This is a genomic window from Sorangium sp. So ce124, from assembly GCF_051525235.1.
GTDB classification, from domain to species: domain Bacteria; phylum Myxococcota_A; class Polyangia; order Polyangiales; family Polyangiaceae; genus Sorangium; species Sorangium atrum.
Genome location: NZ_CP150312.1, coordinates 5,554,410 through 5,612,080, shown reverse-complemented (window position 1 = coordinate 5,612,080; position 57,671 = coordinate 5,554,410). Strand labels below are relative to the sequence as shown.

The 57,671-nt window shown below is 73.7% G+C and carries 37 protein-coding genes (2 of these 37 cut by a window edge); 20 read left to right on the top strand and 17 right to left on the bottom strand.

The annotated features are described in order from the left end of the window. Positions 1-908 carry the 3' portion of an outer membrane protein assembly factor BamB family protein gene (locus tag WMF19_RS20915; RefSeq protein WP_437901654.1) on the top strand. 37 nt of this gene lie to the left of the window's left edge, so the window shows 908 of its 945 coding nt (coding positions 38-945); its start codon lies beyond the left edge, outside the window; it ends in the stop codon at positions 906-908. A 55-nt stretch (positions 909-963) separates the two neighbouring features. On the opposite strand, the gene WMF19_RS20910 is transcribed toward WMF19_RS20915, so the two are convergent. Further along, positions 964-1,698 carry a hypothetical protein gene (locus WMF19_RS20910; protein ID WP_437803270.1) on the bottom strand — a complete coding sequence of 245 codons (735 nt, stop codon included), beginning with the start codon at positions 1,696-1,698 and terminating at the stop codon, positions 964-966. 362 nt (positions 1,699-2,060) lie between these two features. On the opposite strand from WMF19_RS20910, the gene WMF19_RS20905 reads away from it, so the two are divergent. The 4 genes from WMF19_RS20905 (at position 2,061) to WMF19_RS20890 (ending at position 10,329) form a co-directional block, all read left to right on the top strand. Continuing rightward, complete coding sequence (locus tag WMF19_RS20905; protein WP_437900709.1) at positions 2,061-3,554, top strand: hypothetical protein; 1,494 nt, start codon at positions 2,061-2,063, stop codon at positions 3,552-3,554. A gap of 211 nt (positions 3,555-3,765) precedes the next feature. Continuing rightward, on the top strand, positions 3,766-7,668 hold the full coding sequence (locus WMF19_RS20900; protein ID WP_437900708.1) for a serine/threonine-protein kinase: 3,903 nt from the start codon (positions 3,766-3,768) through the stop codon (positions 7,666-7,668). A 75-nt stretch (positions 7,669-7,743) separates the two neighbouring features. Next, positions 7,744-8,478, top strand: a complete 735-nt coding sequence (locus WMF19_RS20895) for an SAM-dependent methyltransferase (protein WP_437900707.1) — start codon at positions 7,744-7,746, stop codon at positions 8,476-8,478. Between the two features lie 96 nt (positions 8,479-8,574). Further along, positions 8,575-10,329: a hypothetical protein gene (locus tag WMF19_RS20890; protein ID WP_437900706.1), complete on the top strand. Its 1,755-nt coding sequence runs from the start codon at positions 8,575-8,577 to the stop codon at positions 10,327-10,329. Between the two features lie 219 nt (positions 10,330-10,548). On the opposite strand, the gene WMF19_RS20885 is transcribed toward WMF19_RS20890, so the two are convergent. From WMF19_RS20885 to WMF19_RS20875, 3 genes are all read right to left on the bottom strand, one after another. Further along, on the bottom strand, positions 10,549-11,091 hold the full coding sequence (locus WMF19_RS20885) for a DoxX family protein (RefSeq protein ID WP_437900705.1): 543 nt from the start codon (positions 11,089-11,091) through the stop codon (positions 10,549-10,551). A gap of 24 nt (positions 11,092-11,115) precedes the next feature. Next, positions 11,116-11,910, bottom strand: a complete 795-nt coding sequence (locus WMF19_RS20880) for a helix-turn-helix domain-containing protein (RefSeq protein ID WP_437900704.1) — start codon at positions 11,908-11,910, stop codon at positions 11,116-11,118. Positions 11,911-12,017: 107 nt separating this feature from the next. Then, positions 12,018-12,857: a hypothetical protein gene (locus WMF19_RS20875; RefSeq protein WP_437900703.1), complete on the bottom strand. Its 840-nt coding sequence runs from the start codon at positions 12,855-12,857 to the stop codon at positions 12,018-12,020. Between the two features lie 156 nt (positions 12,858-13,013). On the opposite strand from WMF19_RS20875, the gene WMF19_RS20870 reads away from it, so the two are divergent. Then, a complete protein-coding gene (locus tag WMF19_RS20870) occupies positions 13,014-13,640 on the top strand; it encodes a recombinase family protein (protein ID WP_437900702.1) in 627 nt (208 codons plus the stop codon). Positions 13,641-13,656: 16 nt separating this feature from the next. Here the strand turns inward: WMF19_RS20870 and WMF19_RS20865 are convergent, their stop codons facing one another. After that, positions 13,657-19,308, bottom strand: coding sequence for a pentapeptide repeat-containing protein (locus tag WMF19_RS20865; RefSeq protein WP_437900701.1), 5,652 nt, complete (start codon positions 19,306-19,308; stop codon positions 13,657-13,659). Between the two features lie 460 nt (positions 19,309-19,768). On the opposite strand from WMF19_RS20865, the gene WMF19_RS20860 reads away from it, so the two are divergent. Then, positions 19,769-22,471 (top strand): dynamin family protein, encoded by a 2,703-nt coding sequence (locus tag WMF19_RS20860; RefSeq protein ID WP_437900700.1) that lies wholly within the window; start codon positions 19,769-19,771, stop codon positions 22,469-22,471. A gap of 82 nt (positions 22,472-22,553) precedes the next feature. On the opposite strand, the gene WMF19_RS20855 is transcribed toward WMF19_RS20860, so the two are convergent. The 3 genes from WMF19_RS20855 to WMF19_RS20845 form a co-directional block, all read right to left on the bottom strand. Next, positions 22,554-24,107 carry a protein kinase domain-containing protein gene (locus WMF19_RS20855; RefSeq protein ID WP_437900699.1) on the bottom strand — a complete coding sequence of 518 codons (1,554 nt, stop codon included), beginning with the start codon at positions 24,105-24,107 and terminating at the stop codon, positions 22,554-22,556. A 53-nt stretch (positions 24,108-24,160) separates the two neighbouring features. Beyond that, on the bottom strand, positions 24,161-25,750 hold the full coding sequence (locus WMF19_RS20850) for a 3,4-dehydroadipyl-CoA semialdehyde dehydrogenase (RefSeq protein WP_437900698.1): 1,590 nt from the start codon (positions 25,748-25,750) through the stop codon (positions 24,161-24,163). Positions 25,751-25,923: 173 nt separating this feature from the next. Continuing rightward, the gene (locus WMF19_RS20845; protein ID WP_437900697.1) at positions 25,924-27,441 is read right to left on the bottom strand and encodes a TolC family protein; all 1,518 of its coding nucleotides are present in this window, start codon (positions 27,439-27,441) and stop codon (positions 25,924-25,926) included. A gap of 270 nt (positions 27,442-27,711) precedes the next feature. Between WMF19_RS20845 and WMF19_RS20840 the strand changes: the two genes are divergently transcribed. Continuing rightward, positions 27,712-28,650 carry a hypothetical protein gene (locus tag WMF19_RS20840; RefSeq protein ID WP_437900696.1) on the top strand — a complete coding sequence of 313 codons (939 nt, stop codon included), beginning with the start codon at positions 27,712-27,714 and terminating at the stop codon, positions 28,648-28,650. A gap of 37 nt (positions 28,651-28,687) precedes the next feature. Here WMF19_RS20840 and WMF19_RS20835 read toward each other — a convergent pair whose 3' ends face one another. Further along, positions 28,688-30,166 carry a hypothetical protein gene (locus WMF19_RS20835; RefSeq protein ID WP_437901653.1) on the bottom strand — a complete coding sequence of 493 codons (1,479 nt, stop codon included), beginning with the start codon at positions 30,164-30,166 and terminating at the stop codon, positions 28,688-28,690. Between the two features lie 149 nt (positions 30,167-30,315). On the opposite strand from WMF19_RS20835, the gene WMF19_RS20830 reads away from it, so the two are divergent. The 8 genes from WMF19_RS20830 (at position 30,316) to WMF19_RS20795 (ending at position 38,398) form a co-directional block, all read left to right on the top strand. Continuing rightward, a complete protein-coding gene (locus tag WMF19_RS20830; RefSeq protein ID WP_437330312.1) occupies positions 30,316-30,855 on the top strand; it encodes a hypothetical protein in 540 nt (179 codons plus the stop codon). A gap of 39 nt (positions 30,856-30,894) precedes the next feature. Beyond that, a complete protein-coding gene (locus WMF19_RS20825) occupies positions 30,895-33,300 on the top strand; it encodes a DEAD/DEAH box helicase (RefSeq protein WP_437900695.1) in 2,406 nt (801 codons plus the stop codon). 223 nt (positions 33,301-33,523) lie between these two features. Beyond that, on the top strand, positions 33,524-34,213 hold the full coding sequence (locus WMF19_RS20820; RefSeq protein ID WP_272099254.1) for a hypothetical protein: 690 nt from the start codon (positions 33,524-33,526) through the stop codon (positions 34,211-34,213). Between the two features lie 593 nt (positions 34,214-34,806). Beyond that, a complete protein-coding gene (locus tag WMF19_RS20815) occupies positions 34,807-36,156 on the top strand; it encodes an STAS domain-containing protein (protein WP_437900694.1) in 1,350 nt (449 codons plus the stop codon). Positions 36,157-36,179: 23 nt separating this feature from the next. Continuing rightward, a complete protein-coding gene (locus WMF19_RS20810) occupies positions 36,180-36,575 on the top strand; it encodes an STAS domain-containing protein (protein WP_157906757.1) in 396 nt (131 codons plus the stop codon). Continuing rightward, positions 36,556-37,341 carry an anti-sigma regulatory factor gene (locus WMF19_RS20805; protein WP_437900693.1) on the top strand — a complete coding sequence of 262 codons (786 nt, stop codon included), beginning with the start codon at positions 36,556-36,558 and terminating at the stop codon, positions 37,339-37,341. The genes WMF19_RS20810 and WMF19_RS20805 overlap by 20 nt, the downstream gene beginning before the upstream one ends. After that, positions 37,338-37,922 carry a SpoIIE family protein phosphatase gene (locus tag WMF19_RS20800; RefSeq protein WP_437900692.1) on the top strand — a complete coding sequence of 195 codons (585 nt, stop codon included), beginning with the start codon at positions 37,338-37,340 and terminating at the stop codon, positions 37,920-37,922. The genes WMF19_RS20805 and WMF19_RS20800 overlap by 4 nt, the downstream gene beginning before the upstream one ends. Continuing rightward, positions 37,919-38,398 carry an ATP-binding protein gene (locus tag WMF19_RS20795; RefSeq protein ID WP_437900691.1) on the top strand — a complete coding sequence of 160 codons (480 nt, stop codon included), beginning with the start codon at positions 37,919-37,921 and terminating at the stop codon, positions 38,396-38,398. The genes WMF19_RS20800 and WMF19_RS20795 overlap by 4 nt, the downstream gene beginning before the upstream one ends. A 58-nt stretch (positions 38,399-38,456) precedes the next feature. On the opposite strand, the gene WMF19_RS20790 is transcribed toward WMF19_RS20795, so the two are convergent. Together WMF19_RS20790 and WMF19_RS20785 are read right to left on the bottom strand one after the other, a co-directional pair. Then, on the bottom strand, positions 38,457-39,482 hold the full coding sequence (locus WMF19_RS20790; protein ID WP_272099242.1) for a tetratricopeptide repeat protein: 1,026 nt from the start codon (positions 39,480-39,482) through the stop codon (positions 38,457-38,459). A gap of 360 nt (positions 39,483-39,842) precedes the next feature. Then, on the bottom strand, positions 39,843-41,750 hold the full coding sequence (locus WMF19_RS20785; RefSeq protein WP_437900690.1) for a L,D-transpeptidase: 1,908 nt from the start codon (positions 41,748-41,750) through the stop codon (positions 39,843-39,845). Between the two features lie 284 nt (positions 41,751-42,034). Here WMF19_RS20785 and WMF19_RS20780 point away from each other — a divergent pair, with 284 nt between their 5' ends. From WMF19_RS20780 to WMF19_RS20770, 3 genes are all read left to right on the top strand, one after another. Then, entirely contained in the window at positions 42,035-43,399 is a 1,365-nt protein-coding gene (locus tag WMF19_RS20780) for a hypothetical protein (protein ID WP_437900689.1), read from the top strand. Positions 43,400-43,522: 123 nt separating this feature from the next. Continuing rightward, entirely contained in the window at positions 43,523-44,794 is a 1,272-nt protein-coding gene (locus tag WMF19_RS20775) for a hypothetical protein (RefSeq protein WP_437900688.1), read from the top strand. A gap of 53 nt (positions 44,795-44,847) precedes the next feature. Continuing rightward, positions 44,848-45,096 carry a hypothetical protein gene (locus tag WMF19_RS20770; RefSeq protein WP_437900687.1) on the top strand — a complete coding sequence of 83 codons (249 nt, stop codon included), beginning with the start codon at positions 44,848-44,850 and terminating at the stop codon, positions 45,094-45,096. Positions 45,097-45,113: 17 nt separating this feature from the next. On the opposite strand, the gene WMF19_RS20765 is transcribed toward WMF19_RS20770, so the two are convergent. The 5 genes from WMF19_RS20765 to WMF19_RS20745 form a co-directional block, all read right to left on the bottom strand. Continuing rightward, positions 45,114-46,793: a hypothetical protein gene (locus WMF19_RS20765; protein ID WP_437900686.1), complete on the bottom strand. Its 1,680-nt coding sequence runs from the start codon at positions 46,791-46,793 to the stop codon at positions 45,114-45,116. Between the two features lie 240 nt (positions 46,794-47,033). Continuing rightward, complete coding sequence (locus WMF19_RS20760) at positions 47,034-51,149, bottom strand: hypothetical protein (RefSeq protein WP_437900685.1); 4,116 nt, start codon at positions 51,147-51,149, stop codon at positions 47,034-47,036. A 105-nt stretch (positions 51,150-51,254) separates the two neighbouring features. Further along, positions 51,255-52,238: a hypothetical protein gene (locus WMF19_RS20755; protein WP_437900684.1), complete on the bottom strand. Its 984-nt coding sequence runs from the start codon at positions 52,236-52,238 to the stop codon at positions 51,255-51,257. Between the two features lie 183 nt (positions 52,239-52,421). Further along, the gene (locus WMF19_RS20750; RefSeq protein WP_437900683.1) at positions 52,422-53,990 is read right to left on the bottom strand and encodes a methyltransferase domain-containing protein; all 1,569 of its coding nucleotides are present in this window, start codon (positions 53,988-53,990) and stop codon (positions 52,422-52,424) included. A 6-nt stretch (positions 53,991-53,996) separates the two neighbouring features. Continuing rightward, positions 53,997-54,647, bottom strand: coding sequence for a transaldolase family protein (locus tag WMF19_RS20745; RefSeq protein WP_272099225.1), 651 nt, complete (start codon positions 54,645-54,647; stop codon positions 53,997-53,999). A 255-nt stretch (positions 54,648-54,902) separates the two neighbouring features. Here WMF19_RS20745 and WMF19_RS20740 point away from each other — a divergent pair, with 255 nt between their 5' ends. Next, positions 54,903-56,447 (top strand): ATP-binding protein, encoded by a 1,545-nt coding sequence (locus WMF19_RS20740; protein ID WP_437900682.1) that lies wholly within the window; start codon positions 54,903-54,905, stop codon positions 56,445-56,447. A gap of 20 nt (positions 56,448-56,467) precedes the next feature. Here WMF19_RS20740 and WMF19_RS20735 read toward each other — a convergent pair whose 3' ends face one another. Next, positions 56,468-57,671, bottom strand: partial view of a sigma-54-dependent transcriptional regulator gene (locus WMF19_RS20735; RefSeq protein WP_437330298.1) — the 3' portion only. It continues 290 nt past the right edge of the window; only the last 1,204 of its 1,494 coding nucleotides appear in the window; its start codon lies beyond the right edge, outside the window — the gene reads right to left on this strand; it ends in the stop codon at positions 56,468-56,470.

The following is a 57,671-nucleotide window of genomic DNA, read 5'->3' as shown; positions in this document are numbered from 1 at the left end:
TCGCGCGCGTCGAGCCGCCGCAGGAGCCCGCGCCGCGCGCGCGCCCGCTCTCCACGCAGCTCGACGCCCTCTGCTTCGTGGACGCGAACGGCGACGACGCGCCCGACCCGGTGCTGTGGCAGGACGGCAAGACCCGCGGGCGCGTGGTGGCCATCGACGGGCGGAGCGGGCAGGGGATCTGGGCCTCGCGGGAGATCGAGGAGCCGGACGCGCTCGCCTGCCCGGACCCGAACATGGTGCTCGCGGGCGGGGGCGACGCCGCGCTGCGCGCGCTCGACGCCCGCACCGGCAAGGAGCGGTGGGTGGCGAACCTCCCCGGGGTCCCCGACGAGATCGCAGGGGGCAACGGCTGCGCGACGGTGGTGATGAAGGACGGCACGGCCACCGGGATCAAGCTCGAAGGGGGCGCGGCGGCTGACTGCCCGACGGCGCCGCAGCCGTCGGCGATCACGGGGCAGTTCTGGGAGCGCAAGAAGAACCCCCAGGTGGTCCAGGCCGGCGGCGTGGAGGTCGTGCTCACCGTGCCGACCGAGGGCCCGCCGCGGCTCACGGCCGAGGGGCGGCGCGGCAGCGAGTCGCTCTGGAAGAAGGAGCTCGCCGCCCGCGCGCCGCTCTCCGGCGGGCGGCCCGACCTGTTCCTCGTCGCGAGCGGCGGCGCCGCCGTCGTCGTCGGCGTCGACGTGGTGAACGGCACCGAGCCGCGGATCCTCGCCCTCGATCCGGTGTCCGGGGCCGTGCGGTACGAGCGCGCCGCGGCCTACCTCGGCGACCGGCTCACGGCGGCGAAGGCGTCGGGCCCCTACGTCTACGTCGTCAGCGGCGCCGCGGTGAGCGGCGCTGCGCTGCGCGCGATCGACCCGGCGACCGGCGAGACCGCGTGGCGCGCGACCACGCCGCCGTCGCCGTGAGCCGGTTGTCGAGCGGGTCGTCGAGCGGGTCGTCGACGTGGCCCGCGGCGCGCCCTCAGCAGAGGCAGCCCACGAACGTGCCCGAGAACAGCGGTCGCTCCATCACGGCGGCGCCGCACGTCGGGCACGTCTCGCCGAGCTTGAGCTCCCGGGGCTGCGGCGCCGGCTTCGCCGGCTGCGCGGAAGGGGACGGTCCCGCGACGGCGAGCGGCTGGAACTCCACGATCGACACGCGCGAGAACCCCTGCCTCGGCGTGGCGCTGCGCTGCGGCGACGCGAGGAGATCCTGCTTGTTGCGGACCGGCAGGATGGGACGCGACATGTTGATGTAGGCGAGCTCGATGGTGTAGAGCGCCGGATCGAGCATGCGCGGATCCTCTGGCTGCACGATCCCGTGCTGGAACGCCTCGATCAGCATGTCGACGTCCGTCCTCGCGTTGCGGTTGCGCGCGGCGTCGACCAGGAAGAGGCCATTGCCGTAGTAGGCGGCGTTGAGCCAGAAGCCGGTGCCCGCGGTGTGATAGCCGCCGGTCGCCCACTTGTACCCGCGCAGCGAGCGCACGTGTGTCGTCAGCGCGTTCGCGAGCGCGTACGACGTCATGCCGAGGGGCAAGAGGCTCACGAGCGCCGCCGGGTGGAAGTTCAGGCAATCGCTGCAACAGACAGGCACCGTCGGCGCGAGCGCCTGCGCCGGATCGATGCAGACCTGGACTTCCGATTCGCTGCGATAGCAGCCGGTAAAACACGAATGCCGCTCGACGGCGGCCAGGAGCGCGGCGGGAAGTGCCATGCGGGGAACTATACCGTCCACGAGGGCGCATGGCTGCCACCAGGCGCAGCGGCGCCGCCGCTGTCCGAGGCGTGCGCCCCGCGGCGAGCCCAGGTGTTCGCGACGTTCGCGGACGTGCCCGCGCGTCCGCGTGGTCGCATCTCGCATCTCGTCTGCTCGCATGATTGCGAGCAGACGAGCGCAATTGCGTCCTTCGTGCGCCTGTCACAGGATCGCTGCGTGCTGATCGCCGTCCACCCTGAGCGATTGCTCCGCTGTCGGTGCGTCCTCGATGGAGATCGCGCGGAGCGGCGCGGGCTGCTGTCCAGCGCGGGCGCCTCCGCCTCGTGTTCATCGGAGTGCCGCGCGGACGCACAGGCGGCGTGACGCGGCGGGAGCGTTCGCTGCTCATTGCGCTCGCCGGCGCGCTCTCGGCGCTGCTCCCGGCGCTCGCGCTCTCGGGGTTCACGGTCGACGATGCCCTGATCACGGCGCGTTATGCGCACCACCTCGCTCGGGGGCTGGGCTACCGCTTCAACGCGGCCGGGCCGGTGACCGACGGCGTGACGCCGCTCGGGTGGGCGTTCGTGCTGGCGCCGTTCGCGGCCGGCGGGCCGCTCGCCGCGCTCGCGGCCGCGAAGGCGCTCGGCGCCCTCGCGTGGACGCTCGCCGCCGGCGTCCTGGCGCTCGCGGTCGATCGGGCGTCCGCCCGGCCCGCGCGGTTCGCGGCGCTCGCGCTCGTGCCAGCGTCGGCGCCGCTCGCCGCCTGGAGCGTGGCGGGCATGGAGACGGGCGTCGTCGCGGCGCTCGGGGCGCTCGCCGTCGCGCTGCCAGCGCTCGGCGGCGCGCTCGCCGGCGCGGCCTGCGCCGGGGCCGCGGCGGCCCTCCGGCCGGAGCTCCTGCCGTTCGCGCTCATCGTCGCGCTCTCGGCCCCTGCGGCGCCGCGCCGCGACGCCGCAGGGGACGCGCCGCCGCGGCCCGCGTGGGCCCGAGCGCTCGCCGCGCTCGCGCTCGCGGGCCTCCCCTTCGTCGCCGTGGCCGTGGCGCGCCTCTCGATCTTCGGGCGGGCCGCGCCGCTCTCTGCGCTGGCGAAGGCGCCGGACGCGGCGCTCGGGGCCCGGTACGCGCTCGCGTGCTTCCTCCTGACCGGGCCGGTGGCGCTGATCGCGCCGGCCGCGTGGCGCGCGCTCCCCGCGTGGCCGCGCGGGCTGCTCGCGGCGGTCGCGGTGCACTTCCTCGCTGTCGCGGCGGCGGGCGGCGACTGGATGCCGCTCTCGCGGCTCGTCGTCCCGGCGCTGCCCGCCGTGGTGCTCGCGGCGGCCCACGTCGCCTCGGTGGCCGACGCGCGCGCCACGGCGCTCCGGCTCGCGCTCGCGCTCGCGGGGGAGCTCTTCGTGATGGTCCGGGTCGGGCCGACCGCCGCGCGGGTGGGCAGCGACCGGCTGCGCGTCGTCGAGGAGCTCCGCGGCGCGCTCGCCGGGGCGGAGGTCGTCGCGGCGCTCGACATCGGCTGGCTCGGGGCGGCGACGGGCGCGACCCTCGTCGATCTCGCGGGGGTCACCGATCCGGCGATCGCGGCGCTGCCCGGCGGGCACACCACGAAGCGGATCCCCGGGGCGCTGCTGGACGCGCGCCGGGTGGACGCGCTGGTGCTGCTGCTCGCCGAGGGCGAGGCGCCCGCGTCGCCTTGGACCGCATCGCGGTTCGCGCGCGGGGTGGAGCAGCGCGTCGCGCGCCTGCCCGGCGCTGGCGACGCGTTCGCTCCGGTGGCGGTGAGCGGCGTCCCGCACCTCCGCTACGTGGTGCTGCGGCGGCGCGCAGGCGACGCGGACGCAGGACGGGCGCCCCCTGACGCGGGCGCGCAGCGCGACAGGTAGGTGAGTCGGCGAGGCGCGCCGGTGCGCCAGCGTGTGCGCCGCGCCGACGCGGGCGCCTGCGCCGCGACATGCGTCCCCGCGCGGTGATCGGCCGCGGTGAGCCGGCGCGCACGGCGCGCGGCGTCGAGCGAGGTGACAGTGGACGGACCGCGCGCGCCGCTGGCACGCTGTGCAATAGCGGCAGAGCGCCCGCCAGGAGCGCGTCAGCTCGATGCAGGCAGGAGAGGTCGTCGACGACCGGTTCGAGATCGAGGAGCACGCCGCCTCGGGCGCGACGGCGCGCGTGTACCGCGCGCGCGACCTCCGGTCCGGTGAGCTCGTCGCGCTCAAGCTCCTCCAGACAGCCGCCACGGCGTCGCTGAGCGCCCTCGCGCGCGAGCACCTCGCCCTCGCGACGCTCGCGATCCCCGGCGTCGCCCGTTACGTCGCGCACGGAGCGACGGGCGGGGGCCGGCTCTACCTCGCGATGGAGTGGCTCGACGGCGAGACCCTCTCGGAGCGGCTCGGTCGCGGCCCGCTCACGCTCGCCGAGGCCTCCACGCTCGCCGCGCGCATCGCCGAGACGCTCGCCGCCGTCCACCAGCTGGGGTTCGTGCACTGCGACGTGAAGCCGGACAACCTCATCCTCGAGGGCGGCGACCTCCAGCGCGTCCGCCTCATCGACTTCGGCGTCTCGCGCTTCTCCGGGGATGAAGAGGAGTTCCCGACGCTCGGCGACATCCGCGGCACGCCCCAGTACATGGCCCCGGAGCAGGCCCGCGGCGAGCCGCAGATCGACGCGCGCGCCGACGTGTTCGCGCTCGGCAGCGTGCTCTTCGAGTGCGTCACCGGGCGCGCCGCGTTCGGCGGCAGCGACCCGCTCTCGGTGCTCATGAAGGTCCTCCTCGAGGAGCCGCCGCGGCTCAGGGAGCTCCGCGACGACGTCCCGGCCTGGCTCGACCGGCTCGTCGCGCGGATGCTGTCGAAGGCGCGGGAGTCCCGGCCGCGCGACGCGGGCGTCGTCGCGGCGGCGCTCGCCGCGGAGGCGCTGGATCCGCGCCTCGACGCGGGCCCGCCGTCGCTGCAGCCCCCGTCGTCCCACCCGCCGGCGCAGCGCGGCCGTGAGATCACGACCAGCGAGCGGAAGGTCATGTGCCTCCTCCTCGCCCGGGAGGGCCAGGCCGACGCGGCGGCGACGCTCTCCGACGTCGAGGACGAGGCGAGGGCGCGGGCGATCCGCGAAATCGTCGAGCGCCACCGCGGCCGGATCGAGCTCCTGGAGGCGCGGTGGCTGCTCGTGACGCTCTCGGGCTCGGCCGCGCCCACGGACCTCGCGGCGCAGGCGGCCCGCTGCGCCCTCTCGCTCAGGGAGCTGCTCGGCGGCGCCCGCCTCTCGCTCGTCACCGGCCGCGCCGAGGTCGCGGCGCGGCTGCCGGTCGGCGCGGTGATCGATCGCCTCGTGCAGCTCGTCCAGGGCAGCCGCGAGCCCCTCCATCCGGCCGCGATCCGCATCGACGACACGACGGCGGGCCTGCTCGGCGCGCGGTTCGACGCCACCCGGGACGCGTCGGGGTGCTGGCTCCACGGCGCGCGCGAGGAGCCCGAGACGCAGCCCTCGCTCCTCGGCCGGCCGGCGCCCTACGTCGGGCGCGAGCGCGAGCTCGGGCTGATCGAGGCCGAGATCGACGCCTGCGTCCGCGGGGCGGCGCCGGGCGCGGTGCTGGTGACGGGCGCGGTGGGGTCGGGCAAATCGCGCCTTTGTTACGAGCTCGTCCGCGCGCTCGGGTCGCGCGCCGAGCCCCTCGCGGTGTGGCTCGGCCAGGCGGACCCGATGAGCGCGGGCTCCGCCTTCGGCCTCCTCCAGCGCGCGCTCCGCCGCGGGCTCGGCCTGCGCGACGGCGAGCCGATCGAGTCGAAGCGGCGCAAGATCCGCGCGCGCGTCGAGCGCCGCTGCGGCGCCGCGGCGGCCGCGCGCATCGCGCCCTTCCTCGGCGAGCTCGCGGGCGCGCCGTTCCCGGACGACGACGACGTGCAGCTCAGGGCGGCGCGGCGGCGCCCGCTCCTGATGAGCGACCAGCTGCGCCTCGCGTGGGAGGATTTCCTCGACGCCGAGTGCGCCGCGCAGCCGGTGCTCCTCGTGCTCGACGACCTGCACTGGGGCGATCTTCCGACCGTGACGCTGGTCGAGGCCGCGCTGCGCAACCTCAAGGGCAGGCGCTTCGCGGTGCTCGCGCTGGCGCGGCCCGGCGTGCACGAGCTCTTCCCGGGGCTCTGGGGGCCTCACCTCGCCCGGGAGGTCCGCCTCTCGCCGCTCGCGCCCTCGGGCGGCGAGAGGCTCGTGCGGGAGGCGCTCGGCGCCCGGGCGAGCGCGGAGCTCGTGAGGACGCTCGTCGAGCGCGCCGACGGCAACGTGTTCTATCTGGAGGAGCAGATCCGCGCCGCCGCCCGCGGCCGGACCGCGGCGCCGCCGGAGACGGTGCTCGCGATGGTGCAGGCCGGGCTCGACGCGCTCGACCCGGAGGCGCGCCGCGTGCTGCGCGCCGCGAGCGTCTTCGGCGAGGCGTTCTCCGAGGCGGGGGTCGCCGCGCTCGTGGGCCGGGCGGAGGTCGCGCGCGAGCTCGACGAGCTCGTGCGGCACGAGGCGATCGTGCGGATCGGGCCGCGGAGCGCGGCCGGCGACGCCGCGCTCCGGTTCCGCCACGCGCTCATCCGCGAGGCCGCCTATAGCATGCTGACCGAGGGCGACCGGCGGCTCGGCCACGCGCTCGCGGGCGGCTTCCTCGCGCAGCGCGGCGAGGCCGATCCCATGGCGCTCGCCGAGCACTTCGAGCGCGGCGGCGAGCCCGCGCGCGCGGCCACGGCGTACCTCGCGGCCGCGCGGCAGGCGCTCCGGGGCAACGACCTCGGCGCGGTGCTGGCGCGCGCCGCGCGCGGCATCGCGTGTGATCCAGCGCCCGCCACGGTAGGCGAGCTCCGCCTGCTCGAGAGCCAGGCGCACTTCTGGCGCGGCGATCTCGCGCTCGCCGAGGAGCGCGCCGCGGTCTCCGCGGAGCACCTCGCGGAGGGCTCCGCCGCCTGGTTCGCCGCGCTGACCCGGATCATCATCGCCGCGGGCGCCACGGGCAGCCTCGAGCGCGTGGAGCGCTGGGCCGCCGTCGCGCGCGAGACGCCTGCGCCCCTCGAGGACGGGAGCTCAGCGAAGAGCGTGTGCCTGAGCTCCGCCGCGCTCATGCTGATCTTCGGCGGCCGCTATGCGCTGGCCGACGCGCTGATCGAGGGCGCGGAGCGCGCGATCGAGGGCGCCCCGGCGCCGGATCTCGAGGCCGTGGCGAACCTCCACGAGGCGCGCGCCATCCGCGCGCACGCGGGCGGCGACCCCGGCGCGAGCCTCGCGGGCATCGAGGCGGCGCTCGCGGCGTTCGAGCAGGCCGGCGACGTGCGGCGGGCGTGCATGGCGCGGATGAACCTCGGCTACTCCTACGGCCAGGTGGGTCAGCTCGAGGAGGCCGAGGCGGCGCTGCGGCTGGCGCTCGCCGAGTCGGAGCGGATGGAGCTGCGCGGCACCACGGCGTACGTCCTCCAGAACCTCGGCCTGGTGCTCGCCTACCGAGGCCGGCTCGACGAGGCGAGGTCGGTCGAGGAGACAGCGTGCGAGATGCTGGAGCGCCACGGCGACGTGCGCATGGAGGGCTGCGCGCGCGTCTACCTCGCGAGCATCCTGCTCCTCGCGGGCGATCCCGAGGCGGCGGCGCGCGAGGCGCGGGCCGCGGACGCGATCCTCGAGCGGGCCCCGCCGATGCGCGCCTACGCCGTCGCGGTGCTCGGGCGCGCGCTGCTCCACCTCGGCAGCCCCGGCGACGCGCTCGCCGCCGCCGAGCGTGCGCGCGCGCTGCTCGACGAGGTGGGCGTGGAGGAGGGCGAGTCGGTGGTGCGCCTGGTCTATGCCGAGGCGCTGTCGGTCTGCGGGCGTCGGGCCGAGGCCGCGCGCGCGATCGCCGAGGCGCGCGATCGCCTGCTCGCGCGCGCCGGGAAGATCAGCGACCGCGCTTTCCGGGCGCACTTCCTGGAGCGGGCGGCGGACAACGCGCGCACGCTCGAGCTCGCGCGGGCGTGGCTGGGCGAGGCGGCGGAGTAGCCGAGCGCGCTCGTCGCTCATCGCTCGTGACGAGGCCCGCTGCGCAGGCGGCGCGCCTGCCGCTGCGCCGCCGGGGTGGTCCTCGCCGGTGTTATTCCGGTCGACCGCGAGATCGGATCCGGTAGCTTCCTCCTCGCCTGCGCCGCTGCCGTGCGCAAGGGCGGGACGGTGCTGCCCGACGAGGGGACGATCGCGCCCGAGCACCCGGTGTGGGTGAGGTTCGCGCGCGGCATGGCCCCGCTGATGAGGCTGTCGGCGCAGCTCATGGCGAACATCGTCGAGGTGCCGGGCGGCAGGCCGGTGCGCGTGCTCGACGTGGCGGCGGGCCACGGCGTCTTCGGGATCACGCTGGCCCAGCGCCATCCGAGCGTCGAGGTCGTGGCGCTCGACTGGCCCGCGGTGCTGGAGGTGGCGCGGGAGAACGCGGAAGCTGCCGGCGTGGCCGAGCGGTGGCGGCCGTTCCGCGGCAGCGCGTTCGATGAGCCGTTCGGCGAGGGGTACGACATGGTGCTGCTGACGAACTTCCTGCACCACTTCGACGTGCCGACGTGCGAAGCGCTCCTGCGCAAGGCGCGCGCCGCGATGTCCGAGGGCGGCCGGGCGATCACGGTGGAGATGGTCCCGAACGAGGACCGCGTCTCGCCCCCGGGCGCGGCGTCGTTCGCCATGACGATGCTCGTCCAGACGTCGCGAGGCGACGCGTACACGGAAGCGGGGCTCGGCGCGATGTTCGGCCGCGCAGGGTTCTCGCGGACGGAGTTTCACCCGCTGCCGTCCACGAGGCAGGAGCTGGCCATTTCCTACCGCTAGCGAGCGGGCGGCGCGACCTCCTGACCGCGGACGAGCGGGCGGCGCGACGCCCCGCCGGAGGGCGGTCGGCCAGGTCGTTTACACTGGGAGGCGGCGATGAGGAGCCGCCCTTTCATCATGCTGCGCCTCCCCAGGGTCGTGCATCCGGGCGAGATGTTCGACGTCGGGCTCTCGCTCGAAAGCGCTGCGGAGACGCCCATCAAGTTCGTGCGCGTGGCCCTGCGGCACACGCACGAGCAGCTGGTTCCGGGTGAGGGGACCTTCGAGGTCCGCGATCTGCTCCTCCTCAGCGAGGAGGTGGCCGGGGAGGGGCGGCTCGGCGAGGGGATTCACCGCTACAGGGTCTCGTTCGCGCTGCCTTGTGATCTCCCGCCGACGTTCGCCGGCGCCTTCCAGGCGTGCCGGTGCGAGGTCCGCGCGCACGTCTCCATTCCGTGGTGGCTCGACGCCCGGGAGAGCCAGGAGGTCCTCGTCCGGCCCAGGTCTGCGCAGCGGCCGGAAGACGAGCCGTTCATCGACGCGAGCCACCGCGGGCGCGGCGCCTTCGTCGAGGTGTCGCTGCCGGGCCGGACCCTCACCCCGGGCGCGATCCTGACCGGGGCCGTCGCCTTCGGTGGTCTCCCGGGGCGCTATCCCTTCGGGCTCCGCGTCGCGCTGGTCGGCAATGGGGTGGAGCAGGTGAACGCGCGCAGCGGTTCGTACGAGAGCTGCCCGAACGTGTTCTTTCAAGATGTCACAGGGATCGCCGAGGGAACGGAGGTGCCTTTCCGCATCTCCTTGCCGAGCGATCTCGCGCCGTCCTTCAGCCTCCGCGAGGTTGCCCTGGAGTACGCGCTGGAGGTGACGATCGAGCACCTGGCGGGCGGGGAGCTGGTGCGACACCGCGTGCCGGTGATCGTCGGCCTGTTCGAGCCGCGGACCGGGGGCGATGGCAAGCGGCCCCGGGTCGGCGCGGATCGCTGGCGTGCGGTCTGGGCGCGCGCGGGGAAGCGGGTGGGGCTCTCGCTGGAGCGGGGGCTGAGGCTCCGCGGCGTGCGCGCGGGCTGCACCGTCGAGGTGACCTCTGCCGTGAAGGGGTTGAGGGCCGGCCTTGGCGCGACGGTGCGGTTCGCGGAGCCCTGGGGGTTGCGCCTCGACGTCCAGTGGCGGCGCGTGCTGGAGCTCGATGGGCTGGAGACGGGCGAGGAGGGGTTCGATCGGCGCTTCCGGTTGGTCGGACGGGAGGAGGCGCAGGTGCTGGCCGCGCTCGGGCCTGCGCTCCGGCGTGCGCTGCGTGGTTTCCATCGGGCCGACGTGGACGACAGGGAGGCGTGGGTGTGGAGCGCCGCGGAGGCGTCGGACGAGCAGGCGCTCGACGCGTTCCTGGCGCAGGTCAACGCGCTCGCGCAGGCGCTCGCGGAGGCCGGCGCGGCGCTGCCGCCGCCCGCGGCGATGGCGGCGTGGCTGCCCGCGTGGCGCCGCTTCGCGGAGGAGAGCGACGGGGCGCTCCGGGTCGGTTCGATGCGGCTCTCGGGGACGCTCGAAGGGGCGCGTTTCGAGCTGGAGACGCTGTTCAAGGGGGCCGTTCCGGCGAGGACACGGGTCTCGTTGCGGCTGGATCCGCCGATCGAGGGCGCGGCCAGGCCGAGGAACGCGGCGGAGCAGGGCATCGCAGCGGCGATCCTGGAGCAGGCGGCGCGCGTCGGGGGCGTTGCGGATGCGGAGGAGGGGGTCGCGGTGGCGCCGGGCGTGATCGCGGTGGTGATCGGGGCGCCGCTCGCGGATCCGGCGGCGGCGCGGGAGGTCCTGCGGCCCATGCTGGCGCTCGCGCGGCAGATGCGGGGGGAGGGGCGGGGCGGGCCGTACCGGTGAAGGGGAGCGAGGGCGGGGACGAGACATGGCCGGGGGCTGGTCGGCAGGGCGGGCGGGTATGTCGGGAGTTGGCCCGGGGGAGCTATTCGGAGCGCACTCGGAGCTCCGATACCGCACGCCGGATGCCTTTCACCACGACGGTCCAGGCCTCGTCACGGTTCTGCCAGCTGGTGACCGGTCTACCAAAGCTCCGTCTGGAGGACTGGGAGACGACCTGAGCTAACCCGTCACCCGGCTGGCGCGGTCGCCTCGATCGGCAGCGCTTGGCGCGCCGCGCAGCGCACCCCGAGCTCGTTCACGCTTCGTCCGCTCCCCGCCACGAGCGCCGATCACCACGGCGACCGTCGCACCGACGAACACGATCTGCATCAGCGTTCGCGGCACCGGCGGCGTCACCGGGCTGCCGCCCAGCGTGAGCCCCGCGCGCGCCGCATACACGTTCGCAGGGAACATCGCCAGGAGCAGCACCGTCAGCGCCGCAGCCGCCCACGGCGCGAGCCGCGGAACCAGGAGCGCCGCCGCGCCCGCGATCTCCAGGACACCCGTCGCAGCCACGAGGAGCTCCGGGTAGGGCAGCGCCGGCGGCACCATCGCCACGAGCTCGGCGCGCCGGCTCCCGAAGTGGGCCGATCCGGTCAGCAGGAACATCGCCGCGAGGGCGTACCGCAAGCAGGTCACCCAGCTCGCGAGGTGCCTGACGCCGAGGCGCCCGAGGACAACGAACAGCGCGAACGAGATCGAGAGGACGAGGAGAGGTGCCATGCCCTGAAGGTGGCGACCCGCTCCTCACCCGTCTTGAACGAGCTGGCTACGGCGTCTCAGATCGGAGGGGCTCACCCCGAACATCCGTCGGAAGGTCCGGGTCATGTGCGCCGCGTCGGCGAAGCCGGCCGCGCTGGCGGCCTCCGAGAGCGCCGCGCCGCCGGCGATCCCCGCCCCGGCGCGCTCCAGCTTGAGCCACAGGAGGTACGGCCGCAGGGGCACGCCGACGCTCTCCGTGAAGGCGTGCATGAACCGCCCCGGCGAGAGCCGCGCGATGCGGGCCAGGCCTTCGAGCGAAGTGTCCGCGTCTCCGGCGCCTGCCCGCAGATGGCGCAGCACCCGCTGGACCCCGGGGTGCCTCGGCCTCGGCGAGGACGGCGGGATCGCGATCCCCAGCGCCTCGAACACGCCGGGCAGCGCCGCCGAGAGCCCGGCCTCTCCACGCTCGGCGACGCACGACCGCAGCCGAGCCGCCGTCTCGCTGCCCATGACCTCGATGGGCGATGTCCCGAGCGCCTGGGCGAGCCCATCTCCGACGTCGCTCTCCGGCTCGATGAACACGATGAGCACACGGGCGCCCGACGCATCGATCGCGTGCGCGGTGTCCGGGGCCGTGAGGACGGCGCTTCCACGCTGGAACGCGCCCCTGTCGGCCGTCTGGATCTGGAGCTCGCCGTCGAGCGCCAGCACGAGGTGCCAGCAATGGTGGGCGTGCAGCGTGCTCCGCTCTCCAGGGCCCCACGTCGCCAGCACGGAGGGCCACGGGCGCAAGACGCCCGCGGGCGCGGCGAGGCCTGTCGTTCTCGGCGGGAGGAGCATCGGTCCGGAGTCTACCCGGACGCAGCGGATGCCTTGGCTGGGCTCATCACGCAAGCGCCGCGCCCCTCGGGGGCGCCGCTCTGCTGCGCGGTTCGCAGAGCTGCCGCCTACCGTCCGATGCGCGCGCGAACGGCGGCGCGCGTCTCCGCCGAGAGCGTGTCGAGGTAGACATCGGACAGGGCGCGGAGCACGTCGTCGGGCAAGGCGAGCAGCACCTGCTCGGGCGGCAGCCCCGCCACGCGCTGCTCGGGCGGCAGCCCCGCCATGCGTTGCTCGGGGGCGTAAGCCGACAGCACGCGCTCCGGCGGGAGGGTGGCCAGGAGCTTGCGTACAACCTCGTCAAAGCCCTCCAAATCATGGATTTCCATGGCGATCTCCTCGGCTCCAAGCTGCTGCGAGAGCCACCTTCGGGCCTCGATGGTCCGGGCCTCGCCGTGCCCGAACAAGCGTAGCAGATCGTCGTCCTCTGCCTCCGCCGCCGAGTCGATCTCGACGACGAGCAACGCGAACGCCCCGGCCACGAGCCGCCAGTAGCCGCTGCCGAGGTTGCCCCACTGCAAGCCGAGCTCCGCCACATCTGCGTCGAGCGACCTGGTGCGCGACGGGACGAGCAGTACACCGCACAGATCGCTCCGCCGCTCGATCCGTTCCGGCTCATCGGCACAGTACAGGTGAAGGTAGCTGCACAGCCGGTCGAGGTTACGCCGTCGGTAGGGCCGGCCGATGCTCTTGAACTCGACGATGGTGTCCCTGGGCAACAGGTCCCAGAGCTTCTTCAGCGTGCCCGCGGGCTCGCTCGGCCCGGCGCTTCGGCGCAGCAGCAGGTAGTCGGCGCGGAGAGGCTCATTCGAGAGCGGCACCTCGCTGCGCACCTCGAACCCGCGCGAGCCCCGCTGGTGGAGCAGCGCGACGAGCAGCACGTGCCAGGCCGTCCGGGTCGAGCCCATCGGGCGCCGTCTACAGACCTGTCCAGGCCGGGGCCAACAATCCGGGCTACCAATCCGGCGAAATCGCCCGCGCGCGCCACTCGGGGGCGAGCCACCCGCGATCGCAGCCACCGTCTTAGTGGACAAGCATCGCCGTCCAGGATTCTCTCATCCCCAATGACAGCTCGCCGGTTCAAGCGCGGCAGTCCCGCATGCGCCGTGGCTTACGTCCGCATCTCCACGGACGCCGCGTGCGCCTCCGCTGCGGATCAGCGCCAGGCGATCGAGGCCTGGGCCAGCCGGGAAGGCGTCGAGATCGCCGCCTGGCACGAGGATCGCGGGGAGGACATCGGCGACCGGCCCGGCCTCGTGGCGGCGCTCGAAGCGCTCACTCTCGCCGGCGCCGGCCTGTTCGCGGTCGCGAGCGAGGACCGCGCCAGCATCGCTGGGCTGAGCGGCCCGTACCGGTCCGCCGCGGGCGAGCGCGGCGCGCGCCTCGTGACCGCCGACGGGAGCGGGATGCCGGACGGGACGCACCGCTGCCCGATCTGCGGCGATCCCTTGGACCTGTGGCCACGCCACCCGCGCGCTGTGTGCGGGCTTTGCAAGCATGAGGCCACGGACGAGGCCGGGCGGCCTCTCGAGTTCTTCAACACGTCATTCGGCGGCGGCTTCGAGGCGCGCTACGCGGATACCGGCGAGCCTCGGGACAGCCACGCATGCGTCATCCGGGGCGTGCGGTGCCGCGCCGACGAGGCCCGGTTCGGCGGGATCGTGATCGAGGCGATCGGCGAGACGGCGTAGGAGATCAACCGAGCCCTCAGCGCGCCTTGGCGACGCGGAGCGCCTCGACCGCGCGCCGGATGCCCTTGGCCACCTCGGTCCAGGCTTCGTCCTGGTTCTGCCAGGACGTGACCGGCTTGCCATCGGCCGGGAGCGCCTGGAGCCGGGCGAAGGGGGCGCCGTGCCAGTCGGTCTGCCGGAGGAGGACCGGAATGACGCGGGCCTGACCGGCGTCGTGCCGCTCGAGGGCGCGCTTCATCTCCCTGTCAAAGCAGTAATCGGAGGCGAGGAAATCGGCGCTCACGAGGAGCAGGATCACGTCCGCGTCTTCGAGGTGCCTGTCGATCTGGCCAGCCCAGTCATCGCCGGCCGCGATACGGCGGTCGTGCCAGCCCCGGACCAGGCCGTCGCGCTCGAGGAGGGCGAGGTGCTTCTCCAGGTCGTTGCGGAGCCCCTCGTCCTCGTGGGAATAGCTGAAGAAGAGGCGGACTCGGTTGGTCGTCGAGACGCTCTCCCTGGCCGTCGAGGCGTGGAGCGCAGGCGACGCGGGGAGCAGCGGCTCGTCGTCCGGGATGCGCAGGCCAGGCACCAGCGCGTCGAGCTCGCCCGGCTCGAAGCGGCAGAGGTTCGCGGCGTGCCAGAAGCCTCCCGCGACGTTGCCGCCGAGCTTGTAGCGGCCGTCGGGGCGGAAGGCGACCCAGCCCTCGGGGAGCTTGAGGAGCACGGCGCGGCAAGCGCCGGTCAGCACGTCCCAGAAGCGGACGGTGCCGTCGGTGGAGCTGGAGAGCAGCGTCTCGCCATCCGGCATGAAGGCCACGTTCACGATCTCGCCGGTGTGCCCCTGGAGGACGCGCGCCATCTCGCCGGCGGACACGCGCCAGAGGAGAATGCTGCCGTCGTCGGACCCCGACGCGAGCCAGGCACCGTCGGGGCCGAAAGCCAGGCTCATCACCGGGCCGGCGTGGCCCCGCAGCACGCGTGGTTCGCCGCCCTCGGCGAGGGGCCAGAGCCGCACGGTCGTGTCGTCCGATGCCGAGGCCAGCGTCGATCCATCAGGGCTGAACGCCACGCTCTGCACGACGTGGCCATGACCTTCCAGCACGCGCACCGCTCCTTCGCCGTCCACCTTCCACAGCCGGATGGTTCGATCGACAGATCCTGAGGCCAGCGTCGATCCATCAGGGCTGAACGCCACGCTGCTGATTGCATCGTCGTGGCCTTCCAGCACGCGAAGCGGCTCCGCCGTCTCGGTGTTCCAGAGTCGCACTGTCCTGTCGAGCGAGCCTGACGCGATCACGGCACCGTCATGGCGGAAGGCGAACTCCGTGATGTCATGATAATGCCCGCTCAACACGCGCGCCGTGCGGCCTGCGCCGAGCCTCCGGAGCCAGACCGTGTGATCGCGCTGTGCGAACGCCAGCGTCGTCCCGTCAGGGCTGAAGGCCAGCTTCGCGGAGGAGATGCCGCTATCCATGAGCGGCGGCAGCGCGGTCCACGTCGACATCCGCCAGAGATGAGCGCCAAAGTCCTCGGAGGCGAGCGCGAGCGTCGCGCCATCGCTGCTCAACGCCATCGCCATGGACACGTTCGGCTGCCCTTTCAGCACGCGCAAGGCGCCGCCGGTCGACACGTGCCACAGCCGCACCGCGCTGTCCTTCGAGCCAGAGGCGAGCGTCGCGCCGTCAGGGCTGAACGCGACGCTCGTCACGCCACCCGAGTGGCCATCGAGCGCGTGTAACGCGACGCCTGATCGATTCCACAGCTGCACGGTCCCGTCGCTCGAGCCAGAGGCGAGCGTCGCGCCGTCGGGGCTGAACGCGACGCTCCTCACATGTCGCGCGTGGCCCTTCAGCATGTGCAGCACCTCGGCCGTCGATACGCGCCAGAGGCCGATGTCGTAGTCCAGGGAGCCGGAAGCCAGCCTCTCGCCATCGGGGCTGAACGCGACGCTGAGCACGCCAGCCCGGTGGCCGCTCAAGACGCGGAGCGTCTCGCCCGTCGCGACCTTCCAGAGCCGGATGATGGTGTCGTGGGCTCCGGAGGCCAGCGTCTCGCCGTCAGGGCTGAACTTGACGGCCATCACTCCATCCAGATGGCCGAGGAGCACGGCGATCTGCTGGAAGGTGGCCACCTGCCAGAGCCGGACGGTGCGGTCAGAAGAGCCGGAAGCCAGCGTCTCGCCATCAGGGCTGAACGCCACGCTGTTCACGTGTCGAGAGTGCCCCTTGAGCACGCAGAGCACGTTGCCAGTCGACACGTCCCACAGCCGGACGGTGCAATCGGCCGAGCTGGACGCGAGCGTATCCCCGTCAGGGCTGAAGGCGACGCTCGTGACCCTGTCGGTATGGCCGTCCAGCCCGCGCAGCGCGCTCCCGGTCGCCATGTCCCACACCACGATCCCGTGGGAGTGACCCGATGCGAGCAGGGTCCCATCGGGGCTGATCGCCACGGCGTTGCACCGGCTCCCTTGCACCCAGGCGGGCTCGAACCTCGCCGCCTCCGGCATCGCCGCGCCGAACGTGTCGCACCCGTCGAACCGCGCCCCCCGCGCCCCCACGAGCTTCGCCCCGCGCAGCCTCGTCGAGGCGAGCGTCGCCCCCGTCAGATCCGCGCCCACAAGGCGCCCCCGGATCGCCGTCGCCCCCGTCAGATCCGCCCCGGTGAGGTTCGCGCCGGTGAGGTCCGCGCCGTCGAGCAGCGCCCTCGCCATCAGCGCACCGCTCAGGTTCGCCCTTACGAGCTTGGCTTCCCGTAGATCTGCCCCCCGCAGGTCGCACCCGCTGAGATCCTTCCCCGAGAGGTCCTGCCCCCGCAGGTCCGCCCCCGCGAGGTTCATCCGCTCGCTCACCCCGAGCCCTATCCGCCCGTCGATCCGCAGCGCGTTCGCCGCCGCCACCGTTCCCCACGCCCCGCCGAGCGCCGCGCGTACCCATGCCTCCGCCGCCTTCCGGCCCGCGAGCGCCCCGAAGAAATCGGCCATGAGGTCGCTCAGCTCGCGCTGCTCGAGCGCCGCCGCCTGCCCGGCGCGCTGCACCTCCTCGGCCGCCTCCCGCGCCACGAGCCACTCGAGCACCGACTGGTGGATGAACCGGAAGTTCTCCTGGTCGTCCCACACGAGCAGCGTCCCCGATCCGATCTGGTGCGCCGTCACCCCGACATCGAGCTCGTGCCGTCCGAGCGCCTGCAGCGCCGCGATGAGCTCCGCCGGGAGCTCGCGCACGTTCACGCTCTGCTCCGTCCGCTGCCACAGCCGCGTCGCGAGCTCCGTCACCGCCCGCCACCGCTGCGCCACCGACAGCCCCGGCTGCGCGCCCTTCGGGTGCGCGCGCTCGTACTCCCAGACGAGCCACCGATCCAGGAGCAGCCTGTAGAGCCCCGCCGAGGTGATCTCGCCGTCGCCCGACTTCGCCTGCCGCAGCTGCGCCTCCTCGATCTCGGCGATGAACCCCAGCATCCGAGGGTTCGCCGACAGGCCGAGCAGATCCTTCACGTCCGCGAGCAACCGCATGCGCGCGTCGGCCGCCTCCTCGCCGCCGAGCCGGTTGAGGAGGAACCTGCGGATCTGCGCCTCGGTGAACGGCAAGAGCCGCGCGAGCCGGTAGCCGGGCAAGAGCGCGGCCTTCTCCGCAAGCGCGGACCGCACCTGCTGCTCCGAGACGAAGTGCTGGCTCCGGCTCGTGACCACCACCTTCGCCGCCTTGCCCTGCGCCGCCTGGATCAGCGTGTCGAAATGCTCGACCGCGCGGTCGTACGTCACGCGGAAGGCGAGCTCGTCGAAGCCGTCGAACAGGAGGGCGATCCGCCCCTCGGCCAGCATGTGCCGGAACGCGGGCAGATCGATCTTGCCGAGCCCCGCGAGCGCCAGGTGCTGCGCGATGAGCGCGTTCAGGTCGCGCGCCTTCTCCAGCGCGCGCATCTCGATGAGCACCGGCGTCAGCGGGCCGCCCGCCCTGCCCATTCGCCGCGCGAGCTCGTGCAGGAGGAACGTCTTGCCCGTGCCGAAGTCGCCGAGCACCAGCACGAACCGGCTGTGCTCCGAGTCGAGCAGCTCCGCGACGGCGTCGAGCGCGCGCTCGCGCGCCACCTCCTCCTGGCCCGTCGTGAGCGCGACGCGCTGGTCGACGTAGAGATCCGGCGGATACGTGGGGTCTCGCTCGAGGCTCGCGTTCTGCCACGCAAGGTAGCCGCGGAAGTCGATGAGCCCCTGGTACTCGAGGAACCGCACGAGGCGCACGCGCCGCGCGCTCGCGTAACGCACGAGCTCCTCCGGCGCGGGCTCGCCGCCGTAGACAAGCGTGGACACGAGGCCCGGATCCTCGCGCCGGTACGAGGCGTCGATGCTCTCGATGAACGCGGAGACCGCCTCGGTCGAGATGCCGCTCTCGAGCGCCGCGAGCGGCGCGATCCGGACGATGCCGCCCTCGTTGACCGAGACGCGAAGGTAGACGCCGAAGGGGAGGGGCGCGTCGAACCACTCGATCTTGACGCCCTCGGGCTCGCGCAGCCTGCACACGCGCTCGACCCGCGAGAGGAAATCGTCGCTGCGCCCTTCCCCCGGCAGGAGGATGTCGTCGCCGTGCGGATCCGCGTGGCCGCCCCGCGCCCGCGCCGGGAAGCGGCGCAGCCTCGGGCCTCGGCCGGCGTGCTCGGCGCGCGCAGGCGCGAGAAAGCGCCTCAGAAAGGCGACGAGGAACTCCGCCGAGGCACGGCACGCGAACGCGCGGAAGCCGTCGTCCTTGTCGTTGTCGGCGTGATCCGAGACCGCCTTCGCGATGATCGACCGCCTCCCGAGGCGCTCCGCGACGTGGCCGATCGCCGCGGCCTCCACCTCGACCCCGAGCACCTTCCGCCCGATCGGCTTCAGCCGCTCGAACAGCCCCGCGTCCTCCTGCACCGCCTTGCCCGTGGCGATCGGGCCGATGTGCACGCGGAACGGCCGGGCCGGCGGCGGGCCGTCCGGGTGGAGCAGGCGATCCCGGCGGACCTGCGCCACGCCCGCCTCCGTGAGCTCGAGGCCGCCGTCGCCGATGCGGAGCACGCCCGCCGCCTCCAGCTCCCCGATGCGCTCGGTCCAGCCCGGGCACCGCGCTGCGCGCTCCGGCCGCGAGACGGGCGGCGGTCCCCCCTCCACCTGGCTCTCGTAGAGCGCGTGCCGGAGCCACCACGCCTGCGAGGGCCTCGACGGAGGGCGCTCGGCCGCGAACGCCGCCTGCCGCTCGAACTCGCGCGCGAAGAGCGCGGCCTCCATGGTCCACGTGCGCTCGAGGTTGTACGTCTCGATGTCGTGGAAGAACGCGCCCTCGCCGCCGCCGTGGGCGACGCGCTTGCCCTCGTCGTAGCCGTAGACCCGGTCGGCGACGATGACGTCGCCGAGCGACACCTCGCCCCGCTTGCCGGCGCAGATGCCGCACATCGCGAGGCACCCCGGATCGAGCTCCTCGATGAGCCCCTGCGCCCTCGCCGCCGCAGCGCTCTCGCCCATCCGCCCCGACCACGCCGCGGCGACGCGGAGCGGCTCGCCGCGGTCGTTCGGGAGGTCGCGGACGAAGTACGGGAACCCGCCCGGATCCCGCGCCTCCCGCCAGCCGTCTCGACCGCCCTCGCCGAGGGCGAGCACCGCCTCCAGCTCGTCCTGCAGCGCGGTGACGATCAGCGCGTCGACGCGCCCTGCAACGATGTCGGCCGGCACGGGCCCACTCTAACAACAAGCGCTCACGTTCCGGGCTCGGGCCAGGTCGAGACCTGGCCGAACGCTCGTCGCCAGACCCTGACTGGGTCCCGACCTGATCGAGCGCTGGTGGTCAGATCCTGAATGGGCCCAGACCTGGCGGTCTCCTCGTTTTCGAGGCGTGGTCCAGATCGAGGCCTGGCAAAACGCTCGTCGCCAGACGCTGAGCAGGGCCCAGACCTGGCGGTCCCCTCGTTTTCGAGGCCCCGCCCAGGTCGAGATCTGTCCGAGCGCTCGTCGCCAGACGGCTGACCTGGGCCCGGACCTGGCGGTCCCCTCGTTTTCGAGGCCCCGCCCAGGTCGAGATCTCCAGCGAGGCTCCCCGGGGGAGCCGCCGGCCAGATCGGAGCCTGGCCGCCCGCCGCGCCGGCCTTCGTTTTTCCTTGGACGACCGCCCTCCCGGAAGGCTTTCATCCCGCCCATGGCGAGGCTCGTCGAGGCGCTGAACCGGTTCTTCGGGCGGGTCGAGATCCTCGCCCTCGGCCTCGAGAACGAGCGCAGCGCCGCCGAGGCCGCGCTCGCGAAGGGCATGCCCCTCGAGGCCCGCGAGCACGCCCGCACCATCCTGTCCGTGCTGCCCGACTCGGCCGTCGGGCTCGCGCTCTGGGCCGACGCCGCGGAGGACGCGTGGCTCGACCAGGAGGTCGTCGCCGCGCTCACGGATCTCGCGAAGCGCGTCCCCTGGCGCGCCGACGTGTGGCTCCGCCTCGGGCGCGCGGGGCAGCGCGTCGGCTGGGACGGCGCGCGCGACGCGATCGAGCGGGCCACGTCGGCGCCGGAGGAGCGCGACGCGGCGCGCCTCGCGCTGCTCGATCTCTCGGACCTCGACCTCGCCGCGGGCGACCCGGCCCGCGCGCAGCGCTGGCTCGACCGCATCCCGGCGCCGCTCACGACCGTGCCCGACCGCGACGTGGCCCTCCGCCGCGCGGAGTGCGCGCTCGCTTACGGCGATCTCGACGGCGCGCGCGCCGCCGCGGAGATCCTCGGCGAGCCCACCGCGATCGAGGGGCGCGCCGCCCTCGTGCTCGCCCGGCTCGCGCTGGCCGAGGCGAGCGCCGCGGCGGCCTCCTCCGCGGCGGGCTCCTCCGCGGCCCTGCCGCCCGCCGTGGTGGGGCGGGCGCTCGACCTCGGGCTGCGGGCGCTCGTGCTCGACGTCCCCGGCGCGGCGGAGCTCTGCGCCGCCCTGGTCGCCGCCTCCCGCGACGTGCTCGTCGTCGACCGCGTGCGCCGCGTCGTCCGCGCCGCGGGCGCGCTCGACGAGCCGACCTGGGCCGCCGCGTTCGCCTTCGCCGAGGGGCGGCGCGACGACGCGCGGCAGGCGCTCGCGCGCGGGCTCTCCGCGGGCGACCGCGCCGCCGCGGCGGCGCTGCTCCGCATGGCCGTCGAGACGCGCGACCTCGGCGCGCTCGACGCGCTCGTCGCGCGCGGCAAGGCCAAGGCCAAGGACGAGGAGCCGCGCGGCGCGGCCGCGCCCCCGCTCCCGCCCGACCTCGTCCGGCTCCGCGACGCCGCGGCGATGGCGTCCGCGGGGCAGGGGAGCGGCGCGCTCGACGCGCTCGACGCGGTGACCGGCGAGGGCGCGGCGTGGGCCGACGACATGCGCCGCGCGATCGCGCAGGCGTGGGTGCCCCCCGCGGACGGCCCCGCCGGGGCCCGCGCCGCCGCCGCGTGGAGCGACGTGCTGCGCGAGCTCGCGCGCACGGCCAAGCTCCTCGACCGGCTCGACCTGCTCGCGGCGATCGAGGCCCTCGCGGTGGAGCGGGAGCGGCCGCTCCGCGCGGCCGTGGTGGGCGAGTTCAACGCGGGCAAGAGCACGTTCCTGAACGCGCTGCTCGGCGAGGACGTGGCGCCGACCGGCGTCCTGCCGACGACCGCGACGCTCCACTGGGTCGCCTGGGCGCCCGATCCGTTCGCGCGCATCGTCGTGCGCGGCGGGCAGGACCGCGTCGTGCCGCACGCGGCGCTGAAGGACACGCTGCGCGCGCTCGCGGCGGCCGGGGACAAGGTCGCGCGGGTGTTCATCTACGCGCCCATCGAGCGGCTCAAGCGCGTCGAGATCCTCGACACGCCCGGCTTCAACGCGCCCGACCCCGATCACATCGCCGAGGCGCGGCGGGCGTTCGACGAGGCCCACGTCGCCATCTGGCTGCTCGACGCGCCCCAGGCGATGAAGGAGTCGGAGCGGCGGGTGCTCTCCGAGATCAGCGCGCTCGGCGTGCCCGTGCAGATCCTCGCGAACAAGGCCGACCGGCTCAAGCCCGACGCCCTGGAGACGGTGCTCGCGCACGTGCGCGACAGCCTCGCGGCGAGCGCCATCGCCTCGCTGACGCCGCCGATCGCGTTCTCTGCGCGGCTCTCGCTGAAGGGGCGCCTCGGCGACGAGGCGGCGCTCGCCGCGTCGGGGTGGGCCGAGGTCGAGGCGCTCTTCGCCGAGCAGATCGTCGACGCGAGCGACGCGCTCCGCGAGCGCGCGCTCCGCCGCAAGGCGGGCCGCATCGCGGCCGAGCTCGCCCAGACGGCGTCGGCGCGCGCGGCCGAGGACCGCGAGGCCGGGCGGAGGGCGCGCGCCGAGGCCGACCGGCTCCGCGCGAGCGCGGCGTACCTGCGCCGCGAGCGGCGCGCGCTCGCCGCGGCGATCGACAAGGCGCTCGAGCCGGCGCGCCGGGAGCTCGCGTCCGACCTGCGCCCGATCGCGGCGCTGCCCGAGGAGCGCAAGCGCACGGACGCGAGCGTCCGCGCCTACGTGCAGGAGCGGCTCGTGGCGCGGCTGAGCTGGCCGCTCTCCGCCGAGATCGCGAGGGCGGCGCGGGCCGGCGCGGAGCCGGCGGCGCGCGGCGTGCGCGGCGCGAGCGGCGCCGACGAAGGGGGCGCCGCGCCGTCGCCGCGGGCGGCGGCCCACGTGCGCGCCGTCCTGATGGGCATGGTGGCGGTGCACGACGCGCCCGACGAGCTCGCGGCGCGCCCGATCGAGGGCGTCGTCGAGGCCGCGATCGACGCGTTCGCGATGGCGCTGTCGGCCGAGGCGGAGGCGCCGGTCCCGCCGCCCGCGTCCGCGGCGGTCGAGCTGCGCGCGCAGGCGCTCCGGGCCGCCTTCGAGGCGCGCGTCACGCCGGCCAGCGCCTGAAGCGCGAGGCGCCGGCGGCTCGGGAAGAACGGGCCGCCTTCGAGGCGCCCGCCGTACCCGCCAGCGCCGGGCGCGCGAGGCGTCAGCGGCTCAGGAAGAAGGCGAGCACCCCGAGCGCCAGCCCGATCACCAGCGCCAGCGGCACCACGAGCTTGACCATCCACAGGTCCGTCGGGCGCGCCGGCGGGCGGCGGTCGCGCCGGACCGGCGCCGGCGCGATCTCGATGACGCTCTCGGCCGAGGACCGCGAGGGCGGCCGTGGCGGCGCGGCGGCGGTCGCGCCGGCGCCTCGCGGCGCGTCCGGCCGGGGGGACGGCGCGCGGGCGCCCGCGGCGGGGAAGAGCGGCCCGAAGGCCTTGCGATCGTGGATCACGACGTCGCTCGCCGGCGGATCGCTCGTCGGCGCGACGAGCCGCCGCACCGCCGGGAGCGTGCGCGAGAGGTCGTCCGACGTCGGTCCGGCCGGCGCCTCGCGCGGGAGGGCGACGCCAGGGAGCGTCGCGGCGAGCGACAGGATCGCGCTCGACGGCGGCCCTTCCGTCAGCGGCGCCTCGCGGAACACGGATTTCGCCAGCGCCTCGCCCCGCTGCGCCGGCGGCGGCATGTCGCCCTCGCGCATCGGCGGCGCGGCCGTCATGGAGCTCCGGAGCGACGGCGGCATCGCCACCTCAAGGGTCGGAGCGTCCTCGGGCGCGCTCGTCCGGGCGGCCGGGAGCAGCGCGGAAGGCAGGTGGGGGAGGAGCCGCTCGAGCTCGTCGCGCAGCTCGGCCGCGCTCTGCTGGCGCTGGTTCGGCCACTTCGCGAGCGCGGTGAGGATGATCGCCTCGAGGGCAGGGTGGATCTGCGGCAGGAACTGGCTCGGCGCGGGCGGCGGCTTCCGGAGGTGATCCATCGCCACCTCCCACGCGGCGGCCGTCGGCGGGAAGGGGAGCCGGCCCGTGACGAGCAGGAACAGGAGCACCCCGCACGCGTACACGTCGCTGCGCCCGTCGATGACGTCGCCGCGGCACTGCTCCGGGGACATGTACGCGGGCGTGCCGACGACCACGCCGACCGTGGTGACCGAGCCCCAGACGCTGATGGGCGCGCTGTTCGGCCCGTCGTCGCCGGACCGGCCGTTCCTCTCGACCATCTTCGCGATCCCGAAGTCGAGCACCTTCACGCGCTCGACCGACGGATCCGCCGGATCCCGCACGACCATCACGTTCTCGGGCTTGAGATCGCGGTGCACGATGCCGCGCGCGTGGGCCGCGGCGAGGGCGTCGGTGATGCCGATCAGGAACCGCGCGGCGCGGGCCTCGGAGAAGCGGCGCTCGGCGAGCAGGACCTCGAACAGGTCCTGCCCGGCGACGAGCTCCATCACGATGTACGGCAGGTGCCCTTCCACGCCCGAGTCGAGGATCTGCACCGTGTTCGGGTGGTGGAGGCGCGACGCCGCCTTCGCCTCCCGGTAGAAGCGGGTGACGAACGTCTCGTCGCCGAGCAGCTGCGGGTGCATGATCTTGATGGCGACGTCGCGCGGCTCCGCGTCCTGCTCGCCGCGGTAGACCGCCGCCATCGCGCCCTCGCCGATGAACCCGGTGACGCGGAAGCGCCCTGCGATCGTCTTGCCGATGAGTTGCGGGCCGGCGCTCATGGGCGAGACTTCACCATAAAGTCCACGGAAAGAGCTACCCCGGCCTTCGCGATCTACGGCTTCGCCGGCGCGGGGCGGGGCTCGCCCTTCGCTCCGAGGATCGCCTCCAGGACCGGCCGCGACCCCTGCACGGCGGTGCGCTGCGAGTAGAAATGGAGCCCGCGCAGGCCGCCGAGCTCCTCGCCGCCGCCGGCGCGCCCTGGGCCGCCGTGGATCGTCTGAGGGAGGACGGTGCCCGGGCCTGGCGCCTGATCGGCGATCTTCTCGCTGCCGAGCAGGACGCGGCCGTGGTACGGCGCGACGCCGAGCAGCACCTCCGCCGCGAAGGCGCGGTCGTCGCTGTAGACGGAGCAGACGAGGCTCCCGCGGCCCCGGCGCAGCAGCGCCACGGCGTGCGCCGCGCCGCCGTCGTACGGGAAGAGCGTGGCGACGGGGCCGAAGACCTCGTGCTCGTGCGCGGCGGGCGCGCCGTCGGGGCCGCTCGCGACGAGCAGCGTCGGCGGCACGAAGTACCCCTTGCCCGGGGGCACCCCGATCGCTTCGAAGGGCCCGGCGCCGCCAAGCGCCACCGCGGCATCCGCGGCCAGGCGCTCGATGCCCGCGCGCACGCCACGGAGCTGGTCGGCCGTGGTCAGCGGACCGACCGTGACGCCGTCCTGCGTGGGATCGCCGACCCGCGCGTCGCGGAGGCGGTCGACGAGGTCGTCGCGCACGGCGTCGACGACGGCCGCGGGCGCGAAGATGCGGCGGATCGCCGTGCACTTCTGGCCGGCCTTCTGGGTGATGTCGCGCACGACGTCGCGCAGGAACATCGCGTACGTCTCGGAGCCGGGGGCGGCGTCGGGGCCGAGGACGGCGCCGTTCAGGCTGTCGGCCTCGACGTTCACGCGGACGCCCTCCCGCGCGAGGCCCGGCATGAGCCGGAGCGCGGCGCCGGTGGCGCTCGATCCGGTGAAGGCGAGGACGTCCTCGCCGCCGAGGTGCGCGAGGAGATCGCCAGGCGGGCCGGCGACGAAGGAGAGCGCGCCGCGCGGCAGCGGGGCGCGCTCGGTGAAGATCTTCATCAGCCGGAGCGCGACGAGCGCGGTGCTGGTCGCGGGCTTCGTGATGGCGGGCATCCCCGCGAGGAGCGCGCAGGCGGCCTTCTCCGCGAGCCCCCACGCGGGGAAGTTGAAGGCGTTGATGTGCACTGCGACGCCGGGGCGCGGGACGAGGATGTGCTGGCCGAAGAAGCGCGGCGAGCGCCCGAGCTGCACGCCGTCGCCGTCCGTGAGCAGCCGCGCGTCGCCGAGCTGGGCGCCGAGGTCGGCGTAGTAGGCGAGCGTGCCGATCGCGCCGTCGACGTCGAACTTGGCGTCGCCGCGCGTGTTGCCGCCGTTGCGGATGGCGACGTCGATGAGCGCGTCGCGCTCGGCGTGCGCGGCGCGCGACATGGCGCGGAGCAGCTCGCCGCGCTCCGCGAACGTGAGCGCGCGGAGCGCGGGTCCGCCCTCGGCGCGCGCGAACGCGGCCGCGGCCGCGAGGTCGAGGCCGTCCGTGCTCGTCTCGGCGAGCGGCTCCTCGGTCGCGGGGTTGACGAGCACGTGCGGCGCGCCCTGGCCGGCGCGCCACTGACCTTGGACGTAGCTCTCGAGCCGCTCCATCGGGCGCGTAGCCTACTCGCGCGGTCGCTCGGCACAACCCCCGCGCCGGGCGGCGCGCGGCGCTGCGGTCGCGCTCGGCGCGCGCCGGGTCGCGGCCGCGCTCGGCGCTGCGGTCGCGCTCGGTGCGCGCCGGGTCGCGGCCGCGCTCGGCGCGCGCACGTCCTGCGCGCACCTCATCTGCACGAGGCGGACGAGAGCAGCGCCGTGATCTTCGCCTTCACCACCTCGAACTCCTTCACCGCGAGATCGAGCTCGGCCTCGCGCTGCCTGCGGCCGGACTCGACAAGATCGAAGCTCGTCGCGGTGCCGGCCTCGAACGCGACCTGCGTGAGGCGCGCGGTCTCGCGCGCGAGGTCGCGCGACTGCTCGGCGACCGCGCGCGCCTGCTCGGCGACGGCGACGCCCCGGACCGCCTGCGTCGTCTCGAGCCCCGCGGTGCGCTCCACCGCCCCGAGGCGAACCCGCTGCTGCTCGACCACGGCCCGGTTGATCTCGAGATCGCCGTAGCGCGCCCCGCCGTCCCAGAGGGGGACGGTGAGCACGGCGCCGATGGACCACCCCCAGGACCGCGCCCGGCGGGTGGACTCGTCCCCGAGCGAGGTCTGAGCGCTCAGCGTGCTCGACAGATCGACGTACGGGGCGAACGCGAGCTTCGCGTCGGTGAGGTTGCGCTCCGCGATCTCGAGCTCGGCCCGGGCGGCGCGGACGTCGGCGCGCTGATCCGAGCGCGCCTCGGCGCACTGCGACTGCACCTCCGCCGCGATCGCGTTCAGCGAGAAGCCCTGCGGGACGCCGACCTCGCCGCGCTCGCCCAGCACGGCCCCGAGCGCCTCCCGCGCCTTGCGCAGCGCCTCGTCGCCGGACACGAGCGTCGCGCGGGCGAGCGCGACGTCCTGCTCCGCGCGGACGACATCGAGCTTCGTGCCGGTGCCGAGCCGCTCGCGCCGCCGGGTCAGCTCGAGCCGCTCGAGCGCGCTGCGCAGGCCGACCCGGTTGATCTCGCTGACCCGCTCGGCCGTGACGATCGAGACGACGGCGTCCGCCGCGGCGCCGACGGTGATGCGGCGGCGATCCTCCAGGCTCAGCCTGGCGACGTCCACCGAGCGCCTGGCGGTGCCGATGCCGTACCAGGCGCGCGGGGCGAGGACGGGCTGACGGAGCGTGAGCGACGCCGTGAGGGTCGTCGGAGCAATCTCGATATCCTGGCGCGCGCCCGACGGATCCTCGGGGGGGGGCACGAAGCCCGACGGGAGACGCTCGGCGCTGCCGCCCGCCAGCTTGTGATTCACATCACCGCGCGCGTCGAGGCTCGGGAGCGCCGCCGCGAGCGCCCGCCGCGCGACCCCCTCGGCGCGGGCGACCTCCTGCACGGCGATGGCGAAGTCGACCGACCGCTGCTCGATCATCGCGCGCGCGTCGTTCCAGCTCGCCAGCGTGCGCGCCGGCGGGGGGAGCGGCGCGAGCGCCGGGTCGTTCACCTCGATGCGCTGCGGCATCGCCGCCGGCGCGGCGGCCGCCGTCGGGGGCGCCGCCGCTGGGGCTGCTGCGGGCGCCCGCTGGCCCGGCCGCGCCTGAGCCTGCTGGCCCGGTCGACCCTGGGGGGGCGCCGGCTGCGCGAGGGCGACGCCTTGGCACAGGGCGAGGACGGCGAGGTGGCTGACAGCGACCATGCGGAGCCGGCGATGGAGCATGCGCGACTCGATGCGCCGGACAGGGCGCGACGACAAGCCCGAAGCGGGCAGGGGCGCGCTCCCGCCCTGTGCGCGTGTGCGAAACCGTGGGCGCGGCGAGCCCCCGCCGTGGGTCACGGTCGTGGCGACGAAACGCGGATGCGCCACTATTCTGGACCACCGATGCCAAGCCGGTTGCCCCCGATCGACATCTGCCTCGGCTGCGGGACGCGGCGGCGATGCGGCCCCGCGGACCCCTGCGCTCGTTGCGGCGAGCCGCCTCACCGCGCCGTGTGGCGGCGGTCCGAGCCGCGGGGCGCGTCGCCGAAGATCGAGCTGTTCCTGAGCGCGATCACGAGCGGGCTGCTGCTCGCGTACACGGCGCTCTACGGGTTGCTCCTCTCGGGCCTGGCCGGGGCCGCGGACGACTCCCTGCCGGCCGCGGCGCTGTTCGCCGCGAGCGTCCTGCTCGGCGCGAGGCTCGCGCGGTGGATCGTGCGGTCGCTGTTCGATCTCTGGGGCACGACGTGGGCTTACTGCTCGGCCGACGGCGCCCGCCGGGGGAGCGTGCGCACGCTCCTCGGGTGGTACGGCGCCGGCGAGGGCGTGAGCCTGACGGGGTTCCACCCGACGAGCGCGGGCTCGACGCTCTTCTGTTCCTCGGACGCGATCGAGGCGGGGCTCCCCGTCGTCGCCGCGAACCTCTCGCGCATCGCGGGTGCCAAGGGCGGCGACGCGTTCTCGCCGTTCGAGGTGCTGATGCTCAGCGCCTTCACCGGCCTCGTCGCGCGCGGCGAGGCGACCATCAGCAGGGCCACGGCGGTGCGCTGGCGGAAGGGCTGGCTCGGCGCCGCGCGGCGCGGCGCGGCCATGCCGATGTTCACGATCGAGCGCTGCGGCGACCGCGAGGAGGGCAGCGCGATCGAGCGCGAGATCCTCTCGGCGCTGCAAGCGAAGGCGGACGGCCTCGCGCTCCTCGCGGAGCCCTCGCCGCCGGGGGGCTACCGCGACGCCGCGTGGCGGCCGCCGCCCGCGCGGCTCTGCATCGAGGAGGTGCTGTGCCCCCGCGCGCTCGCGCTGGCGGCGAGGGCGCTCCGGAAGGAGCCCCGCGGCGGCGCTCCGGTCGCGGTCGCCGCGGCGCTCGACGAGTTCGGCAAGCGCGACCCCGCCCGGATGAGCCACCTCCGCGTGCTGCTCGCGGAGCAGCACCGCCGCACGTTGTCAGCGTGATGGGCGCGTGATCTGCGCGTGAGCGGCGGCGCGGCGCTCAGTGCCAGACGCCGATGCCGGCGCTCACGCTGTCGTAGCGAGGCGCGAAATCCATGGACGCCTGCAGCGTCAAGGCGGTGTCGGGGACCAGGCCCCAGAAGGTCGTCGACAGCACGCGGACGTCCGCGCCGAACGTGAAGTGCTGCCGGCCGACACGCCCGCCCCCCAGGCGCCCGAAGCGGTTCGGCTCGTAGTAGCTGCCGAACCGCGTGTGCACGCGGCCCGGGATCGGCTCCGTCTCGATCCCGAACCGCGGCGAGAAGCTCACGTGCGCGCCCGAGGTGCCCACCGCCGACGGGCCGTGCTCGCTCCCGGGCTGCTTCTGCGCCAGGAAGCGCTCCAGGCTCACCCCGTTCGACACAGGGCCCGTGACGAGGAGCTCCGCCGTGATGAGCAGGTGCTCGCGCGGCCAGTTCCAGTAGCGGGCGCGCCGCTCCGCCTCGAGGACGGCCGGCCCCGCGGCGAGCTCGCGCTCGTCGGCGGCGCGCTCGCGCGCCCGTTCCATCGTGAAGACGCGCTCGCGCCGCGCGCGCTCCTCCGGGTCGTGGATGGCGCCGAGCTCGCGCTCCCTCCGCTCCTCCCGCGCGGCCTGCCTGCGCGCGACGGCCTCGCGGAGCTCCCGCTCCTGCACGTGCGGATCGATCCACGCCGGGTTGAGCGGGCGCGGTCCGACCTGCACCGCGAGCCCGACCTCGAGCTCCCAGGGGAGGACCACCTCGTTCGGCAGGATCAGCCCGCCGGCGCGGCGGACCTTCCCGTCCATCACCACGCCCTCGCCGAGCAAGCCGCCGCCGTTCACCGGGAAGCGGAACGTGGCGCCGAGGCGGTAGGAGGCCCAGTCGGGGCGCACGAGCACCCCGAGCTCCGGGGAGATGCCCGCGATGGTCAGGTCGGTCTGCTCGGCGCCGAGGTTGAGCGTCACCGCGCGCGCGCCGGCGCCCAGCACGAGCGCGTCGCCGAGGAGGCGGACGCCGCCGAGGAAATGGTACTTGCCGATCACGACCGTGGTCTCGGCGCCGGCCTCGTCCGTCAGGGAGTACCGCTGCAGCTCGGCGTTGACCCCGACGCCGAAGTCGCCCGCCTGGAGCTGGCCGCCGAGGGTCAGGTACACGAAATTCGAGTAATCGAGATCGATGTCGCCGCTGTTGTCGAAGTCGTTGTTCTCGAAGAGCTCGATGGGCAGCGAGATCGACGCGGCCACGTCCCACTCGAACCAGCGCATGCTGAACGGCTCGCGGAGCGCGGGCGCCGCGGCGTTGGCGACCATGCCGGCGATCCCCTCGGCGTAGCCGGCGTAAGCGCCGGCGATCCCGGTCACGCGCAGCGGCGCCAGGATGGGCCCCTGGAAGAGGTCGATGGTGTAGGCGTTGTCCTGGAGCGGCTGAGCCAGCGCGGCCCCGGGGAGGCCCAGGAGGAGGGCCAGCGCGGAGAGCGCCGCAGCGGATCGGCGGGCGATGATGCGGAGCGCCGCGGTCATGTCGGTCACCTCGCGCTGCTCCCGTCCAACAGCATCTCGTCGCGCCCGCGGCGAGGTGATAGCACTGGCCCGCAAGGAAGGGACCGCAGAAGCGGAGCCCGACCGGCGGCGGCCGCGCACCCCAGCCCGCCCGAGGAATCGCAGCTCTCATGCCCGCTCAAGCTCCCGCGCCCATCGCTCCCGCCCCGGCCGTGCCAGGGACCGAGGCGCGAGCGCGCCCTCCTGGAGCGCGGCGCCGCCCTGGTGGGCCCCGCGCCCGTGGCCGGCGCATCGCCCTGGTCGCGTACTACAGCTTCGCCGCGCTCATCATCACCTCGTGCACCCTCCAGCTGATCCGGCAGGTCTTCTTTCTGTCGGCCGCGCCGTCGCCCTACGCGAGCTGCGAGGAGGGCCTCCTGGCGCTCGTCCGGGCCGTCGAGCGCGCCAGGGAGGCCGCCCCCGGGACCGACGGGGAGGACGCCGCCCTCGCCCGGTTCAGGAGCACGCTCGCTCCGGCGTGGACTTACCGGGACGGGGTGGCCGCCTCGTGCCGGGGCTCTGAGGACAACGAGCGCGCTCTCGACGCCATCGAGCGGCTCCGCTATGCGGAGGAGCACGCAGCGCGGCGCGAGGCAGGCGATCTGGCTCCGCTGCGGCGGCGGGTCCGGGCGATCGTCGATGGCCAGCTTGGGCCCGCGTCCCCGAGATAATACCCCGACGCGGCGATCACGCAGGACGATATGACCGACATGACCGTTCCTTCTCCCCCTGCCGCAGTGGCGGGTGAAGCGCAGACCGGCGACAAGCCCCAGCCGCCGCCTACCTTCGATGTGCTGCCCCTGTCGTCCGAGCTGCGCGAGACCCTCGCGGAGATTGGCTACGTCCACCCGACGCCGGTGCAGCTCGCCGTCTGGGAGCCGGTGACGCGCGGGCGCGACGCCGTCGTGCAGGCGCGCACCGGCACCGGCAAGACGGCGGCGTTCGGGCTCCCGATCGTCGATCACGCCGTGAAGCGCTCGCTCGCTCAGGCGCAGGTGCTCGCGCTGTGCCCGACGCGGGAACTCGCGCTCCAGGTCTCGGCGGAGGTCGAGCGCCTCGGCAAGCGCAAGGGCATCAAGGTGGTCGCCGTGTACGGCGGCGCGCCGATGCAGCGGCAGATCGACGCGCTCGCCGCGGGCGCGCAGGTCATCGTCGGCACGCCGGGCCGCGTGCTCGACCACCTGCGTCGCGGGACCATCGTCGCCAAGCACATCCGGCTGCTCGTGCTCGACGAGTGCGACGAGATGCTCTCGATGGGCTTCGAGCGCGAGCTCACCGCGATCCTCGCCGAGCTGCCGCCGGAGCGGCAGACGCTCCTGTTCTCGGCGACGCTCCCGCCCGACATCGAGCGCATCGCGCGCAGCAAGCTGCGGTCGCCCGAGTTCATCACCCTCTCGGGCGACGCCGTCGGCGCGCTCCAGATCCAGCACTTCGTCTACCTGATCACGGGCGACAAGCTGACCTCCCTCGTCCGCATCATCGAGGTCGAGAACCCCGAGAACGCGGTCGTCTTCTGCAACACCAAGGACGAGACCGAGGCGGTCGCCGGGGCGCTGAAGCGCCAGGGCTACGACGCCGACTGGCTGAACGGCGATCTGCCGCAGTCCGATCGCGAGAAGGTGATGAGCGCGACGCGCGAGGGGCGCCTGCGCTTCCTCGTCGCCACCGACGTGGCCGCGCGCGGCATCGACATCTCGCACCTCACGCACGTCATCAACTACGACTTCCCGCAGGACGCCGAGGCGTACGTGCACCGCACCGGCCGCACCGGCCGCGCGGGCCGCACCGGCACGGCGATCGCGCTGATCACGCCGCAGGACGTCGGGCCGCTCTACATCCTCCGGCTGACGTACAAGATCCGCCCGCTCGAGAAGCAGCTCCCCACGGAGGGGGAGCTCAAGACGCGCGCCGAGGCCGATCTCGTGGCGATGCTCGCCGAGGCGTTCCTGTCGAAGGGCACGCACCGCGACGATCTCTCGCTCGCGCGCCGGCTGCTCACGCACGACCAGGCCGAGGCGATCGTGGCGGGCCTCCTGCGCGATCACCTCGGCGCGCGGCCGACGGCGCAAGAGGAGGCGAGCGCCGCGCGGCGCGCCCAGCAGCCGCAGCGCGCGGCGGCGCGCGACAGCGAGGGGCGCGGCACGGATCCGTCGACCAAGCCCGAGCCGGCGGCGCGCGGGCGGGCAGCGCGGGACGCGACCCCCCGCGCGGCCGACTCGGCCGAGCCGCGCTCGCCCGAGACGGAGCGCAGCGAGCTCGCGCGCGAGGGCGATCGTGACAGGGGGCGGGAGCGCGATCGGCGATCGCTGCGCCTCCGCCGGGACGAGGGGCGGCGAGGCCCTCGCGGCGCGGACGCGCCCGGGGGGGAAGAGCCCCGCCGGCCCGAGGGGGCGCGGGCGCGCGACGACGGCCCCGTCTCGGTCGAGCCGCTCACGCGGCCGGAGCCGCTGATGCGGATCGAGCCGCCGCGAGGCGAGGGCGGGTCGGGCCGCGGCCCGGAGCGCCTGCGCGAAAGGCCTGCCGCGACGCTGCTGTCGGCGCGCCGCGGCGCTGGCGCCGCCGGCGCCGCGCCGGGCAAGCCTCACGGCGGCGCGGCGGGACAGCCGTTCTCGCGCCACGCCGACTTCACCATGTGGCAGCCGCCCGAAGAGGAGGGCGACGACGAGCCGATCCTCGGCGAGCCTCCGTCGCCGGCGCCCGGCTCGCCTGTGTCGCGCGGCGGCGATCGAGAGCGCGCGAGCGGCGCCGTGCCGTCGGCCCCCGGCGAGGCCGCGGTCGAGATCGAGAGCGACGAGGCCGGCGAAGCGCCGCGCGCCGAGCCCGCGCGCGACGAGGCGGACGGAGAGTTCGTCGAGGTCTTCATCAACCTCGGCCGCCGCGACGGCGCGCGCGCGGCGGATTTCCAGCGCGCGCTCATCGAGCGGGGCGGGATGGCCAAGGGGGACATCCGGCGCATCCGGGTGCGCGAGCGCAACGCGTTCGTCAGCGTCCCGAAGGCCGAGCTCGCGCGGGTCGTGGCCACGCTGAACGGCGCGACGATCGCGGGCAAGGAGGCGCGCGCGGAGCAGGCTCGTGAGCGCACGTCAAGCGCCGAAGAGGTGGCGGAGGACGCCTGAGCGCGGGTCGTGCGAATCGTCGCGAGAGCGTCGGTCCGCCGCCACATGGCGGCGGAGCGGGCTCCACGCGGCGTTTCGCGCGGTTCCGCGCCGCGCAAGACACCGCCCGCCGGCGCACGTCGATGGTACGTCGGTGAGGGCTTGCGTGCGACGTCGTCCAGGCGTCGCCTCTCGGCGCGCAACGCGCTAGCCAAGCTCGCCCACTGGTCGTATCACGGAAGGGATGGGGCGCAGTGGAGCGGAGGACATCGACCGGCTTCGACGGGACATCGATCGAGCGCTTGCTGACAAGCTCGACGCGGACAGGGTTCTCCCGCTGCTCGCGCGCCTGGCCCGCGCGACGTCGCCCGGGAGCGAGCCGTGGCTCTACGCGCACCGCCACCTCGCGGAGATGGGCGTGGAGCACGATCCGTGGCGCGCCGCGCTCTTCGCGCGCCGCGTGCTGCAGTTCCACGAGGAGGACGACGGCGCCTGGGCGGTGCTCGGCCTGGCGCAGTCGCTGCTCGGCAACTACCGCTACGCCGCGCGCGCCTACGAGCGCGCGCTGGCCATCGTGCCCGAGAACCCGTGGTACGCGCACAACCTGGGGCACCTCTACGACGTCGCGCTGAACCGCCCGCACGACGCCTTGCCGCTCCTGGCGCAGGCCACCGAGGCGCAGACAGGCGAGGCCGACATCGCCGCGAGCTACGCGCACGCGCTCGCCCGATGCGGCAAGCTGGTGCTCGCCAAGAAGATCTTGAAGCGCGCCATCCGTCACGGGGCGACCGCGGATCAGATGGCGCTGTGGCGCTGGCTCGACGCGGGCGCTCCGACCACGGGCGAGAGCGGCCCGGACCCTCAGCGCCCGGCCGACTCGAAGCGCAAGGCCAAGCGACGGCGCGCTCGCGAGCGTCAGAGCCTCGGCGATTGAGTTCGGTCGTCCCGCGCGTGGCTCCGGTCACGCGATCCGCGCTGGTGAACAGCCCGCGTCGCATGGGGGGAACCTCACGTGAGCTCCGGCCCTCTCCATCCGCACATCCGAGGAGCGGAAGCAGAAGGTGCGCGCCGACCGAGCTCGGCTGCGCTGCGACGCGGCATAGGCTGCTGCTGGCGTGGTCGATCGTGACGCGGGGCACGGGCGCAGTTGTGCGGACACGGGCTACCTCGGCTGGGCGACGGTGGATGCCGTCGCCACAAGCGACACGCATGGCAGACGCGAAGCTTGACGGTGGGTTGCCCGGTTGGCGATAAGCTGTGTTTCTCGACTGGTGCTGGACACGGTCCCCGCTCGGGACAGGGCACCCTGCGAGGAGAAGAAATGAGCGTCACGAGCGTGCAAAGGACGGACAGGACGGCGAAGAGCCACGCGCTCTCCGCGGCCGTCTCGTTTGGCCCGCGCGGCTCATCCTCCCGGCACGCGCATGTGGAGCGATCCTGCAAGGGGATCCGCCGCGCCGCGCACCGGAGGGACGCGCTGCCTAGCGCCACGCACGGCGCGCGCGGGCTTACGACGGGGAGTTCGCGATGAGCGAAGAAGCTCTGCGGCAAGAGATTGCGAGGCTCACGGAGCGCATCGCGACGCTCGAGCAGCAGATCGAGGGGCACGAGCGCGCGGCGAAGGAGCAGGCCGCGCAGCTCGACCGGGCGACGCGCGAGGCGCGCGAGCGCGGCGAGCAGCTGGCCCGATCGGACGAGGAGCTGCGGCGACAGGCTGGCATCTTCAAGCTCGTGCTCGACAGCATGGCGGACGGCGTCGCCGTCGTTGACGACAGGGGCGAGCTCCTGATGCGCAACCCGGCCGCGGAGCACATGCTCGGCCGCGCGCCGCTCGACCTCACCTCGGGGGACGACGTGGGGCCCGGCGACGCCACGCTGTTCTTCCCCGATCGCGCGACCCCCTGGCCGATGTCCGAGCACCCGCTGTCGCGCGCGCTGCGCGGCGAGACGGTCGATCAGGTCGAGCTCTTCGCGAGGAAGTCCGCCGACCAGGACGCGCGGATCGCCCGTCGATCCAACGGTGTGGCGGGCGGCGCGATGCCGACCCTCGCGCCCACCGCGGGGCCGCAGGGGGACGATGTCGAGCCGCGGTCGGTCCGCGTGCCTTCGCTGTTCACCGAGCCGCGCATCGAGCACGGACCGGTGTCCGGCCTGTTCCTGACGGTCAGCGCCAGCCCGATGCGGGGCAAGGACGGGTCGATCTCCGGGGCCGTCGCCGTGTTCCGCGACGCGACCGAGAAGAAGCGCCTCATCGAGGATCTCGAGGCGAAGAACCGCGATCTCGTGGAGAGCGAGAGCGCCAAGGGCGAGCTCGTCGAGCGGCTCCGTTACGCGATCGACGAGATCTCGACGCCCATCCTCGAGCTGTGGGACGACGTCCTGGCGCTGCCGATTATCGGCGTCGTCGACTCGCGCAGGAGCGCCCAGATCATGGAGCGGCTGCTCGACGAGATCGTCCGCCGCCAGTCGCGCTACGTCATCATCGACGTGACGGGCGTCGAGGTGATCGACACGCGGACGGCCGACCATTTCATGAAGCTGATGAAGGCGGTCGAGCTGCTCGGTGCGCGGTGTCGGATCACCGGCGTCAGGCCCGCCGTCGCGCAGACGATGGTCGAGCTCGGCATCAACCTCGGCACCGTGCGCGCAGCGCGCAACCTCAAGCATGCGCTGCGCGAGAGCATGGCGCTCGCCGGCCAGAAGCCGACGCCCGCGTCCCTCATGGGGGCCCGCCGCGGCGCGGCCAAAGACAACGAGAAGCAGACAGGACAGCCGTTCACCCCTGGCGGCCCACGGGCCGCCTTCGATCCGTCGGGCAGCGGTGCAATGACCACGACACAGCTGCAGCTCAGCGCGAGGAAGGAGACGTCCACTTGATGCAAGCGGGTAGGGTCCCCATCGTGGGCCTCTTCGGGAACTTAATCGTCTCGGTGCAGGGCGGGCTCACCGACGGCCAGGTGGAGCAGCTGCGCGACGACGTGACCGGGTCGATCGAAGCGCGATCGCCCCGCGGCCTCATCGTCGACCTCTCCGGTGTCGAGATTCTCGATAGCTATCTCACCCGCGCCATCCGTGACATCGCGCTCACGGCTCGGCTGATGGGCGTCCGGACGGCGGTGTGCGGCTTGCGCCCCGCGGTCGCGATCGCGCTCGTGGAGATGGATCTCGAGATCCCTGGCGTGGTGACGGCGCTCAACCTGGAGCGCGCCGTCGAGATGCTCGCGCCGTCCGCGGAGGACGACATGATGCCGCCGGAGCTCACGAACGAGGTGTCGCATGAAGATCCCTCCTCGTGACGGACCGCCCTCCAGCGGCGGCGCCACGGGGCCGCCGTCGAGCCGGTCCAGCGGACCGGTGTCGACGCGCATGCCGGGTACGCCGCAGTCGGCGCGCGGCCCCGTGCCGTCGTCTCCGCAGATCGTCGGCCGCTCGATCACCGATCAGATCGAGACGGTGCTGGCGCAGTTCCTCTCGCCTGCGGTGAGGAAGAGCGTCATCGACTGCGGGATCCGGCAGGCGAAGGTCGATCCGATGGTCGCGCGCGAGGGCGATCTCCGGCGCCTCCTCGTCGAGGTGAAGCGCGGGGTGAAGCTGTTCGTCCGCGACCAGGCGCAGCTCGATCGGTGTATCTCCGAGCTCGGCGAGCTCGACCACGCCGCCCCTGCGCCGCGCGAGATCACCATCGACGTGCGCAACGAGGAGGACGTGCTGCGCGCGCGGTCAGCCGGCCGCGAGCTCTGCATCGAGCACCTCGTCAGCGACGTCCTGCAGACGAAGATCGTTACGGCGATCTCCGAGCTCGGGCGCAACATCGTCAGGTACGCGGGCAGCGGACAGGTCGTCGTCCGCTCGCTCACCTCGCCGATGCGTGCGATCGAGATCATCGCGCAGGACAACGGGCCCGGGATCACGAACCTGCCGGAGATCCTGAGCGGCAAGTACCGCTCGCGTCACGGTATGGGCGCGGGCCTCCGCGGTACGAAGGCGCTGATGGATGCGTTCGACGTCAAGACGGCGCCCGGCGCGGGGACGACCGTGACGGTCAGGAAGTACCTCGGATGACGGTCGCTATCGGGACCGCGTGCTGCGTCGCCGCCGGCGAGGAGATCGCCGGCGACGAGGTGGTGGTGGTCCGACAGTCCCCCTGGGTGCTGATCGGCCTCGCCGACGGGCTCGGTCACGGTCCCCACGCCGCGCAGGCGGCCTCCGCGTTCTGCCGGTACGTGGAGGACCACGCGTCGATGCCGATCGAGGATCTCTTGACCGGGGCAGGGGAGCAGCTCGCGTCGACGCGCGGGGCCGCGGCTGCGCTCCTGCGCATCGACGAGAGCGTGGGCGAGCTCGAGTTCTCGGGCGTCGGCAACATCGCGATGAAGGCGATCACGCGGACGGCCATGCCGAGCTTCTGCTCGGCGGGGATCCTCGGGCGGCGCGTGCGGCGGCTCCGCAGCTTTCGCTTCCCCATCTCGCCCGGCGACGTCGTCCTGCTCCACTCCGACGGGATCTCCAGCGGCTTCGATCTCGGCGCGTTCCGCGACCTCGATCCCGAGGAGATGGCGCGCCGGATCGTCGACGTCCACAAGAAGTCGTTCGACGACGCGACGTGCGTCGTCGCCGTGGTCCGCGACAGGGGCGCGGCGTGACGCAGAGGTCCCCGCCCGCGTTCAGCATCCCCGTCACGCGCGAGGAGGATCGCTTCGCCTGCGCGGCCGAGGGCGCGCACATCGCGCGCTGGGCAGGGCTCTCGGAGCGCGCCCAGCACGAGCTCGCGATCGCGATCGCCGAGCTCGTGTCGAACGCGGTGCGCCACGGCGGCGGGGGGAGCATCAGCATCCGCGCGATCCGTGATGACACGCAGACGGGCGGTGGCCGGTGGGGCGTCGAGGTGATCGTGCGCGACTCCGGCCCAGGCCTGGACCCGAAGCTGGCGTTGCTCGAGGAGGTGGGGCCGAAGAGCGATCGCGGCCCGTCCTCGTCGAGCTCTGCGCGGCTGACGCCGAGGATGCCCGGTCAGGGGCTCGGCGTCGGGCTCGGCGCCGTGCATCGGCTGATGAGCTCCGTCATCATCCGCTCGTCACCCGGCATCAGCACCGAGATCATCGCCGTCAAGTGGAAGTAAGCGGCGCCCCGCGCGCCCACGCGGCGCGGTGGTCGTGGCGAGGAGCGCCCTCGCCCGATCAGTTGAGCTCTTTCTCGGTCCGCTCGTTCTGCTCGGCTTCGAGGAACGTCGCGGTGATCTCGCGCTCGAGCGCCAGGTTGATCTCGCGCTCCAGCGCCTCGATGCTGCCCGCGAGGCGGGCGACGTTGAGGGCGTAGACGAAGACCCGCGCGCACGGGTGGACGTCGGCGCTGCCGCGGAGGCCCCGCTCCCGCTCGTCGGCGTTGAGGCCGTCCAGGAGGACCAGCGCGCGGGGATCGACGCCCTCGGCCACGAGCTCCATCCCGGGCACGTCGGAGATGTAGAGCTCCGCCCCCTCGACGTAGCGCCGGAGCACGGGGTTGAGCGCGGCGACCGTCTTCTGCGCCAGTGTCACGAAGCCGTCGCGGCTCGGCGCCCAGGGGGGCATGCCGAGCTCGACGTCGAGCTCGCGGGAGCGCAGGAAGGCCTGCGTCGCGCCGCGGACGTCGCCCCGCTCGTCGCGGATGAGGCCGAGGTAGTAGTGGGCCTCGGCGTGCCGCGGGTCCTTGAGCGCCGCCTCCTCGATGAGCGCGGCGGCCTTGTCAGCCTGGCCGATCTCGTAGAACGCGCGGCCGACGAGGAAGGTGTGGTTCGGGTTGTCGTAGGGGCCCTCGGGGATCTTCGCCGCGACCTGGGCCGCCTCGTCGAGATCGCCCTTGCCGAGGAGCGCGTCGAACTTCAGGAGGAGCGCGTCGATGATCTCCTCGTCGACCTCGGCCAGATCCAGCGCCTGGTCGCACATCTCGATCGCCTGATCGAAATCGCCGAGCGGATGGATGTACACCTCGGCGGCGTTGAGCATCGCCTCCAGGTAGGTGTCATCGAGGGCGATCGCCTGGCGGTACGCCTCGATGGCCTCCTCGCCCTCGCCCTCGAGGGCCGCGACGAAGCCGAGCAGGTTGTGAGCCTCCGGCGAGTTTGGATCTAGCTCGAGCGCCCGCCGGGCCGACGCCTCTGCTCCGCGCGTGTCCCCGCGCTGGACGAGATCCCACCCGCGGTCGAGGTGCGCCGAGAACTGGTCCATGGCGGCTCCACAAGTGTGCGAAGGGGAGCCCCGAGTCAAGAGGGAGCCCTGTCAAAGCGACCGTTCAAGCTGTTGCGAGCACGACCCGCCCGGATTTCCAGCGACCGGCGGAGGCAGGGCGGCGGGCGGGCAGGCCCGCTGGCGGGCCCAGGCGAGGCGCGGCGCGGCTCCGACGCGCGCTCGTCCTCATGCGTCGCGGAGAGCCCGGTCCGGCGTCCTCATGCGTCGCGGAGAGCCCGGTCCGGCGTCCTCATGCGTCGCGGAGAGCCCGGTCCGGCCGGTCCACGAGCGGCCCGCGCGAGGTGGAGCGCACCGTGTTGCTGCGTCCTCGTCCGCGCGGCCGATCGGCGCGCGGCCCGCTCACTCGTGGATGGACACGAGCGTGCCGCGGTTCTCGGGCGTGGCCCAGACACCGTGCCAGCCGCGCGGGAGCCTGGGCTCGCTCCAGAAGAACACCTTCTTCGCGTCGAGCGGCGAGAGGTTCACGCAGCCGTGGCTCATCTCCCGGCCGAAGTTTCCGTGCCAGAAGGCGCCGTGGAGGGCGTACGAGCCGTCGTAATACGCGACGAACGGCACGTCCTCGATGCTGTAGGGCAGATCGCCCGCGACCGTGCCGTCGCCGTCCATCGTGGTCGCGATGTGCTTCTCGCGGATGCGGAACACCCCCGTGTGCGTGGGGTGATCCTTCTTCTTGTCCTTCGAGCGCCTCCCCGGCGAGATGAGCGCCGCGAAGACGGGCTTGTCGCCCTCGACCGCGACCAGCGTCTTGCGCGACAGGTTCACGTCGATCCATTTCTCGCCCGGCGCGAGATCCGACGGCGGGGCGCCGAGATCGGTGTACGTCCCGTCGGCGCCCTTCATCCACCAGCCCTCGGTGGTCTTCCGGTAGACCGTCGACTTGTGGGTGTGGGACTCGCCCGTGAGGCCGAACGCCGCGAAGCGCTCGAGCGAGCCGGCCACGGTGACGGACTTCTTCTCGGCGTCGAACTGGTACTTGCTCGCCGACTTCGCGAGGATGAAGCCGACCGACTTCGCGCCCTCGGGGAAGTCGATGCCCTGCGAGGCCGGCGGCTTGATGATGTACATGCGGTCGCTCGGCGCGACGAGGCCCGCGGTCGTCTTGTACCAGCTGCGGCCGTTCCAGCCGAAGGTCTTGTCGACCGCGACGAAGAAGCCCTTGACCATCCGCTTCGCGACCGTCGAGTCGGCGTCCTTGTCGAGATCGGCGAGCGTGACGTTGCGCGGCCTGCCCTTGTCGTCGACGTTCTCCCACCAGGGCTTCTCGGGCTCCTCCTCGACGGGCGCCGGCGCGATGCCGAGCGACGCGGCCTCGGCGACGGCCGCCGCCTTGTCCTCGACTGCAGCCGGATCCGCCGCGACCGCGGCCACCGGCGCGGGGTTTGCGGCGGCCTCTGCGCGAGCGGCGGCCGCCGCGGCGACCTCCTTCTCGGTCTCCTCGTAGAGCGCCTCGGCGCGCTGCTTCTCCTCTTCCTTCCGCTTGCGCTTCGCGGAGTCGAGGTACGGCTCGTAGCGCATCATCTCTTCCTTCGACGGGACGGAGCGGTAGAGGGGCGTGCCGTGCGTCGTGTTGAAGGCGTACTTGTACGGGAGGACGTCGTCGAGGTTCGGCGGCGTGATGCCGAGGCGGACCTGCGGGTTCGACAGGTCCGTCGTGGCCGACCTCCCGCAGACGTAGCCGCCGTCGAGGAGGCGGTACCATCCCTTGGCGCAGCTACCGCCCTTGATGGGCTTCGGATCGACCGGCACCTTGCCGCCGAGCCGGATGTAGCCGAGCCGCTGCTTGGAGAACTCCATCGTCGGATAGACCGCCGCCTGCGGCACGATCGAGCCGAGAAGCGGCCCCGTGTACGGCTTGTCGGGCGCGGGGGGCTCCGGGGCCTCGGAGGGCGCGGCGGCCGGGGCCTCCCTGGGCGCCTCGGCGGACGCGGCGGCGCGCGCGGAGGACGTCGGCGCGGGGCGGGGGAGGGACGAGGTCCGCTCGGGCGGCGAGTTGCCTTCGGTGGAGGGGCCGGGAGGGGCCTCGCCCTGGCATCCGCTCGCCCACGCCGCGGTGCCGGCGAAGGCCGCCGCGGCGACGAACCCGAGCACGCTGGACACGAGCGAGGTGCGCACGACGCCGCCGCCGGCGCGTCCGGCGCCCGGCGCCGGTTGCGGGTTCCGCAGGTCGTCGGTGCGGACATTGCCGCTGCCGTGCGATCGAGCGGGGTCCTTCTGCCCGCGGGGGCGGGGCGCCTGAGAGCGGTTCATCGCATCCACAGCGTTGGGCGAGGACCGGCCTTCCCGATCCTGGCGGTCTGATGATCGACCCGTAGGGTCGGGTCGGCTCGGCGGTCTTAGTACCTGGTCACTCACGTGTCGATCCACTTCTCTGCGGAGCGCGCGCCCCTCGATTTGGCGATGGCGGGCGCCGGGGCAGGCGGCATCGCATGACCATCGCCCGAGCGAACGACGTGCCACGGAGCAGCGACGCGCGGTGAGGGCGCGCTCCGGGGCTCGGATGCCGTTCGGACGGCTGCTGCTAGGGTACCGCCGTGGCGGAACGGACCCCGGGGCGTGGCTTGAACAACACGACGGAGGCCCAGCGCGTGGGCCGTGGCACCGCGGCGGTTCCGCTCGTTCGCGCCGCATCCAGGCGCGCGCTCGTCACCGCGGCCGTCGTCGCGGCGCTCCTGCACCTGCCCCTGCTCCCGACCCCGCTGTTCGCGTGGCTCGACGCGATGTTCGCGCTCCGGGGCGAGCTGGCCGACTACGACGCCGGCGAGACGATCGTGCCGATCGATCTGGATCTCCTCGCGGACGACCCCAGCGCGGTCGCGGCGGCGCCCTCCGCGAGCGGCGGTGAGGGGGCGCCTTCCGGGGCGGGCGCCGCCGCGCCCGCGACGCCGTCGCCCGCGACGCCGCCCACTGCGTCGGCGAGCGCCTCGCCGGAGGCGCCGGACGCGGGCGCGCCCGAACGGCCGCGCCGGAAGCCGCCGGGCGACGCAGGCCCGGACGCGTCGGGCGACGGGGGCACGGAGAACGACGGCGATCACCCGAACCTGCGGACCCCGCTGAGCGCCGCGGGCGCGCCGGGCAAGCTCGCGTCGAAGGATCCGAACGTCCAGGTGCTCATCGCCGGCGACCGGCTCCGCAGCCACGAGCTCGGCGCGTGGTTCGGCCGGATCCTGACGACCATCCCCCAGTGGCAGTCCTTCTTCAGCGACACCGCCGTCGACCCGATCCGGGACATCGACCACCTCCTCATTGCCGGGCCGCAGCTCCGCGACTCCAGCAAGGTCGTCGCGGTCATGGACTACCGGGCGCCCGAGGAGACCATGCGCGCGGCGGTCGACGTCATCGTGCAGCGATCGAACGGCTCGTGGATCGAAGACGCCCCCGTCCCCGCCGCCCGGGCCACCGCCGACCGCAGCAAGCGCATCTTCGCGATGGTCCCGGACCGGCGCCTGCTCGTGGTCCTTCCCGCTGCTGAAGAAGATCAGCTGTCCAAGTTGAAGTCCATGAAAGGATTCAACAAATCTTCGGCGGCAGGCATCGTCATCTCGATGCTCACGCCCGCGAACGCCTTCCGCGGGGTCCAGGCGATCCCGCGCAGCCTCGCGTGGATGCGGCTCACCGTCACGCCGACCAAGGATGGGGGCGCGGACCTCGCCCTCACGGCGGGCGATGAATCCGCTGAAGATGCGCTGGTTCACGCGCAGGAGCTCACGAAGACCTTGAACGCGATCCGGACCATCGACCTGGGGATCACGAGGATCGATGTGGTGGATGAGATCGCCTTCAACACCGACAGGAAGGTCATCTGGTCGAAGCTCCACGTCACGAACCGGCAGCTCAAGCTGATCATGGGGTTCGTGGAGAAGGCGCTTCTGGAGCAGGGCGGCGCGCGGAAGCCGTAGCGCGCCGGGGCGAGAGCGGCTGCGCCGGGGCGAGAGTGGCCGTGCCGGGGCGGAGTGCCGCCCGGGCCGCGCGGAACACTAGCCAAAGCGGCGGCGTTCAGTTAATCCGACCAGCCCGCGCCGATGACGCCCGAACACTCTCCGTACGCCGTGCTCGATGAGCTTGCCGGACACCCCCGCGGCGACGACCTCGCGCGGGTCGTCCACACCGCGGCCTTTGCCGCCGCGGATGAGCGGCGGACGACCCTGGAGGGCGGCCTCGCGGAGCTCGTCGACCGGGCGGGACTGTCGGTCGCCGACGCGGAGACCCGGTTCGGCAACGTGGTCCGGGCGCTCGAGCGCGGCACGAGCGAGGGCGCGGGGAGCGCGACCCGGGTGCTCCTGGCCACGCTGCTCGCGCGCGGGGTCGCTCTCTCACCGCCCGACGGGCCGGAGGCGGAGGGCCGCGTCGCCGAGGCGCTCGTCTGGCTGGCGACGTACACCTCCGTCGACGCGCTGACCGCGCTGGACGCCGCGCTGGGCGAGCGCGCCGCGGGCCTCTGGCGGTCGATCGCCGCGCTGGTGCGGCGCGCCGACCAGGGCGCGCTGCCGCAGCTCGGCCGGGCGGGCGCGATCATCGCCGCGGCGGCGGTGCGGGGGAGCACCTCGCCCGACGCGCGCGCCGAGGCCGCGGCGCTGGTGGACGACGTGCGCGATCCGATCGTGCGCTCGCTGCTGCGCGACGCGCTCTCGCCCGGCAGGCGGCCGAGCCGCGCGCCGAGCGCCAGCGGGGCCGCACAGGAGGGCGCCGGGGCCGCCGGGGACGAGAGGTGGGCGCCGGAGCGCGACGGCGGGGCGACGGCGCGGCTCGCGGGCGAGCTGTCACCGCCGCCGCGCGGGCCGGTGGCGCTCGTGCTGCTGGCGGCGACGGGGATCCTGCTCGTGATGCACGTCCTCCGGCTCGCCGGGCGGTTCCTTCTGCGGTACCGCCGGCCCGCCGCGCTCGAGGTCGGCCCGAAGGGCGTGACCGTCCGGAGCCGGACAGAGCTGTTCGGCCGGACGCTGCGGGAGCGGGAGACGTACATCCCGGTCGAGGCGCTCCTCCGGGCGACGCGCGAGGTGCGCTACCCGCGGCTCGCCCTCTACGCAGGGCTCGTCGCGCTGGGGTTGGGGACGTACCTGGGCATGTCGCTGCTCGTCGACGGCGCGCGCGCGGGCTCCCCGGAGCTGCTCGGCATGGGCGCGCTCGTCTTCGCCTTCGGCGCGGCGCTCGACTTCGGGCTGTCGCACCTGGAGACGGCGACGCGCGGTCGCTGCCGCGTGGTGCTCGTCCCGCGGAAGGGCCCGGGGGTCGCGCTCGCGGGGATCGAGCGCGACGCTGCGGACCTCGCGCTGGGCAAGCTGCCGCGCGCCTGAAACTTGGCCGGATCGCGCCGCCTCCGCTAGGCCGATCGGGCGAGGTGATGGCGATGCGCACGAAGACCGAAGCGATGGCGGGGCTCAGGCGGATGCTGCACGACATGCTGACCGCGCGGGAGGGCGGAGAGAGCGCTCCCCGCCTGGCGCGGGCGAAGGGCTGCGTCGACGGCGCGATGCGCGCGCTGCTCGACAGCGGGCAGGCGACCCGGAAAGAGCTCCTCGATCTCGTGGCCGCGGAGCGCGCGCGCGTGAGCGGCCCGGCGACGGCGGAGATCGGCGCGGCGTCGCTGGTCGCCTGACGGCGCGTCGGCGCCGATCACTGCTGCGGGCAGCTCGTGTTGCCGGCGAAATCCCAGCAGGCGCCGCTCACCCCGGCCGTGCCGTCGCTCCCGGGGGAGCCACCGAGCCCGGCGGAGCCGCCGTTGCCAGCCGTGCCTCCGGTGAACGGCACCTCGGCGGCCGCGGGGCTGGGCGTGACCTTGTAGGCGATGCCCACCGCGTGGCCGCCTCGGCCGCCGCCGCCAGCGCCGCCATCGCCGCCCGCACCGCCCTTGCCGCCCATGCAACCCGCGAGCGAGCCGGCGCCGGCGACGCGACTCCCCCCCTTGCCCCCCATGCCGCCCGAGCCACCGGGGCTTCCACCCCCGCCCTCGCCTCCATTGCCCGCCTTGCCGACGGCGATCGTCACATCGGTCAGCGCCAGCTTGGTCCCAAGACTGAGGATCCCGACGCTCGACCCGCCGGCCTTGCCACCGCCGCCTCCCGTTCCACCGCAGCCGCCGGCCCCTCCGCCGCCGCCGCTTGCGCCCGCGCCGTCGATGTAGCCACCTCCGCTGGCCATGCAGAAGCGTCCTGCTTTCGCGCCCCCGCCCCCGCCGCCGCCTTGACCGCGCGTCCCGTTGACGCCTGCGCCGCCGTCACCCCCGGTGACGCCGACCAGCGTCAGCGTGGTGCGGTCGCCCGCTGCGCCAGCGCTGCCGGAGGCGCCCCTCGCGCCGCTCGCGCCGTCCCTGCACTCGGTCGTCTCTCCCGTTCCCCCCGTCTGTCCGTGTCCGATGCCGCCGAGGCCGAGCTCGGTCGGGGAGACCGCCGGAGGCGTGCCGTCGCCACCGGTCTGCCCGCGCCCCTCATCCACCGCGGGTTGTCCTCCCAGGCCGCCGACGCCGCCGCTCGTTTCGCCGTCCTCGCACGTCGTCACGCCGGGCTGGCCGCTGTAGACCGCCACGAGGCACGCGCTCGAGACGTCCTCCAGCGCGTTCGCGCCGTCCTGCGCGACCGCCGGCGTCTCGCCGTTCGCGCCGTTCATCCCGTTGCCTGCGATGACGTCGACGTGATCGAGCTGCGCGTCGATGTCCGCGACCGCCACGCCGATCGACGACCCGCCCGTAGCCGTCGCGTTGGCCGCGCTGATCGTGAAGCTCCGCACCCGTGTTCCGCCCGCGTCCTCGGTCAGCGTGAGCGCCACCTTGTTCGCGGGCCCTCCGAGGGTGCTTCGCGCCGCCGGGCTCCACGTCCAGCCCGCGTTGCAGTCGAAGCCGCCGATCACCTCGATGGCCGCATTGACCGTGACGCTCTCCTCGAACACTCCGCTCGAGCACACGAGCACCCGCTTGCCGTTCGCGCTCGCGATCGCCTCCGAGAGCGACGCGTACGGCCTCGCCTTCGTCCCGTCTCCTCCGGACGCCGCGCCCGCGCTCGCGAACACCGCGCACCGGTCCACCACTGTGCTCGCGTCCTGGGTCGGGTCCGGCTCGCACGTGGGGCCAGGGTCGTTGCCGCCGCCCGTCGGCTCGGGGGGGCAGTACCTCGAGTCTTCCTTGCAATCCTCGGCGTAGGACAGCGGCCAGCACCCGGCGAGGTGCAGCGCCGCGACGGCCGACGCGGCGGGGAGCAGCCACAGAGAGAACGGGACGCCGATCCGCCGCCGCGCGGCGCGCCGCGCGGGCGCGCCGGCCTGGTCCTGCGCTCCACCGGATGGCGCAGATGCGTTGCTCACCGCGTTGCTGCTCGTTCGTTCCGTCGCTCTCATCGTCCCAAGCCTTTCCTGTGACGCTTCGCTCTGCCTGCAGATCCTCGCAGAAGGCGCACCCGCGCCCTGGCCGCGCCGACCCAGGAGCATACCCAGTCGGCGGATCGCCTGCTCAACGGCGATCCGTCGGCCGAGCGCTCCAGGGGGACGCCGCACGCGGCGATCCGGTCATCTCACGGCCCAGGCGCTCGCGCCCCGGCGCGCGCTTCAGGGAGCGACGAGCGCCACGTCTCCCTTCGTGGTCTGTCCGCCGACGCGCCACCAGTTCGCGATGAGCAGCCGCCCGTCCACCTCCACGATCCGCGAGAAGGCGCCCGCGAAGCCTTCCTGATCGATCGCCCGGATGAGCCAGCTGTGGCCGTCGCCGCTCTTCGTCCCGATCGCGAGCCGCAGGGTCCCGCTCGTCGCGTCCTGGTAGCTGATGCGCACCTCCCCGGCCGCCGTCACGAACACGTTCGCGTCGTCGCCGATGAGGTGCTGCCCGTCCTCGAAGGGGGCGCCCTCGATCCCGAGCCCGTCGTCCGCCACCTCGGAGGGCTCGACCTCCGTGCCTCCCTTCACCCGCGCGTACCGCAGCCCCTCCGAGCGGCCGTCCGCGTAGGCGAGGTGCCAGTCGCCAGCGCGATCGATGAACAGCGACGTCCCCATGCCCACGTCGCCCGTGTCCGTCCCGTCCGGCGCCGCGCCGTCCACGATGCGGGTCTCCCACGCGCCCATCGACTTCGACGCGATCACCAGGTCGCCGTGGATGCGATCGTAGAACGCCAGGCCGAACCCGCCCGCATCGTCGGGCGCCATCGCGATGTAGTCGCCGATCGCCTCGGGGTACGTCTCGAGCCGGTTGCCGTCGGAGATCGCGGCGCACGCCGGCGAGCCGCCGTCGTCGATGCACGCCTGCCCGGAGGCGCACCCCGGCTCGCAGTCGCCGGCCGCGAGCGGCGTCGCGCAGCGCCCCGTGCTCCGGATGCACTTCGCCCCGGCGCCGCAGAGGAACGCGCGGCACGGCGTCGCCTCGTCCTTCGCCACGTCCTCGAACCGCCACGCGCCCTCCCCGGGCGAGGCGCTCTCGCCGGTCGCGATCCGGACGCTCGACGTGACCGAGCCGCCTTCGCCGGGCTCCATCGCGAGGTAGGCGATGACGGGCAACTCCTTCACGAAGAGCAGCTTCGCGTAGCGGCCGATATCGCTGCTCGGCGCCTGCTGCACGAAGCTCACCGCCCACGTGTCTCCCTGCCGCTGCGCGAACTTGAGCGCGCGGTTCGTGCGGTCGTAGTAGGCCACCGCCGGGTTTCCGTCCGGCCCGACCGCGATGGACGTCCAGAGGCCGACGTCGTCGCCGGGCTCGGTCTGGCCCCCGCGGAACCCGCTCACGTCGAACCGGGCCGGGTCGACCGGGGGCTCCGCGGGCACCCCGTCGATCGCTTCCCACGCGACCGCCTCGCCGTCCCACGTGCCGACCACGAGGTCGCCCCACGCGAACGCGTTGCGCCAGTCGGCCTCCGCGTAGCCGGCGACCCAGACCGTGCGCTTGTCGGCGGCGACCGCGACCGAGGTGTACGCGCCGATGAGCCCGTGCTCCAGCGTCGTGCAGTCGGGCGCGACGCACCCCTGTTCCACCGCCTCCGGCTCTTCGCTGCACGAGCATCCGGCGTGCGAGCCGAGGAGCGCGACGACGGCGGCCCCGGCCAGCGCGCCCTTCACGCCGCGAGCGCCGCGCCGCGCAGGGCGCCGAGGCGACGAGCCCCGATCGCCGCGCCGCGCGAGCCGCAAGGCCGCCGCCGCGACGGCGAGGCCGAGCCAGCGGACGCCCGACGGCGCCTCGCCGGCGCCGCCAGCCATGACGCAGCCGCAGCCCGCGGCCGGGTCGACGGGGACCCGGCCGCGGAGGATCGCCTGCCGCGCCGTGCCGAGGTTCCCCTCCTCGTCCACGGCCTCGACCTCGATCTCGACGGCGTCGCCCACGTCCACCGACGTCGTCTCCGCCGCCGTCGACCAGGGCGACCACGCGCCGTCATCGAGCCGCACGCGCACCTTCGCGCGCGCGGCGTCCGAGACCCGATCGCTCACCTCGAGCGGCACCCGGCCGTCCACCGCGGCGCCGACGGAGATGACCGGCGGATCGACGTCGACCACCATCTCGACGGTGGCCGGCGTGGGATCGAGCGACAGGGGAGCGCCCGCGATCCGAGATCGCACCGAGATCACGTGACGCCCCGGGAGCCGCAGCCAGTCGTCGTGCAGGTCGACGACGCGCTCGCGCCTGAACGGGCGCCACACGCCGCTGTCGATCCGGTACGAGTACTCGACGGCCCGCGTGCCGTCGTCGAGCGGCGAGCTCATGACGAGCCGCGCCGTCGGCCCGTTGTCGCGGGTCATCGTGGGCAGGCGGAGCCCCTCGGCGCGCACCTCCTTGCGGCTCAGCTCGGCCTGCGTGTCGCTCCTCGGGGAGCGCTGCTGCGCCGTCGTTCCGAACGCCGCGAAGATGCCGAGGTAGTTGTCCTGCCCCTTCGTGAGCTTCCGCAGGCCGGGGGAGCCCGCGCCCTCGGCCGACTCCGGGATGACCAGCGAGAGCCCGAGCGCCGAGAGCGGCCCGTCGAGATCGATCGCCGGGATGCCGCCGCCGATCAGCTGCCCGAGCTGACCGCTGAGGAGGCCGCCCAGCGCCTCCGCGATGTTCTCGGGGTTCTCCCGGAGCAGCCCGTTGTTCGTCACCTCGCCGTTCTCGACCCTGAGCGCCTCGATCACCGGCGTGAGACCCTCGGGGGTGACCGAGAGGTTCATGGGCACGTCCACATCGAACGTCGCCGTCATGAACCGGATGAACCTGTCGAGCGACCAGATGTAGAAATCGAAGCTCGCCCGGTCCAGCCGGATGCGGATCAGCGGGTCGTCACTTCCGTTCGTGCCATCGCCGAAGGTGACCCGAGGCGGCGCCTGCGGGCGGATGACGACAGCGACCTGCTGCGACTCGCGCTGCAGCGCGAGATCCTTTGCGGAAGGGGTCAGCAGCCCCAGCGTGCCAGAGTTGAGGAGAGGCACCGTCTCCGTGGAGATGCCGAGACAGAGCAGGCCGCTGTTGTAGAGACCGTTCATGGCATAATTCGCGAAACGCTCGGAGATCGCGAGACCGACGTGAGGGCCGGGAAGGTCGGCTGGCCAGTCGGAGACGGTATTGGCGACGAGCTCATCGGGAATCGGGATGCCCGCCGGGAGCGCCATGTTCGACAGCGGCACACATTTCGATGTCGGCACCGGCTCGGCGCCGCCATAGAGGCCAAGGGTGAGCCCGTCGCCGACCGGGTTGAGGTCGCCCCACGCGAGATCGGAGCCGTCGTCCCGCTCGCTCATGCCGCCGCCGGCGAGCAGGAGGTCGAACCCGCCCTGCGTGCCGGGGGAGATGCTCGCGAGCAGCCGGCCGAGATCGATGTGGCCCTCGACCCCGAGCAGGATCGAGGCGCACTCGTCGTTCGCGTGTGTGCCGTAGCGGCAGACGCCGCCGATGTCGTTCGTGCCGTCGGGGCAGGCCTGGTCCTGCGTCGGATCCGCCTTCAGACAGAGCTGCTGGTCGAGCTGGGCCTTCAGCGTTTCAGAGAGCGAGCCGGTCAGGAGGGGGAGGACGATGGGGCGCAGAAAATCGAGGATGTCGCCGGCGATGGAGTCGCCGCAGTTGAGCCGCAGCCTCGACTCGAGCTGATCCTTGCCGATGTCGAGCCGGACGATCTTGACGCGCGAGTAGCCCTGCCGCGAGTGCTGCGGATTGACGTCGATCTCGACGGAGAGCTCGACGTCGAGGTTGATGTTCGTGAAGGTCTGGTCGTCGGGCGGGCACGCGTCGTTGCCGTTGAGGGTCGCGATGACCGTGCTGTCCGTGATGAGCAGGTTGACCAGGATCGGGAGGTTCTGCAGGCGCACGGGCAGAGATCCCCGGATTCGCAGGTTATGCGGCGTCCTCGGCTCGATCTGGAGCGCTGCACTCCCCACGTCGATCTCCGCCGTGCACCTGGGCGGGCTCGCGTTCGGGTCGGCTCCGCCGGGACAGACCGTGTAGCCGGTCCCAGAAGACCTGGGGATGGAGAACGTGATCACGCCGCCGTCCCCACCCCCGAGCAGCGCGCGCCCGAGGACACCCAGGTTCTGCTCGAGGAACTCGACGCCCGACTGCGTGAGCCGCGCCGCGCCGGCGTTCTCGATGCGATCCGCGGGCTTGAAGCCGGCGGGGAGGGGGGTCATTCCACAGCCGGCGCACCCGCCGCCCGAAGCGGCGCATCCGGCGATGATGAGGAGAGCAAGGATGGCGGAGAAATGCTTGATGAGGCGGGGCATAAGGAACCCTCCGGGGGAGCACGACCCGCAGCGCCGCGCCCGCTGGGCGCGGGCTTCAGGACGCCACGACAGATCGTACGCTCCCCGGAGAGCCCCCCGCAAGCGCTACTGCGGACAGAGACCGGTAATCTTGACCGCGCTCGCGGCATACTCGCCGCCAAGCGCATAGGCGTCGGCGCAGTCGTCCGTCGCGGCCGAGTTCGTCGCGCTGCACCAGTCGCCCTTCAGCACGATCTTGCCGCTCTCGTCGCGCTTGCACGTATTCGGGGTCTCACCGGTGCCGTACTCTCCGATATCGCCCGAGAGCACGACACAGAGGCTCTGCTCGATCCCGGGGATGATCACCCGATCGACCTCTTCCAGCGTGATGAACGCGGTGAGCTTGCCGCCGTTGATGAACGCAGGGGGATCGCCGTCCGGGCCGGGGAGGCAGGCCTCCGTCGGGTCGAGCCCCTCGCGGTTGTACCGTCCGATGCAGTTGTTGTCCGCCGACACCTTCGCGTCGGTGAGCTGCACCTCGTGCATGGGCAGGACGATCGGCTCGGCGGCCGCGTCTCCCGCGCCCGTGTCCAGGAAGATCGGGACGTTCAGGATGTCGGCCGCGCCGCTCCATGCGCCGTCGGTCAGGGGGGCGTCGAGCTCCTTCGGCGCGATCTCGAACTCGCCTGCAGACATGTTGGCGAAGCAGTAGCCCGCGAGCGGGTCGCTCGTGGGCATCGCGCCGCCGGTGCGCAGCTTGCCGGTCGCCGTGTCGAACTCGAGCAACCAGGAAAAGGTCCCGGTGCCATTCAAGTTGCACACGGGCAGATTCATCGTCAGGCCCTCGGCGACGAGGCGGGCGATATAGCCGACCGCGAGCACGTCGGGCTTCGTGACCGTCAGCTGCGCCATCCGCAGACCGAACTTGGTCGCGCCCTGATTGTCGTGGACGGCAATGCAATCGGAAGCGACAGCCGTGCAGACCGGGTTCTTCGGCGTGCAGTCGCCAGGAGCCCCGCCGCCGGTCCCCCCTGCTGAGCTCGAGCTCGTCTCGCCGGCGTCATCGCCCCCGCACCCCGCCCCCGCCGCCGAGCCCATCAATGCGGACACACCTAGTACGCAAAACCACTTCAAAAACCGCATCTCTTGCCTCCTTCGGTGTTGCAAGGTGCGGAGTATAGGCGGCGGAAATGCGATGACCACGCGGTCGAGGTGACGCCGCACCGCGTCGCTATCGCCACATTCACGTCACGCCCCGATGAGCGCGACGCCCTGCGGAGCTCGGCGCGACGCCTAGCGGCGCTCGTAGCGGTCGCCGAGCCGGGCGCCGACGGGGAGCGCGCGCAGCAGGCGAATCATGGTCCACACCGTGCCAGCCAGCTTGCGCAGCTTCGAGGTGCCGACCCGCTCGTTGTACTCGATGGGCATCTCCACCACGCGATAGCCGCACTTCGCGGGGAAGAGCAGCGTGTCGATGGGCAACGCGTCGCCCTCACCGTCGAAATCGAACGCGCGAATCACCGAGCAGCGGTAGGCGCGCATACCGCTGTGGACGTCCGACGTCGGGATGCCGTGCATCGCGTGTGTCATGGCGGCAAAGGCGCGGTTGGCGATGTAGTTCGGGACCGGCATGGCCGCCGGCCTCGTGCGGGTGCGCGCGCAGTTCACCACGTCGGCGCCCTCCTCCTCGACGAGGCGCCTGAGCACGGGGATGTTCTCGGCCGGATAGGTGAAGTCGCAATCGAGGTAGATGAGGAGATCGCTCCGGGCGGCGGCGCTGTACATGAGGAGCTCCATGGCCGGCCCGTGGCCGCGGGGCGGCACCTGCCGGAGCACGCGCGCACCGAGGCCGGCCGCGATCTCGGAGGTCCTGTCCCGGGTGGAGCTGTCGACGCAGAGGATCTCCGCGTCGGGCGCGGCCTTCCTGATCTCGCCGATCATGGCGCCGACGCTCTCCTCTTCATCCATGGTCAGCATGCCGACGGTGAGCCGCATCCGGCGCGGGCGCGGCGGCTTCCGGGCGACGATCACGTGCTGGAACGCGAGGAGGCCGGGCGCGCGGTCGGCGACAACGTCCTCCAGCGGGCGGACGAGCGCGTGATACGCCTTGTAGGGGAGCGAGCTGGCGAGATCGGTGGGGTCGTCGCCCGCGCCGAGGCCGCGGAGGATGAGCCCCTTGGCGCCGCGGACGAGCATCGGGTTCTGCTCGACGCGGAGCACCTCGAGCCCGGCGCGCTCGATGAGCCGGACCGCCGACGCGCGGGTGAAGAAGCGGAGGTGCGTGTCGTCCAGGATGCCGCTCGGCTCGTAGTCGAACCGGCCGGCGAGCAGGCCGAGGCGCACCGGCCATGCCGCGACGTTGGGGAGCGAGACGATGACGTGGCCGTCCTCCTCGAGGTGGGGCAGGAAGCGGCAGAGCACGGCGAGCGGGTCGGCGGTGTGCTCGAGGACGTCGGCGAACAGGAGCAGGTCGAAGCGCCGGTCGCCGAGCGCCTCGCGCACGGCGGCGTCGCTCGTGATGTCGGCGGCGAGGACCTCGTCGAGCGCCGCGCCGGCGCGCGCGAGCGAGCCGGGCGCGATCTCGATCCCGGTCACGCGCGCGCCCGTGCGCTTGACGGCCGCGCCGTTGAGCCCGATCCCGCAGCCGACGTCGAGCACCGTCCGAGGCCGGCCGGCGGCGGCGACGAGGGCCCGGTTCACCTCTTCGACCGCGTACTTGCGCCCGGCGAGGGCCTCCGGCGCGGCGCGGGGCGGCGAGCGCCGGCCCGGGGCGTCCCCGTGATCGAGAGGGCGCGGCCCGCGATCTTCCCCGTCGTCCCCGTCGTCCCCGTTTGCTCGCGCGTGGCCGGGCTCGGCGTTCACGCGCGGCTACTTAGCACGCTTCTCCCAGGCGGCGTTGAATTCGCGGATCGTCTCCTCGGTCTTCGGGTTGTGGAGCATCTTCCGCAAGATGGCGGGAGGCACGGTCACGATGTGCGCGCCGGCGTCGAGCGCCTCGTTCACGTCCATGAGGTGGCGGATCGAGCCGACGATGATCTCGGCGCCCAGCCGCTCGCGATCGAGCCTCGCGCGCGTGCGCTCGATGACCGGGGTCGCGGCGTAGCCCATGTCGCGGATGCGCCCGCTGAAGATCGAGACGTACGCGCCGCCGGCGAGCGCCGCGAGGTACGCCTGGTTGAAGCTCATCACGCACGTGACGTTGGTGCGCACGCCGCGCTTCGCGAGGGCGTGCGTCACCTTGAGGCCGACGTCGCCGAACGGCACCTTGATGCAGATCCGCTCGGGCGCCCACGCGTGATAGCCGCGGGCCTCGTCGAGCATCGCCGCCTCGTCCTCGCTCGTCAGCTCGACCGACACGGGCCCCGCCGACGCCGCGAGCACCTCGCGGATGCGCCGCTCGAGATCGACGCAGCCCGCGTCGCGCGAGAGGATGAGGGGGTTCGTGGTCACGCCGGCGAGCACGCCCCAGGAGAAGAGCTCCTTGATCTCGTCCGGGTTCGAGCTGTCGAGGAAGAACATGGATCGCTCCAGCGGGCTCGCTCGAGCCCCGGCGCGGTCTAGGCCAGTTCGATGCAATAGAGAAGAGGAGAAGAGGAGAAGGGCAGAAGGGCAGACGGAGACACCGTCCACGCTGCGCGGCTCGCCGCGCCGCCCTGCAGTGACGCTCGCGGTGCGGCCGGTGTGAACGACGTTGCAAAGACGGGGAGTCCGCGCTTCAGTTCTGGTTGTCGGAGATGTCTCTCCGACGGAACGTTTCTCCACGGCAATGCGTCGATGAGCAGCGGACGATCGTCGAGGGATCCGGTGGCGCACAGCCCGCTGCTCGCGGCTTGCTCGCCGGCGGGGCTCTACGTCGCCGCGCCCGGCGGCCAGCTCGTCGACTGCAACGAGGTGCTCGCCCGGCTGCTCGGCTATGGCTCGCGGGAGGAGGCGCTCGCGGCGGCCGATCTCCTCCTCGGCGGGGGCGCGGCGGGCGCGACGCCGACGTCGGCCGGCGTGGTCGAGGGCTTCCTCACGCGCCGCGATGGGTCGGCGGTCCGGGTGATGAGGACCGAGACCGTCGCGGAAGCGCGCGGCGAGCGGCTCGTGGTCGGGGCCATCGTCGACGTCTCCTCCGTGCGCTGCACCGAAGATCGCCGGCGCGAGCTCTCGGAGGAGCTCGGCCAGGCGCAGAAGATGGAAGCGGTGGGGCGGCTCGCGGGCGGGATCGCCCACGACTACAACAACCTGCTCGCGATCATCCTGAACTACACGAGCCTGGTGATCGAGGAGCTCGACGAGCAGAGCCCCGTGCAGAAGGATCTCGCGGAGATCAAGCGCGCCGCGCAGCGGGCCGCGTCGCTGACGCGGCAGCTGCTCACGGTGAGCCGGCGGGGGCTCGCGCAGCCGGTCGTGCTGGATCTGCGGGACGTCGTGCGCGGCATGGATGGCGCGCTCCGCGCCGCCGTCGGCGGCAGCATCGATCTCGCGATCGCGGTCGGTCCGTCGGCCTGCCGGGTGCTGGCGGACGCGGGGCAGCTCGAGCAGGTGGTGATGAACCTCGCGCTGAACGCGCGCGACGCGATGCAAGGCGGCGGCCGGCTGTCGATCGAGACGCGCGCGGTCCGCGTCGGCGCTGCGGGGGGCCTGCACGACGCGCACCCGGCGGTCCCGCCTGGCCGGTACGCGCGCCTCGTCGTGAGCGACACCGGCAGCGGGATGTGCGACGACGTGCGGACGCGCGCCTTCGAGCCGTTCTTCACGACGAAGCCGAGGGGGAAGGGGACCGGCCTCGGGCTCGCCACCGTGTACGGGATCGTCAAGCAGTGGCACGGCCACATCGAGCTCGCCTCCCAGCCAGGACAGGGCACGCGCGTCGAGATCTACCTGCCGCTCTCCGCGCGCGGGGCGTCCTCGCGGCGCGCGCGCGCCGCGCACCAGCGCCGCGCCGCGCCGCGCCCGGGCGAGGGCGGGACGGTGCTCGTCACCGACGATGAGGACGCGGTGGTCACGCTCGCGAGCCGGATCCTGGGGCAGCACGGCTACACGACGCTGACGGCGCGCGGGCCGCGCGAGGCGCTGCGCGTCTGCGAGGCGCAGCGCGGGCGCGTCGACCTCCTGCTCACCGACGTGCTGATGCCCGAGATGTCCGGAGGCGAGCTCGCCGCTCGCCTCGTCAAGCTCAGGCCGGACATGAAGGTGCTCTTCATGTCCGGCTACACGGGCGACGCCCTCGACGGCCCGTTCGCCGTCCGGCCAGGCGCCGCGGTGCTCGGGAAGCCCTTCACGGCCGAGTCGCTCCTCCGCGCCGTCCGCAGGGCGCTCGAGGGGGCCGCGTAGGCGGGACGCGCAGGCCCTGCCTACGGCGCCTCACCTCGCTTGATGCCGTACGCGCGGATCTTCTTGTGGAGGTTCGTGCGCTCGACGCCGAGCAGCACGGCCGCGCGCGAGATGTTCCAGTCGAGGCTGGCCAGCACCTCGACGATGTAGCGGCGCTCGGCCCGATCGCGGAACTCGCGGAGCGTGAGGCGAGGGCGCTCCGGCTCGTGGCGGGCCGCGCCCGCGGGCGGCTCGGCCGCGCCGGGGGGCGCCGCCGGGCCGTCTCCGGCGGCCCCCTGCGCGTCGTCCTCGAACGGGTTCTCGTGTGGATCCTCCGGGAGATCGGCGATCGTGACGACGTCGCCCGAGAGGATCGCGGCGCGCTCGATCACGTTCTTGAGCTCACGGACGTTGCCAGGCCAGCTCCGGCGCTCGAGCGCGGCGTAGACCATGGGATCGATGCCCTTCTGCTTGAGGCCGTTCTCGTTGCAGAACGCCGCCATGAACGCGTCGGCGAGCGCGCGCAGGTCGTCCATGCGGTCGCGCAGCGCCGGGCTCTTGATGGGGAACACGGCGAGGCGGAAGAAGAGATCCTCGCGGAAGCGCAGCGCGGCGACCTCGCGCGAGAGGTCCTTGTTCGTCGCGGCGAGCACGCGGACGTCGACGTGCCGGCTGTGCTCGCTGCCGACGCGGCAGATCTCGCCCGACTGCAGCGCGCGCAGCACCTTGGCCTGGGCGGCGAGGTCCATGTCGCCGATCTCGTCGAGGAACAGCGTGCCGCCGTGGGCCTGCTCGAAGAAGCCCCGCTTCGGTCCGCTCGCCCCGGTGAACGCGCCGCGCTCGTGGCCGAAGAGCTCGCTCTCGATGAGCTCGCGCGGGATGGCGGCGCAGTTGACCCGGACGAAGGGGCCCCGCGCCCTCGGCGACAGCCGGTGGATGGCGCGGCTGATGAGCTCCTTGCCCGTGCCGCTCTCGCCCGTGATGAGCACGCTCGCCTTCGTGGGCGCGACGCGATCGATCTCCTTGAACAGCCGCTGCATCGCCGCGCTCTGGCCGATCATCTCGTAGCGCGCCTGCACCTGCGCCTTGAGGTCCTCGACCTCCCGAGCGAGCCGCGAGTTCTGCAGCGCGTTCTTCACGCCGACGAGGACGCGCTCGCGGTTCAGCGGCTTCTCGAAGAAGTCGCTGGCGCCGAGCTTGATGGCCTTCACGGCGTCGTTGACGGTCGCGTGGCCGCTGATCACG

Coding starts and splice junctions, on each gene's coding strand:
- WMF19_RS20910 (WP_437803270.1), bottom strand. CDS start 1,698: ATGGCACTTCCCGCCGCGCTCCTGGCCGCCGTCGAGCGGCATTCGTGT.
- WMF19_RS20900 (WP_437900708.1), top strand. CDS start 3,766: ATGCAGGCAGGAGAGGTCGTCGACGACCGGTTCGAGATCGAGGAGCAC.
- WMF19_RS20890 (WP_437900706.1), top strand. CDS start 8,575: ATGAGGAGCCGCCCTTTCATCATGCTGCGCCTCCCCAGGGTCGTGCAT.
- WMF19_RS20885 (WP_437900705.1), bottom strand. CDS start 11,091: ATGGCACCTCTCCTCGTCCTCTCGATCTCGTTCGCGCTGTTCGTTGTC.
- WMF19_RS20880 (WP_437900704.1), bottom strand. CDS start 11,910: ATGCTCCTCCCGCCGAGAACGACAGGCCTCGCCGCGCCCGCGGGCGTC.
- WMF19_RS20875 (WP_437900703.1), bottom strand. CDS start 12,857: ATGGGCTCGACCCGGACGGCCTGGCACGTGCTGCTCGTCGCGCTGCTC.
- WMF19_RS20870 (WP_437900702.1), top strand. CDS start 13,014: ATGACAGCTCGCCGGTTCAAGCGCGGCAGTCCCGCATGCGCCGTGGCT.
- WMF19_RS20860 (WP_437900700.1), top strand. CDS start 19,769: ATGGCGAGGCTCGTCGAGGCGCTGAACCGGTTCTTCGGGCGGGTCGAG.
- WMF19_RS20855 (WP_437900699.1), bottom strand. CDS start 24,107: ATGAGCGCCGGCCCGCAACTCATCGGCAAGACGATCGCAGGGCGCTTC.
- WMF19_RS20850 (WP_437900698.1), bottom strand. CDS start 25,750: ATGGAGCGGCTCGAGAGCTACGTCCAAGGTCAGTGGCGCGCCGGCCAG.
- WMF19_RS20845 (WP_437900697.1), bottom strand. CDS start 27,441: ATGCTCCATCGCCGGCTCCGCATGGTCGCTGTCAGCCACCTCGCCGTC.
- WMF19_RS20835 (WP_437901653.1), bottom strand. CDS start 30,166: ATGACCGCGGCGCTCCGCATCATCGCCCGCCGATCCGCTGCGGCGCTC.
- WMF19_RS20830 (WP_437330312.1), top strand. CDS start 30,316: ATGCCCGCTCAAGCTCCCGCGCCCATCGCTCCCGCCCCGGCCGTGCCA.
- WMF19_RS20825 (WP_437900695.1), top strand. CDS start 30,895: ATGACCGTTCCTTCTCCCCCTGCCGCAGTGGCGGGTGAAGCGCAGACC.
- WMF19_RS20820 (WP_272099254.1), top strand. CDS start 33,524: ATGGGGCGCAGTGGAGCGGAGGACATCGACCGGCTTCGACGGGACATC.
- WMF19_RS20815 (WP_437900694.1), top strand. CDS start 34,807: ATGAGCGAAGAAGCTCTGCGGCAAGAGATTGCGAGGCTCACGGAGCGC.
- WMF19_RS20805 (WP_437900693.1), top strand. CDS start 36,556: ATGAAGATCCCTCCTCGTGACGGACCGCCCTCCAGCGGCGGCGCCACG.
- WMF19_RS20800 (WP_437900692.1), top strand. CDS start 37,338: ATGACGGTCGCTATCGGGACCGCGTGCTGCGTCGCCGCCGGCGAGGAG.
- WMF19_RS20790 (WP_272099242.1), bottom strand. CDS start 39,482: ATGGACCAGTTCTCGGCGCACCTCGACCGCGGGTGGGATCTCGTCCAG.
- WMF19_RS20785 (WP_437900690.1), bottom strand. CDS start 41,750: ATGAACCGCTCTCAGGCGCCCCGCCCCCGCGGGCAGAAGGACCCCGCT.
- WMF19_RS20775 (WP_437900688.1), top strand. CDS start 43,523: ATGACGCCCGAACACTCTCCGTACGCCGTGCTCGATGAGCTTGCCGGA.
- WMF19_RS20770 (WP_437900687.1), top strand. CDS start 44,848: ATGCGCACGAAGACCGAAGCGATGGCGGGGCTCAGGCGGATGCTGCAC.
- WMF19_RS20760 (WP_437900685.1), bottom strand. CDS start 51,149: ATGCCCCGCCTCATCAAGCATTTCTCCGCCATCCTTGCTCTCCTCATC.
- WMF19_RS20745 (WP_272099225.1), bottom strand. CDS start 54,647: ATGTTCTTCCTCGACAGCTCGAACCCGGACGAGATCAAGGAGCTCTTC.
- WMF19_RS20740 (WP_437900682.1), top strand. CDS start 54,903: ATGAGCAGCGGACGATCGTCGAGGGATCCGGTGGCGCACAGCCCGCTG.